This is a genomic window from uncultured Planococcus sp., assembly GCF_947501725.1.
Lineage (GTDB): Bacteria > Bacillota > Bacilli > Bacillales_A > Planococcaceae > Planococcus > Planococcus donghaensis_C.
On the sequence record NZ_CANMXD010000012.1, the window covers coordinates 113805 to 171475 of the forward strand.

Sequence of the window (57671 nt, forward strand, 5' to 3'; positions counted from 1 at the left end):
ATAACAAGATGATTGGTCCGAAAGCGGCACCAAACCCTGCCCAAGCATAAGCGACCAAGCCAAGAATGGTGTTGTTCTGTTCCCATGCCAGGTAGGCGGCAATAACTGCAATCAACGCTACAGCAATCCGCCCGAGGTTTACATAGCCTTTTGGCGAAGATTCTTTTTTGAATGCGATCTTGTATAAATCTTCGATTAACGCAGATGAACTGACCAAAAGCTGAGAAGAAATTGTACTCATAACAGCGGCCAAAACAGCAGCCAGTACAAATCCCGCAATCAATGGGTGGAACAGGATCTGGCTCAAGTCAAGAAAGACCGATTCAGGATCCACTAAAGTTGCTCCAGGGTTCTGCTGGAAGTAAGCGATCCCGATAAGCGCTGTCGCAGTTGCTCCAAGAAGGCTGAAAATCATCCAGCCCATACCGATGCGGCGGGCTATACGAACTTCTTTTAAGGTTTTGATCGCCATGAAGCGGACGATGATGTGCGGCTGGCCGAAGTAACCAAGACCCCAGGCTACCGCAGAAATAACTCCCACTGTCGAAGCGCCGGAAACCAGGCTTAACATATTCGGGTCGACTTCACGAATACTTGCAGCGGTTTCGCTAAATCCGCCTGTAGCGAAAATCCCAATTGCCGGTACTGCGATCAACGCCAGCACCATCATGATGCCCTGGACAAAATCCGTGTAACTGACAGCCAGGAATCCACCAAATAATGTATAGGCTACGACGACTATCGATCCCAGGACAAGCCCCAGATGATAATCCATTCCGAATGAGCTTTGGAAGAATAATCCGGAAGCTACCATTCCTGATGATACGTAGAATGTGAAAAAAATCAAAATGATAATACCTGAAACTATTCTTAATAACCGTGATTTGTCTTTCAAGCGATTTTCCAGGAAACTTGGAATCGTGATAGAGTCACTGGTAACAAACGAGTAAATACGTAGTCTCGGTGCAACGAAGAACCAATTTAAAAAGGCACCGATTGTCAATCCGATTGCGATCCACACCTCAACTAATCCGCCAAGGTAAATAGCACCCGGTAAGCCGAGCAATAGCCATCCCGACATATCCGAAGCACCTGCACTAAGTGCGGCGACTGCTGGTCCAAGCCCCCTTCCACCAAGCATGTAGTCGGATAAATTTACTGTTTTCCGATATGCGTACCAGCCGATGAAAAGCATGGCTGCAAGATAGATCGTTAAAGCAATGATTTGATAGGTTGTATCTGTCATTCTATCCCCTCCTTGTTTAACAGTGTAACATTCTTGACACATATTAAAAGTCCCTTTTTCGGTTTTACGGTCGATACAAGCGGGGAAAAGAGTGTCAAGGAGGAGATTAATATGCCATGGAGCAAAAATGATTATCCGGATTCGTTCAAAAATCTCGACAATTCTGTGCGTAATAAAGCCATTGAAATTGCCAACGCGTTGCTTCGTGATGGCTATGAAGAAGGCCGGGCAATCCCGATCGCTTTAGAGCAGGCAAAACGAAATGTGGAAGGTGATGAAGAGCGGCCAATCTATGAAATCAGAAAACATGATGATGGATGGCAGTTAAAGAAAAAAGACAGCAAGAAAGCAATCCTAATCGAAGACACCAAAGAGAGCCTGATGGGAGAAGCCAAACGCTATGTCAACAAAAACCATGGAGAACTGCATATTTACACTGAAGATGGTTCCTTGTCGGACACGCTCTACGAATAACTATAAACAAGAAAATGCTGCTGTCAGGAGCGACAGCAGCATCATTATTTGAACCAGCCTTTTTCTTTGAAACGCGAAATGGCTTCAATCCTGTTGCCAACTTCCAGTTTATCCAGAATCGTCGAAATGTAATTCCGCACTGTACCGGTCGTGATGAACAATTCTTTGGCAATCTCTTTCGTACTACGCCCTTCTGCTATCAGTTCCATCACCTGGCTTTCCCGGTCGGTCAATGGGTTTTCATCAGCATAAGCTAAATCCACTAATTCCGGTGCATAGATCCGGCGTCCACCCATGATCGTTCGGATAGAAGTAGCCAGATCTTCACTCGGGCTGTCCTTAAGCAAATACCCGCTGACCCCGGCTTTTCTGGCGCGCTCAAAATAACCTGAACGGGCAAAAGTCGTTAGGATGATGATCTTGCACGGCTGATCCTTAAGGATTTCCGCAGCATCCAATCCACTCTTTAGTGGCATCTCGATATCCATAATGCAAATATCAGGCTGTAATTTTTCGACAAGCTCAATCGCCTCTTCACCGTTCGATGCTTTACCGACAACTTCCATATCCTCTTCCAAATCCAGTAAAGAACCCAAAGCTCCAAGCATCATCCGCTGATCTTCCGCCAATACGATTCGTATCATTCGACCGCCTCCTTAGAACTATAGAGAATCACATTCGGCACTCGGATATTCAAGGTAGTGCCTTCCATTTCCTTAATCTCCACTGAGCCATTCACAAATTCAAGCCGCTCCCGCATTCCTGCAAGTCCGTTCCCCTGCAAGGAAGTATTTCCTTCCGGGAACCCCTTGCCATCATCCTGTACCTGCACAAGAATTTCTTCCGGATTTTGCTTGATCAAAACGCTGCAGCGTGTAGCATTACTGTGTTTGACGACGTTCGTCACGGCCTCTTTCAGGCACATGCTCAAAACATTCTCCACTAAAAGTGGTGTATTGGTCAGCTGCGGTGAGCCATAAAACACAAAATCGATTTCAGCAGCTTTTAAAATCTGTTGAATACGCAATAATTCTTCGTCCAGCTTGGTGCCACGCATATTGGAAACCAGTTCCCTGACTTCCTTTAATGCAGTGCGGGCAGTTTGGCGGACATCATTTATTTCACTTAAAGCAGATTCTGGATTTCGGTAAATCAACTTTCCTGCTAAATCACTTTTCAGCCCGATCAACGAGAGCTTTTGACCCAAAGTATCATGGAGATCACGGGCAATCCGCTCACGCTCTTCAATGATCACCAATTGGGAAATCCGCTTGTTGGCGTCTTCAAGCTGCCCCTCCAATTTTTCCCGCTTATTGCGGTTGTAAGTATTAAACGGGAGAAGGATTACCCCTAAAATACTAAGGACAATAAACGGCAATTGCGTGATGTAGAGTTCACTGTGTTCAAAAAACCCGAAGACTACAGCCGCAATCGTCAGACCGATATGAAAGCCATAAATAATGAAAAACCCGACTTTGTTGCGCAGGTTGCCAATGAAAAAAGCAACAAAAATAGAGAGGTAGACATACCCGAAAAGGAAGATCATCCCGATATTAATCGCCATTTCAAAGCTCACCCACACATAGACGAAGCCAGTTTTGGAATTGAAAGACAGCCGGTAAGCAATAAAAAATAGCAATAGCAGCAAAATGCCGAAAATAATTTCAGGCAGTGAAGAAGAACGAAAGATAAAGAAGAACGGCAAAATACAAAAGATAACCCAAGCGTAAAGACTCAACCACGGGTTTTTAGGAAATATTTGATACCAGCTTTGCATAAGGGCCTCCTCTTTCTTACTATGTAACCCAATCATAGCAAAAAATAAGCAAAAGAAAAAACCATTCCGCTAAGAATGGCTTTTCTGTTTGTTTCTTATTGTTCAGCCGTTTTCGAATTGCCAAGCAAGTGTTTGATATCACCGAATGTAACGAATGTTTTGTTCGGTGCATCATACAATTTGTAGCGCAATGATTTAAGGCTCGATTTGATATTGATCGTTGTTGCCTGTTGAAGCGGTGGCGTAGAAACATGCGCTTTTTCCAAGTTGTAGTTTGGAACACGCGGGCTCAAGTGATGCACATGGTGGAAACCGATATTGCCGGTTACCCATTGCAATACTTTTGGAAGTTGGTAATACGAGCTTCCTTCTACAGCCGCTTTTACATAATCCCATTCGTTTTCGTCTTCAAAATACGAATCTTCGAATGTGTGTTGGACATAGAATAACCAGATGCCGAACGCTCCAGCTACAAACATTGTTGTGCCTTGAACGATCAGGAATGCCTGCCAGCCGATTGCCCAGATTAATAGGGAGTAGATCACAACAAGCGAAATATTGATCAAATACGTGTTATTGCGTTCTTTTTTACGTGCATCTTTACGGTTGAAACGGCTTGAAATCAAGACCAGGAATAATGGACCAAATCCGAACATGACCAATGGATTGCGGTACATGCGGTATTTGAAACGTTCCCATTTAGAAGCTTCTACATATTCTTCAATTGTCATAACCCAGATATCACCAACTCCGCGTTTATCCAGATTACCACTTGAAGCATGGTGGATCGAATGCTCGCGTTTCCACTTCTCATACGCGAAAAGTGTCATGATGCCTGTAATCGTCCCGACAACTGCATTTGCTTTTTTGTTCTTGAAGAACGATCCGTGCGTACAGTCATGGAAGATGATGAACGTGCGGATAACGAATGCGGCTGCTACTACTGATAATGCAATGGTCAACCAGATAGAGACATCAAGTGCCTGATAAGCCAGGAACCATGCCAAAATAAAAGGTGGGATTGTATTCACTAATTGTCTTACACTTGATTTAACATCGGCTTTTTCAAAAGGAGCGATAAATTTGCGTAACTGTGCTGTTTTTTCTCTGCTCATGCTTTCGTCTTCCTCCTCTATACGGACTATTTCAGCCCGGATAACTTATTAACCTAATCATAAAGGAAAAACTACATGGCAATAAGACACAAACGTCTATCTTTCTATATGACAGTTGTCATGTATTTCAAAAAATCTACTTCTTTAAAATTACAAGCGATATGTGTATACTGAGAGTAATCAGAAAAATCAGAACGGAGTGAGGCGTATGACCGGTCTTGTCGCCGTCATTATGATCTTTTCAATTCCACTGGCAGGTATCATCACTTCGCATCTCCAAACACAGACCAAGCTTAAGCATAAGATGATCAGCACGGAGTTAGAACTCGAAAAATTAAAGCACGAGAATTTTGTCATCGAGACACAGAAGATGCGTCTCGAATTGGAACAATTGAAATTGGAAGATGCCAAAAAAGATGAGCACTTGCTGCTGAAGTAAGTCGGCGGAGTATGCCGCAAGTATGGAAAAGACCCTGCACACGATTAGGTGCAGGGTCTTTTTTGTGCTTTTGGGATTGTGCTTTTCTTCATTGTCCAGGCTCCAGCGCCCAGCTCTTTGGGTCATAAGCCAACCTGGCTGTGCGGCTGAAAAGACGCCACTTCGCCAGTCTGTCTTATGCCCGGCAGAGCTACACGGGCGCTTCCGCTTTTCTTTTTGTCCAGGCTCCAGCGCCTAGAACCTCGGGGTCTTAAGTCCGCTTGCCTGTGCGGCTGAAGGAGCGCCGCTTCGGCAAACTGCCTTAAGCCTGTCGGAGGTCCGCAGGATGCGGATCATGTAAGCGTTGCGACAGGAAGTCGCGCTTTTAGCTTACGTTCCTTGAAACAGGCGCTTCCGCTTTTCTTTGTCCAGTTGCAAGCGCCTAGCTCTTCGGGATGTAAGCCACTCTGGCTGTGCGGCTGAAGAGATGCCGCTTCGCCAGAGCGTCTTACACCTGTCAGAGCTGAACAGGCACTTTCACTTTTCTTGTTGTCCAGGCTCCAGCGCCCAGCTCTTTGGGTCATAAGCCAACCTGGCTGTGCGGCTGAAAAGACGCCACTTCGCCAGTCTGTCTTATGCCCGGCAGAGCTACACGGGCGCTTTCGCTTTTCTTTGTCCAGGCTCCAGCGCCCAGATTCTAGGGTCATAAGCCACCCCAGCCGCGTGGCAAAGAGCGCCACACCGCTGGTCTGTCTTATGCCCGTCGAATCTACACGGGCGCTTCCGCTTTTCTTAAGCAAATACACTATTTTCTATTTGCTTTAATTGGTGGAAATATGATTTTTTCTTCATCAGTTCTTCGTAGGATCCGGTTTCCACGATGCGGCCGTTTTCCATTACGATGATTTGATCCATCTTTTCAAGCCCTGCCAAGTCATGGCTGATGATGACGAATAGATCGTTCTCTCCCTGTTGGAATAATTCCTGGTAAATGGCGTGGCCAGTGAGGCTGTCGACTGAAGAGACCGGCTCGTCGAGAAGCCACAGCGACTTCCCTTTCAGCAGAGCGCGTGCAATTGCCAGCCGCTGCTTCTGCCCACCGGATAAATTCTGTCCTTTTTCCTCGACATTCATCTCCAGCGGAAACAACTCCAACTGAACTTTGGCCAATACCTGCTCCATCTGCTCATCGCTTGCTGAAGGGTCGGCGATCAATAGGTTGCTGCGGATCGTGCCGTAAAAGAAATGGTTCTCCTGCAGCACTACATTCATTTCCCGCCAAATGCTTTCCTGTGCGAGCGTTTCGACAGGCTTCCCGCCGATCGACAATTGTCCGTGGTCAAGCGGGAACACATTCAACATCAACTGCATAAGCGTCGACTTGCCTGAACCGCTTGGTCCGACAATCGCCGTCTTTGTACCTGGTTTCAAGTGGACCGAAACATCATCAACTGCCAAGCCCTTTTCTCCCGGATAGCTGAAAGACGCTCCGGTAAGCTTGATATCAAGCGGTCCACTCGGCAATTGAACTGTTCCTTGCTGTAAGGCCGGTTCCGCTACAATTTCCTCTAATCGAACAGCAGCTTTACGGCTTTCTTCAAAATAGGCGGGAAATGCGGCCATTGGTGCTACATTTTCAAAAGCAGCAATGGAAATCATGACAAGCATCGCCAAATACAAACCATTAAGTTCGCCTGCCGCTACGAAATACGCTCCAACGCCCAACACGAAAAACGAAACCAGCAATGCCACTAATGAATTGATGGATTGAGCCAGGTTTTCTTCCAGTCCTTCTTTTTTCTGCCCTTCATTATAATAGGCAGCATCGCTTTTCAATTGCTGTTCTTTCGCACCGAGCTTTTGATGGATTTTCAGATCGCGAAAACCATAAAGGAATTCAGTGGCTTCCACAGCCAAATTTCCCCGGTCAGCTCTGACCTGTCCATCCGTACGCCGTTTTCTGATGGAAAAAAGCGCGGGAACTGCAACCACTGTCAACAGCAGTCCAATCAGCATAACAACAGCAATCCCCATTGAGAAAAACGAGCTGAAGAAGATGGTGCTTAACAAGACGATGCCCAATACTACGGGCGGATAAAAAACACGCAGCAGAAAGTTCTGCAGGCTTTCGACATCCCCGACAATTCGCGATAGCAGGTCTCCACTCCGGTACTTGCCGAATATTCCAGGAGCTAGCGGCGCAAGACGTTCAAAAAATGACACTCTTAAATAGCTTAGCATGGTGAACGTTGCCCGGTGGGAATACAAGCGTTCCCCGTAACGGCTCAATGCCGAAGCAAAGCCGAATAGCTTCAGACAGGCAGCCATGACTACGAGTGTCGTCATTTGAGAGGTCAATGCGGCTTTGGAGATTAAATAACCACTTGAGCCCATCAATGCCACACTGGCGATTCCAGCTAAAAAACCAAAGAGGATAGCAATGGAAACATCCTTCTTTTCCATAAGCGTTTGTTTTAACACATGCTTCAATTCATTCATCGCACGCCACCTCCCTGCTGTGCAGCAAGCATTTCTCCATAAGGACGATAATTTCGCAGTAATTGATCATGCTTTCCTGCGGCTTCGAGCTTACCGTCTTCCAGGAAGAAAATCAGGTCCGCCTGCTTAATGGTATGCAGACGGTGAGCCACTGTAATGACGGTCGATGTTTTTTGCAGCTCACGAAGCGAGTTCTGCAGGATCTGTTCAGTCCGAAGATCCAAGCCAGTCGTCGGCTCATCAAACAGAATCAGCGATGGTCTCTTCAGAAACGCACGAGCCAGCGCAATCCGCTGTTTCTCGCCACCAGACAATCCACGTCCAGCTTCACCGATCCGTGTTTCAAAACCATGCTCAAGCGTTAATACCATTTCCGCAATGCCCGCCTTTTCAGCTGCTGCCAGCATCTCTTCATCACTGACCGGCCGGTCCGCTCCAATTTCCATGTTTTCGCGTATGGTTCCAGCGAAAAGATAAGGGCTTTGTGAAATATAGCTTAATTGGTCGAACCAGGACTTCTCGCTGATGTTCTCCCGTGGTACTCCATTGATCATCAATCGGCCTTCGGTTTGCGGCAACAGTCCTGCCAGCAAGTGTATCAGCGTCGTTTTACCGGAACCGCTTTTGCCGACAATCGCCACCTGGCTGTAAGGAGGAATTTCTCCAGCGAGTGGAGCCAGCGAAAAACCTTCTCCGTATTGGAAAGAAAGTCCCTCCAATGAGAGATGCGGCGGCTCAGGTGCAATGGTTTCACTGCCCCATTTCAATGGCGAATGGCTTTTCTCGAGTTCGGCAGATAATTGGTTGGCAGCCGATACGCTGCCACGCGCCGTATGAAAGGCACTTCCAAAATCCTTCAAGAGATTAAAGAAATCCGGTACTAAAATCAAAATAAAAAACGCAGTAAAAAAACTGATACTATCGAATACTACAAGGCGAAGACCAATCTCCAACGCGATAATACCGATGCTCAGCATCGAAATATACTCCAGCATCAACGAAGATAAGAACGCTGATTTCAATACTTCCATCGTCGAATCACGAAAGCTTAAACTGCTTTTGCGGATCGCCTTTTGCTGTTTCTCAGCTTGTCCGAATAATTTAAGCGTCGACAGCCCCTGCAAAATATCCAGGAATGTGCCGGAAAACCGATTGAGCTGTTCCATTTTTTCATCTGCTTTTTTCTTTGTCCCTTTTCCGACCATAGCCATGAACACCGGAATGAACGGGGCCGTAATTAAAATGACGACCGCCGATGTCCAATTTTGAGTAAAAATAACGCCCAACAACAGTATTGGGATGATATAGGTTTGAATCATTTGCGGAATATATTTACTGAAAAAGCCGTCGACTTCATCCACTGCATCCATCAGCAAGCTGACCTTCTGGCCAGATTGGCCTTGAGACGCTGACAGCAATGGATTTTCAGCAAACGACTTTATCAAATTATTTCGAAACTCATTCTTAACGTCAGCAGCCAGGTTGACACCCGCCCGGCCAATTGCATAACCGGCTCCTACACGCAGCAAAATCGCTGCGAACAAGCCGCCAAACAACGGCAGTAAGCTGTCGAATGAAGCATCTTGAAGAAAAACGCGATCCGCAATAAACACGAAAAATAAGGCTTGCCCGATTGTCGCAACACCTTTTAAAAACGACGCTACGGCCAGGAAGAGCATACTTTTTTTTCGTTGAAACGCCAGCTGTTTTAAATCGTTCATGCCATTCTCTCCTTCACTTTACCTCCTTCCATTATAAAGCATCTACTGTTGAAACCCCCGTGAGGTGCCCATGGCTTGAGGATTTAGAGAGGGGTTTGTTACAGCCCTGTTCACAACTTCCATCGTTTTTTCGCACACAAAAACCTGCAGCTGATATTCTCTGCAGGTTTGGGGCCATCAATTTTCAATTGTTCGTTCATATGAGCCTGTTGAAAAAATGGCCGTTTTTAACCAAGCCATATCTTCCTGTATTTTCAGTTTCAAGGATTGATCAACGCATTTTCGATATTCATCCATAAGCTTCTTCAGCTCGTATTCGAAAATGGCTAACTCTTCATCTGTGATCACTGCAAACACCCTCTTAGGTAAGCCGTTTTGCACGCCATGCTTTATTACCTATCGTTATAAGTATATTGTACCAAAAGATTTATTTTTTTGCCATAAAAACAATTTTTTATTTTACAAAAGCAGTAATAACATAGAGTAAGAAATCAACCCAGTACAAAAGGCCAACAAGCTGCTGTCCCTTTCTTCGGGCAGTTCTTCTTTTAAGACGTTCAAAATTACCCCACCTGCCAAGAAAGCAGTCAACACCGAAATAATCCATTCGTGGACTTCGGCAAAAGCACCAATTCCCCAGCCAATCAGAATAGCAACGGCTAACATCCATCTGCCGTATCGATCGTAATCCTCCGCATGAGTGGCACGCAAGGCTTTGTCATTGGTGATAAAATGGACACCCATCGCAATGAAGAACAAGGTCATACCCAACGCATCTCCGTACTCCTCCCTGACAAGCAAATAGGCGATGACTCCATTGTAAAGAGCAAAAGTGACGATGTGAATCCAAAAAAGACCTGATGCATTTTTGGACGCTTCTCGCTCGGGTTTTCTTTTCGAAGCTTTGACTGAACTCTCTAAAGCATAAAAAATGACCAGACCAGCCATGGCTACCAGGTAAATATGATTTTCCAAAAACTGCAGACTGCTATTTTCAAGCTCGCCCTGCAATTCATCCTGAAAAACGCTGAGCTCCGGCAATAAATGCAAAAATACATAAGCGACCGATATCCCGCCTGCAATGGAAAGGAATCGGCTGCGCGGCAAAACTTTCAGGAACTTTAGACGTTTTGAAAAAAGATGGATCAATATAAATCCAACGGCAAAAATAAAGCTAAGCCAAACCACCTTCAAGCTCCTCCTTTAGGCATGAATGCTGTACTACAAAATTTTCTGGATCACTGTTTGGAGCCAACGGATATCCTCCATTCAAGATAATCATTCTTTTTATGTATGTCCCCTTAGTTGAAGATCCGTAAACTAACCGAATGACCGACTTGGGTTTCTTCTATAAAGTACAAAAAAAGCGCCCCGGAAGACGCTTTCCTTTTTCCTATTCAAGTTTCTTAAACTTCCGTTTTCCGGCTGTGCTCGACAGATAACTCACGCAGCTTGAATTTCTGTATTTTCCCTGAAGCTGTCATCGGGTATTCTTTAGTGAACTCGATATAACGCGGAATTTTATGACGGGAAATTTTCCCCGTACAATAAGCCTTCAATTCCTCAGCGTTCAGCTGCTCTCCTTCTTTGAGGATCACCCATGCCATCAGCTCTTCTCCGTATTTCGGATCCGGTACCCCCACCACTTGGACATCCTGGACCGAAGGGTGCTGATAAAGGAATTCTTCGATTTCACGCGGGTAGATATTTTCGCCTCCACGGATCACCATATCCTTGATGCGTCCGGTGATGGCAATATAACCATCTTCATCTTCAATAGCAATATCACCGGTATGGAGCCAGCCTTCCAGATCAATGGCATCATTTGTTGCTTCTTCGTTTTTATAATAACCTTTCATGACGTGATACCCTCTTGTACAAAGTTCTCCGGGAACACCTGTGTCGACCTTTTCGCCTGTTGCGGGATCGATGATCTTCACTTCCACGCCGGTATGCGGTTTGCCGACTGTCGATACCCGCTTTTCAATATCATCGTCTGCCCGTGTCTGCGTAATGACCGGTGACGATTCAGTTTGTCCGTATGCAATGGTGATTTCCGATGCCCCCATATCGTTGATGACTTTTTTCATCACTTCAATTGGGCAAGGCGATCCTGCCATAATGCCTGTCCGGAGCGTAGATGTATCGAAAGACGCGAAATCCGGATGGTTCAATTCCGCGATGAACATGGTCGGCACTCCATGAAGTCCTGTGCATTTCTCATCCTGTACCATCTGCAGCACCCGTTTCGGTTCAAATTGTTCTGCAATGACCATCGTTGTGGAATGTGTGACTGCTGCCATCGTTCCGAGGACGCAGCCGAAGCAATGAAAGAACGGGACCGGGATGCAGAGCCGATCGGTTTCCGTCAAGTTCATCGTATCACCGATCAATTTGCCGTTATTGACGATATTCAGGTGCGTCAACATGACCCCTTTCGGAAATCCAGTAGTGCCGGATGTATATTGGATATTGATGACATCGTCCGGGTCCATCGACCGGAAGCGTTCTTCATATTCAGACTCACTGACGTTTTCAGCAAAAGCCTCAAATTCATCCCACGTGTAGATTCCCGGATAATTGTTGCCGCTCATGACAATCACCCGTTTGAAATGAGGCAGTTTTTCGCTGACAATGTCCCCCTTATCAGCTGTTGCCAAATCCGGACAAACCGTGTTGAGAATGTCTATGTAGTTCGCTCCTTTAAATTCCTCCCCTAATATCAAAGTGGTCGCGTCCGACTGCTCCAATAAATACTCCAACTCACTCGACTGGTAGCTGGTGTTGACTGTTACCAGCACACCGCCCATTTTTCCGGTTGCAAATTGGCTCAACAGCCATTCGCGCTTATTATCCGACCAAATCGCCACATGTTCCCCTTTTTCAATGCCGATTCCGATAAATGCCTTTGCCAGGCGATCTGTTTCTTCATCAAATTCCTTATACGTTTTTCGGATTCCATGTTCCGGATAGACATAAGCCTCTGTATCCGGGTTTAGCGTGGCCTGTTCTTTCACCACTTGGCCAACTGTCTTCTGCAAAATCACCATTTCCCATCCCCCTAAGTGAAAACGTTTTCAGTCCCCTATATATTATCACAAAATTCCAAATAAACGGAACCTGCTTTTGGCATGGCATAAAACCATCAGCTCGCTCTTTTTATGCACCGCATGATAAACTAAACCTATTATGTATAATGGAAGGGATAATCCATGGAATTACAAACAATGCAGGACCAACTAACAGAACGCCTTTTGCAGCAACAACTGGTGTCAGCCACCATCAGCCAGCCACGGTTAAAATCCAATGACATCAAACGGATCAAGCTGAAGCCGGTTGAGATAAAAAAGGAATACCTGATTCAATTCGAGTACCAGCATGAGCATGTCCTGAAACATGAGAATTTGCCACTCGAGGAAGCAGCCAGCAAATTGACTTCTCTTTTCAATGATTTCCGTCAGGCAATGTTCCAATTTACAGACGAGAAAGTGCAAATCCAGCTTTCCAAGAAATTCAAAGTCAGCTGGAAAACAGAGCGCACCGTAGAAAAAAAGGTGGAGCTGTCGCATAATCGTAAAAAGCAGTATTTGCTGGAAGATGGGATTCCCTATCCATTCCTTGTACGCCTTGGCGTGCAAAGTCCGGACGGAAAAGTCAAAAAGCAGAAATACGATAAGTTCCGCCAAATCAATCGTTTTATCGAATTCATTGATGACTCACTTACGTATCTGCCGCAGGACCAGACTGTCCGCATCCTCGATTTCGGCTCAGGAAAATCGTATTTGACCTTTGCGCTCTATCATTATTTGCGCATCGAAAAAGGGTTGGACCTCCGCGTTACCGGCCTCGATCTAAAAAAAGAGGTAATCGAGGAATGCCAGCAGATTGCCGAAGATCTTCGCTATGAACAGCTTGAATTCCTGGTGGGCGACATCAATGATTACAACGAAGAATCGGCTGTCGACATGGTTGTCACCCTGCATGCCTGCGACGTGGCAACTGATATGGCTTTATCGCGCGCAGTCAAATGGGATGCCAAAGTAATTTTGAGTGTCCCTTGCTGCCAGCATGAATTGAACAGCCAAATCGATGCTCCGGAGCTTGGGATTATGCTGCAGCACGGCCTGATCAAAGAACGCTTCAGTGCTTTGGCCACCGACTCGATTCGGGCGGAACTGCTGTCGCTGGTCGGCTACGAAACGCAATTGATGGAATTTATCGATATGGAACACACGCCCAAAAACATTTTGATCCGCGCTTATAAAACCGGACGAAAACCGGCGGTCGGGCAATTTGAGCGCTACAAGCAATTCACCGCTTTGCTGTCAGCCAAACCGTTTTTGGAAAATGAATTAGGGGAGTACTTATGAAACGAAAAAATCTGGTGAATGGCATGATTTTGGCCTTCTCCGTCGTTCTGATTCGCTTTATCGATGTCCGTATTTATGACATGAACCTGGTTGTGACATTGCTGATTCTAGTTGCTCTTATTTATGGAGCCATGCGGATTGTCGAACGTTTTCCATCTCTCGATCAGCCGGTCAGCAAGCGGGCGTCGTTCGCGGTCAACACGCTTGTCATCATCGCCATCTTTTTGGCGTTCTTTATCTTTAAACTTTAGGAAAACATGAAAAAAAGCGATGGCCAGAAATTGGACCATCGCTTTTTTCTATTTATGGAGAATTTTCATTGGGTTTTTGCTGTGCCTGTTCCTCGATTGTTTTATATATATAGGTTTCTACTGGCTCTAAAGTGAAATTCAGTTTACTGGTCTTCAGATGGTTTTCCAAATAATCCAATTGATGGTCTTCTACCGCCTCCGATGGCAGGTTCAGGATATCGTTGACATAAAGCATCCCTTCATTCGTTGCCATTGGACTGTCCTCTCCTGCCTTCTCACGTGATTCCACCTGCTCCATACCGAAAATCAGTCCCTCGTCTTCCAAGTTTTTCATCAACTCGGCATACCGCTCTTCTCCAATTTCCTGTGACAGATGCTGATCCAGTTGTTTGATGTCATCAAAATCCGCACCTTTATAGTATTGGGTATAGAACGCCATCAGCACCTGCTCTTTGTCCTCCATCTCTTTCATCGCCAATCCCTCCATCATTTCGCTGTTGCTTTTATTATTCCCTTTTCCTGAGTGCAATATGCATTGTTGCTGAAAATCACAGGAAATAACTGAAACTTTAGCCTTTGTGGTTCGTTATTACTACAGAGACAATGAGAGAAAGCAGGTGCATTAAATGGCTAAACAAGCGATCGTTCAAATAAAAAATCTGTCGAAAACGATCGGCAATAAGAAAATCATCAAGAACCTGAATCTTGATTTGCATAAAGGGGAAATCACAGGATTTCTTGGACCCAATGGAGCTGGAAAGACGACGACCATCCGGATGATGGTTGGCTTGATGCGCCCAACTGATGGGGAAGTTTGGATCGATGGCCAATCCGTACAAGCAGATTTTGAAGGCAGCATCCAGAAAGTTGGCGTGATTGTGGAGAACCCAGAAATGTATAAATACATGTCCGGGTACAAGAATCTGCTTCATTTTTCCAGAATGCATAAAGGCGTTTCAAAAGAACGGATTGACGAAGTCGTCAAACAGATCGGTATGCAGAATCGCATCAACGAAAAAGTCAGCTCTTATTCACTCGGCATGCGTCAGCGCCTGGGTCTCGCCCAAGCACTTTTGCATGATCCGAAGTTCCTCATTCTTGATGAACCCACTAACGGCCTCGACCCTGCCGGTATCCGGGAGTTCCGGATTTACTTGCAGAAAATCGCCCGTGAAAATGGGGTAGCGATTTTTGTCTCAAGCCACCTTTTGTCTGAAATCGAATTATTATGCGATCGGATCGCCATTATCCAAAATGGCGAATTGATCGATATAAAAGATGTCAATGAGCTTCAGCAATCCCGCTACTATATTCAAGCAGAACCATTGGAGCTTGTCGGGGAAGTGCTGACTGGTGCCGGGTTTCCGACAGTCTTGCATGCCAATGGCTATTTGATCGATTCCGGAGCTGAACATATTCCAGGGGCCATCAACTTGCTGGTCGGCGCCGGCGCCAGAATTTTTGCCGTCCAACCTTACCGCGAAACCCTTGAATCCCAATTCCTTGAAATGACAGGAGGCGGCGAAATTGCTCAAGCTCATACAAAATGAATGGATGAAATTATGGAGTCGAAAAATGACCTGGATTATGGTCATTTTACTGGTATTTGTGGTCTTTTCCGGCCTCGGCATCACCAAATGGCTGAATTCCACAGCGAATGAAAACCTCGATGAGAACTGGCGGGATCTTGCACAGGCAGAAATCGAAAACAGTACCATTATGTTGGCAGAACCTGGCCACAGTGAAAGCCAAATCGACTATTATGAAGGGCAAATCGCTATCGCAGAGCATCGCCTGGAAAATGAGATTCCTCCATTGGAATATGCCAGCATGCAGCAGCAGGTTATTGACACACACATGTTGATGTCGATCGTCACTCTGCTCGTAGTCATTGCAGCAGCCGGCATTGTCGCTTCCGAGTTTTCGCAGGGGACAATCAAAATGTTGCTTACGCGTCCCGTAAAGCGCTGGAAAATTCTCACCTCCAAATACATCACGATTTTGCTGTTTGCTGTTTTATTGACTTTAACTCTATTGGTTTCCACTGTACTTGCCGGACTGCTCTTCTTCGGCATCGGCGAAGGAACACCACTTGCATGGAATGGATCTGAAGTGGTGGAAACATCGTTCTGGCTGGAAGCCCTTAAACTCGCAGCACTTAAATTTTCAAGCGTCTGGATGATCAGTACGTTCGCCTTCATGCTGGGCACCGTATTCCGCTCCAGTTCTTTGGCTATCGGCCTGTCGATTTTCCTGATGTTCACAGGCATCCAAGCGGTTTTCTTTTTACAGAATTACGAAATCGTCAAATACTACTTGTTCACCCATACGGATTTGACTCAATTCTACACCGGTAACATTCTGGTCCCGGGAATCACTATGTCCATGTCCATCTTAGTCCTGACTGCTTATTTCCTGGTATTCATGGTCATCAGCTATTGGACATTCGGAAGAAGAGACGTTACAAGTTAAAAGCTTACTTTCCAATTCCATAAAAAAACGAAAACTGGCCCGGAACCCCCGGGTCAGTTTTCGTTTATCCATTCCGTTAACGCTTCTGCTACAAGATCCTGCTGCTCAATCGGAGTTATTTCAGCAGAATTATCCCCTTTTTGTTCGCCGTACAATCCGAATTGCGCATGGTTGCCTCCTTTGATTTCCACGAAGACACTGTCGGCAGGAAATAATCCACGGCTTTCTTCAATATCTTCGACAGTGGACAAGCCATCCCGCTCCCCATAGATCGACAGCATCGGTAAATCGCTTTCCGAAAAATCACTCGCTGGATAAGCACCCAGAAAATAGAGTCCGGCAAGTTTCGGGGAAGGGTCTTCTGCATAAAAAGAAGCAGCTACTCCACCTAAAGAGTGCCCGCCGAGAAACCACTCTTGCACATCCGGATACTCTTCAATCACTTTGTCTGCTGTTCCAGAACCAAGAATCCCGAAATTCAATGGCAAATGAGGAATCGATACTACAAAACCTTGCTCACTCAGGGATTGCCCAAGATAAGCGTAAGCTTCTTTTTCGACTTTGGCACCCTGATATAGGATGACTCCTTTGCCATTCGGTGATTCTGGACGGAAAATCAGCCCTTCCCCATCACTTTCAACCGCTGACAAATCCATATTGTCACCCAATACACCACTGGGTCCATAATCGAATTGTGCGTAAATAACAAAGCCTGTGACCACAATCACCAATAATGCGAAAATACTCATTAACATACGCAATAGCCATCTCTTCATAGATTTACCCTCTATCTGAGCCTATTAGTAAGCCAGGCCTACACGACTCTGGATGAATTCCGGTGATTCCAATTGTCGATAAGCGAATTCCGCTGTATCGCCAACTGTTATTTCTTTTCCTTCTTCAGGCAGTAAATCTTTTTCTGCCCGGTAATTGCCGCGGGCTTCCCCATCCGGCAAATATGTAGGGCAAACAATCGTCCAATCAAGATCTGTTTTTTCAAACAAGCGGTAGACAGTTTCGTGCTCTTCTGCAGCAAAAGTCATTTTGCGTTTCGAATCCCCGCCTTCATAGCGAAGCAGGCCCGGACTCAAGCGGCTGTCCAAAATTCCAGCCGTTCCGATTGTGATCACCCGTTTCACATGATGGTTCTCCATTGTCTTTACAATCAAAGGCGCCGCATCAGACAAGGTAGTCGAACGGTCTGTACCAATCGCACTAAACACCGCATCGACTCCTGCTACGGTTTTTTCAACGTCTATCGCATTCCGCACATCTCCCAGAATGACTTCCAAATTCGGATGTGATTCCAATTTTTCTGAACGGACCAATGCTTTTACATAATGGCCGTCTGCCAGCGCGCGCTTAAGAATCTCTCCTCCCACACGGCCAGTCGCTCCGAAAATTGCCAATTTCATTGTGCTTCCCCCTTGTGTTCAATCTATAGAAAAGAAGTTTCCTATCGATTACTTGAAATGATAGCCTTTTTTCGCCAATACCTCTTTGATATCTTCACGACGAGGCTTGCCAAGAAAGTCTGCCATTTGTTGTGTCCAGGTGGCCGTCTTCTGGTTCGAGCCTCTGCTTGTATAATAGGATTGGATCGTGTTGTCGTATTCCGGCAGAATTGTTTCGTATTTGGCTTCATCGTAGTTATTTTCGTGCAAGATGGCTTCAACCGGCAAACGCGGTTTGACGCCATTCGCTTCATTTGGCACCCCAACCGTCAGGCCATAAACCGGGAAGACGCCATCCGGCAAACCAACCAACTCACTGATGGCTTCCATGTTGTTCCGCACTCCTCCGATATAACAGATGCCGTAGCCTTTCGACTCAGCAGCAAGCGACAGGTTCTGGGCCAGCAAACCGACATCTGTCACCGCCACAATCAAATTTTCCGCCCGATCGAAGACGATATCCCGTCCCTGTATTTTACCTGCGTGCTGAAGGCGATTATAGTCGGCGCACATCAGAAAGACTGCTCCTGCACCTTCCATTTGTTTGGCATTCTTGGATAGTTCGCCTAACTTTTTCCGTTTTTCAGGATCTGTTACCCAAACGATTGAATACGCCTGGACAAAATGGGAAGTGGCTGCATGCTGTGCTGCTTCGACCAGTTCACTGACTTCCTCCCGTGATAATTGCTTTTCTTTATAATCCCGGACAGATGCATGTGCTTTCATTAATTCGATAACCATTGATTGTATCCCCTCTCTGTTCATTTCATCTATCGTACCAAATTCTTTGCCACGATACTCTTTTAGTGATTTTTGCTACAATAGAACTTAATAGAGGTGAACCGACTTGAAAAATACGAAGACCGCTTTTTCCATCCTTTTCTTGCTTATTCTTGGCGGTTTTTTGTTCATATGGCTGGAAAAGGAATTGGCGTTCCGTGAAGAGCTGGAACAGCGTCCTTTGCCCTCCGGCTTGCACCCCATTGTGGAAGAAAAACGCGACTTGCTGGTTGCTCGTGCTGCTGAGATCGGCATTGACATCCTGATTACAGACGGCTACCGATCTCCTGAAGAACAGGACGGTCTGCACAGACAGGGCCGCAGTGCGTCGGGATCTATTGTTACGCACGCGGAAGGTGGCGAATCCTATCATAATTACGGACTCGCTATCGATTATGCACTGCGTCTTGATGACGGTTCGGTGGTGTGGGATATTACACGCGATGACAATGGCAACGGTGAAAGAGATTGGTTTGAAGTCGCCGCCATCGGCAAAAGCCTCGGCTTTGACTGGGGAGGCGACTGGCAGCGCTTTAAAGATTATCCTCACTTGGAAATGACTTTCGGTTTGTCGATTCGCGAGCTGCAGCAAGGGTGGCGCCCCGAAGATAAGATGGAGTAACCCCGCGCTGCCCGTGTATCTTTTGTAACAGATAGCCCCGTTGTCCCGTCATATGTACAAAGGAGGCAGAAGGTGATGAAAACGATTATAGCAGCCTGTACACTCATTCCTGCCTTATTGCTGACAGCCTGTGGAAATGATGAGGCAGGAAAACAGCCAGCAGATGATTTATCTGATTTCACTGTAGCTGCTTCACAGGCCGAGTCGGCAAAAGGTGATTTCATCTACCGCTTAGCTACCGAAAAAGAACAATATACCGAAGGTGAGAAAGTAGAGATTTACGCCGAGTTGGAGTATACCGGTGAACAGGAAAGCATTGAAATTTCTCACGCCGCTTCTCCTTTCTATTTTCCTCTTCACGAAGAAACAAGGAATTATGCCGTCGAATATGCTATGAACGAACCACTTTTGACTACCCGCTTGATACAAGGTGAACCGCTGCAGGAATCCTATTCCGGCAGCGGCGGATACAGTGAAGCAGAAGATGTGGCCTATGTCGAATTTGTTCAGCGCATTATGGAGCAGGACTTTCCTGCTGGCTACTATAAAGTAAATGGTTATGCAGATTTCATAGTGGAAGCTGCCAATGGCTCAGCTGCCCCTTACGAAATCCATGCACAAATCGACTTTAAAGTAATTCCGGAAATTTGAAAGCAGCGCAGCCCAGTTGGGCCGCGCTGCTTTTTATCTGTTGCCAAAGCGGCAACCTTATCTATTGCTGCTGTAGTCAGTCAGGTAAGACAACGGCGTCAAGCAGTAAAGCTCTTCCGGACATCTTTGGGACACTTTAAATAGGTCCCAAAACAATTCTTCGGAAATTTCATACCGGTTTATCGAATCCGGCATTTTCTTTATCTTCGAGGCAGCCTGATCGACCTTCAGTTCTTCTATATCCACCCAAACCGTTTTGTGCTCACCTTTATCTCCCGGTTCTCCTGCATAAAAAACCTCTACACTTAATCGTGCAAATAACGTCACAAAACATTCTCCAGCTTCTTCATGAGAACCCTTGGACCTTGAAAAATAAAAACGGACATCTTTTTGATCAGCAGATGGATTTTTTGACATGACTCTATCATCCTCTCTGTTTTTAAAGATATTGATCAAAATGAACAAACAAAAAAGCCGAAAAGCCCTCCCTCGGAGAGTTGCTTTTCGGCTTTACTGACAGCTCTAGTCTCTGCAGCATTTGACCAAGTGATTCAATTGTCTACTAGGGTAAAAAAAGAAATGTTTGTTTAGATACGATCAGGTGGAAACGCTATTGTTTTCCTGTTGCTTCTAGCTTACTGGAATTTTCAGAATTAGTAAAGAGTCTTATCCAAATAGTCTTTCAATTCAAATGGACTGCTTCCCTATTAGGATATTTTCAGCACACCAAAACAGGAAGAAAGAATCTGAGATTCTCTCTTCCTGTTAATCCCACCGAATTGGTGAGTTATTAATTTGATTACTTCGTCACTTTGGTCTCTTCCGGAGTTTCTTTCAGCCAAACTTCTCCATCTCTATAGACCATTTCCTCTGGATAGCGAAGATCCATAACTTCTTCCTGTGTTTCTTTCGAAGGTGCTTTAGTAGCCAATGAGACGACTATGATGGTGATGATTGCCGCTGCAGCGCCAAATACTCCTGCACCTGTATCGATGATGCCGAATAATGTAAAGCCGCCGTATTGTGCAGAGAAAATATAGATGAGTGTGACGGTCAATCCGACCAGCATTCCGGCAATTACACCCGGCCCGTTCGCCCGTTTCCACCACACCCCTAAAATGAGTGCTGGGAAGAATGTTCCGGAAGCCAAGGCAAATGCCCATGCGACAATTTGTGTAATGGCCCCTGGAGGATCCAAAGCTACAATCCCAGCTGCGACAGTTGCAATAATGATGGACCAGCGGCCAACTAGTAGGCGTTTTCTTTCAGTCGCCTGTGGATTGATCGAACGGTAGTAAATATCCTGTGAAAGGGCTGCTGAAATAGCAATCATTAAACCACCCGCGGTAGAAAGGGCGGCGGCCATTGCGCCTGCCGCCATCAATCCGACGACAAAGACTCCGAGATTAGCAATTTCAGGGGTGGCCATAACAACAATATCACGGCTGATAACTAACTCAGCCCATTGCAGTATGCCATCTCCATTTGCATCCGCTATAGAAAGCTGGCCCGTATTGACCCAAGACGTGGTCCATGCCGGCAGATCCGCAATCGATGAACCTGCGACTTGCGTCATCAGGATAAAACGGGAAAATGCGGCATAGGCAGGAGCTGAAAGGTAAAGCAAACCGATAAACAATAATGCCCATGCTCCACTCCAACGTGCTGCTTTCATGGTCGGAACTGTATAAAAACGGACAATAACATGCGGAAGTCCCGCTGTTCCGGCCATCAAAGTAAACATTAAAGCTAAAAACTGCCAACGCGTTGCTTCAGTGAAAGGCACAACGTACTCTGAAATGCCTAATTGAACATCCAGCACTTGAAGTTCACTGACAATTTGACCATAAGAAAGCCATGGCAATGGATTGTTCGTAAGCTGCAGTGACATGAAGATGACGGGGATCAGGTAGGCAGTGATCAACACAAGGTATTGAGCCACCTGTGTCCAAGTGATTCCCTTCATGCCACCCAATGCTGAGTAGAATGCGATTAGTGCCACACCAATCATCGTTCCAATCGCCGTATCCACTTCAAGCAGACGGCCGATTACTACTCCAGAACCTGAAAGCTGGCCGATGGAATAAGTGAAACTGATGATGATTGTAGCTACAGCCGCAATCAGGCGAGCTGTGCTGCTATTATACCGATCCCCGATAAACTCTGGTACCGTATAACGGCCAGACTTTCTCAATTGGGGAGCGAGCAGGAAGGTCAACAGCAAATATCCGCCTGTCCAACCCATAATATAGGCAAGCCCATCATAGCCCAGAAGCATGACTGTCCCTGCCATCCCAATAAAGGAGGCAGCACTCATCCAGTCAGCACCGATTGCCATCCCGTTGAAGACAGCCGGAACATTTCGTCCTGCTACATAAAAGTCCGATGTTTTTTTGGCTAAGTTATAGAAAGCGATTCCGATATACAGCCCGAAAGTCGCTAATATAAGGCCCAGTGATACAAGAAATTGTGTATCCATTGCGTTTCCCCCTTTTCAAGTCATAAGAAATTTTACCTGGATGCTTTTTCGCCTTCTTTTTTGAAGTACTTATGCAGCTGGCGATTATTTCTTTTTGCCTTGATCCAGGCCGAATTTTTTATCGATGCGGTCATTGATTATTGCATTTATGAATAATAAGAAGATGAAGATCAATACGGCTCCCTGCGCTCCCATGAAATAATGGAAAGGAAATCCGTTTATGCTGAAACCGGAAAGTTCTTCTGCAAAAAAGACTACCACGAAGGAAGCACTAAATCCGATAAGCAAATAAATGACTACCAAGGTTGTACGAATACGGAAATAAGCATCTGCATCTTTTTTATCAATCTTTCTCAAGAGCTTCACCCCATTCTTTTAATGATGAGCCTACTGCTTTGTCGTTCAGCCTTTCAAGTAAAAAATGAATCGGATTGTTTCCATGAACGGCAAAGGAACCATAATGACCTTCACCAACATAAAGGCAAAAATTGACCCGAAAGGTACTAGGAAAAAAAGCGGTTTCCGCTTTTTCAACCCTGTCACGACAGAAAGCACCGTAATCAAACCAAAAGCGATTACCCAGATCATTTTAATCCCCCTTTAAATTTGAAAGCGTCTTCATTTAAAAATATACAAGCTTGTTAAAATTCTCTTTATCACCCTCCCTTACCATTTTTAGTATTTTTTAGCACTTCCAAGTTTTAATTATTCTAAACTTTCGGACTATTGTCAACAGTTTTTTGGGCCGAAAGGATACAGAGAATGCCAAAAGCAATTAAAAAAAGACGTCCGTTTAAGCGACCACTTACTTAACCGGACGTTCTTCTAATTTATAGCCAACATAATAAATTGACATAAGCTGGCCATACCCTTTTAATCGCCATGTGCCCAGGCAATCCGTGGGTCGATTTTTCTCGTCATACGTACCATCACTGGTTGAAAGCCCATTCGTGGCCAGAAATAGGAAGCTAATTGGTTGGGGGTATGCCAATCCGCATAAATATACTCATATCCCTGTTTCTTCATTTCATTGAAGCAGTGATTGGCTAACGCACGTCCTACTCCTTTTCCTCGAAGATCCGGGTTTGTCGATGCGGCGGGAAGCTCTGCACAATTCTCAGGCATCACTAAACTCATCGGATCTTCTTTCCGGAAATAAACATGGAATCCGGCAATTCGGTCCCCCTGCTCCGCCATCCATAGATAAGCATCCTGGTTCTCAGTTAAAGCTTCGTAGTTTTTCTTGACGTCTTCCAATGTTTCTCTTGTGATGGGCAGCCATGAAGGAGCCGCTGCCTGATGAATGCTGTTCCACATGCCCATTTTCTTAAGCAATGGTGCGTCTTCTTTACTGCCTTTTCGGAATTCCAGATTTGGAAGAGTTCCATTTTCCGGTTCAAAATCATCGAGCGACAGTATGCCATACTTCTGATCAAAACTGAAAGACTGGTCCAGCCATTGATCGATAACCGCTTCATTGCCGAGAGGAGCCAGCAGCATGTGATGAAAATAACCGTGCTTGACCCATTCAGCTCCGGCATCAGCGTACAGCAGCCTCAATAGCCGGGGATTTTCATGTTCGCTGATGGCGATGGATTCATAATCCATCCAGACATAGCGGCCATGCTTGGCATCCTCCTTAAATTCATAAAGCAAATAACCGATGACATCGATGCCTCTGACTGCAATAATTCCGTTGATGAAAGGACGTTCCAATATTTTTCTCAGGACCGCTTCCGTATCATCAATCTCTTCGAATCTTGAAGGTAGAAAGTGGAAGATTTTCCGCTCCCGTTCATGCCGCTTCGCGAGCAGTACGGACATCTGCCGAATATGTTTTTCTTCCATCCCTGTAATTTGAATCATTCACGATCACTCCTCTGAATGAAGTTTCACTTCCAATATCCCGTAATTACCGGCTCTCACCTTTTCGCCAAACCGAACCGGAACCGGCTCTACAAAAATCGGTCCGTCGACGATCATCGTATGGAATTCCCCTTCTTCTCCACAGGCATCAACGCCTGCAGCTTCCAGTTCATCGATTAACTCGTGTGTAAATTCCCGTCCCAAAAACTTCTCATCCAGCCGCTTGGTATCGACTACGGTGATGACAGCCCGAAAACCTTCATCAATCAATTCCTGCAATATTTTTTTGCGCGGCTCCTGCCATAACGGATGGTTGACGTCCATATCAGCTTCTGCACTGACTTTTTGCACCCATTCTAAATGGTCCTGCAGATCGATGTCGCCATAAACGCCCATATTGATGCCCTGCGTTTTAAAGTTCTTCAGCTGCTTGATGAATTCCTTTTCATATCCCGACCAACTGGCCTTTCCGATAACCAAAGGCAAACCCATCCGCTCAGCTTGCGCTTCCATGACTTCCATCGGCAGCCCGTGCGATCGTGATTTGGCGCCATCTTCTTCAAACATGGTGAATAAGGCGATCGGCACATGCCCTTGCAGTACCGCCCGGTAATAAGCTAGTGCTGAATCTTTTCCGCCGCTCCATGACATTACAAATGATTTTTGCATAATGCACCTCTTCTTTTCTAATTCGCTGTTGCTGTAACTAGTTCGCCGTTACTTGATCAGAATCCTTTTACAGCGAACAATTTTGACGTTTTGAAATTGCTGGCAGGCCTCTCAGCTGAACAGAATTATCTTCTACCCCGCCAAACTCCTTTATCTTCTGTTCACCTGTTTAACACGTGAAAGTACAGGGAAAACTTTATTAAATACAAAGGAGGCAGATGAATGCAACAGCATCGATTATATGTGAACGGCAAGTATACCGACTCCACAGGAACAGAATGGATTGACATTATCAACCCTTCAACAGAAGAGATTATATCGCAGATCCCTAAAGGAACCAAAGAAGATGTCGATCGTGCAGTAGAGGCCGCATTCAAGGCGCAAAAAGCATGGGAGCTCACACCGAACATCGAACGCGGCAAAATTGTCCGCAAGCTTGGAGACAAAATCGCTGAAAAACGCGATACATTTATTGACCTGCTGCAGGAAGAACAGGGAAAAAGCTATGAACTGGCTAGCGGCGAAGTCGATCTTGCCATTGATTATTTCCATTACATGTCTGAATGGGCACGGCGGATCGAAGGTGAAATCCTGCCGAGCGATCGTCCAAATGAAAATATCTTCATCTACAAAAAACCGATCGGGGTGGTAGCCGGCATCGTTCCCTGGAACTTCCCGGTCTTCATCCTCGCCAGAAAAGTAGCGACTGCTCTTGTCACCGGCTGTACGCTTGTCCTGAAACCAAGTCAGCAAACACCCAATACCGCTATGGAATTCACAAAGATCATCGATGAGATGAAGGAGATTCCAGCAGGTGTCTATAATGTAGTAACCGGAACCGGCTCCGAAATCGGCAACGCACTCGCTTCACATGAAAAAGTGCAACTGGTCACCATGACCGGCAGTGTTCCAGCAGGTACGAAAGTGATGGAGGCCGCCGCGAAAAACATCACCAAAGTCAATTTGGAATTGGGAGGCAAAGCTCCCGCCATCGTCACTCAAAACGCAGATCTTGATCTGGCAGCTCAAGCCATCGCCACTTCACGGTTCGCAAACAATGGCCAAGCCTGCACAAATGCAGAAAGGGTCTACGTTCACGATAGCGTCGCAGAGGAATTCACGAAAAAGCTCACTGCTGTTTTTGAATCACAGGTTATGGGAGACCCGCGTCAGGACAAAGAAGCGGACATGGGCCCTCTTGTCAGCCAGGACCGGCTCGACACTGTCCATGACATGGTCAAACAAGCCGTAACCGAAGGTGCCACTGTGGCAATCGGTGGTGAACGCGACAGCAGCCAATCCGGATTTTTCTACAAACCCACCATCCTGACAAATGTGGTACACGATTCAGCGATCATCCGGGATGAAATTTTCGGTCCTGTGCTGCCGGTCACCACTTACAGCACGCTGGAGGAAGCCATTGAAAAAGCGAACGACACAGAATTCGGCCTATCCTCATCTGTTTATACAAATGATTTGAACGAAGCCATGCAGGTCGTTAATGAAATGAAGTTTGGCGAAACCTATGTGAACCGCGAGAACTTTGAAGCCATACAAGGTTATCACGCCGGAATGCGCAAGTCGGGACTCGGCGGTGCAGATGGCAAACATGGCATGGAAGATTTTCTAGTCACGCAAGTGGTTTACATGCAATATAAAAACAATAACTAAACGAAAAAAACTCTCTTCCTATAGAAAGGAAGAGAGTTTTTTAGATAGAGAGCGTTTCCTCTCTGCAGCCGAGTAAGTCCCGGCCGCTTCCATCTTAGTTTATTTTTTTCCTACCATGTTCTCTGGTTTAACCCATTCGTCAAACTGGTCAGCCGTCAAATGACCGCTGTTTACAGCAGACTCTTTTAATGTCGTGCCGTCTTTATGCGCTTGTTTAGCAATTGCTGCCGCTTTCTCATATCCAATGTGGGGATTTAATGCCGTCACCAGCATCAATGAATTGCTGACATGGTTTTGAATAACATCCAAGTTGGCTTCAATGCCCACAGCACAATGATCATTGAAGCTGATCAGGCTGTCAGTCAACAGACGGACAGACTGCAGGAAGTTGTAAGCGATAACCGGTTTAAAGACATTCAATTCAAAGTTCCCTTGGCTCGCCGAGAAGCCGATGGTTGCGTCGTTGCCCATTACTTGAGCCGCTACCATCGTCAACGCTTCACTTTGGGTCGGATTCACTTTTCCTGGCATGATGGAGCTTCCAGGCTCGTTTGCAGGAATCGTAATTTCGCCGATGCCGCTGCGGGGACCGCTTGCCAACCAGCGTACATCGTTAGCAATTTTCATTGCATCTGCAGCTAAAGCTTTGACCGCCCCATGTGTGTATACCATTTCGTCATGGCTTGTCAGTGCATGGAATTTGTTTTCTGCAGAAGTGAACGGTGTTCCAACTGCTTCACTGATGAACTCAGCAACTGAAGGGCCGAAAGTCGGGTCGGCGTTGATGCCTGTTCCAACTGCTGTACCGCCGATAGCCAATTCACGCATATGTTCAACGCTTTCACGGATCATGCGCTCGCTTTTTTCAAGCATATGCTTCCAGCCGCTGATTTCCTGGCCAAGTGTCAAAGGCGTCGCATCCTGTAAATGGGTACGTCCGATTTTGATGACCTCATCGAATTGCTTCGCTTTTTCATCCAATGTCGCCTTCAGCTTTTGAACAGCCGGCACAAGCTTTTCAGTTACTGCTAGAACTCCAGCAACATGCATAGCTGTCGGATAAGTATCATTTGAGCTTTGAGACATATTCACGTCATCATTTGGATGAAGTTTTTCCTCAGAATTCTGTTCGGCCAGGATTTCATTGCCGCGGCGCGCCAGAACTTCGTTCATGTTCATATTGGATTGCGTACCGCTCCCTGTCTGCCATACAACCAATGGGAAATGATCGTTCCACTTGCCTTCGATCACTTCATTTGCCGCAAGTTCAACGGCTTTCATCTTCGCTTCAGACAGTTTCCCCAGTTTATGGTTTGCTTTGGCTGTCGCTTTTTTCAACTCGGCAAAAGCCATGACGACCTCATGCGGCATACGCTCTGTACCGATTTCAAAATTCTGTACGCTGCGCTGCGTTTGAGCGCCCCACATTTTATCCGCTTCAACTTGAATTTCACCGATGGTATCTCTTTCTGTACGATACTGCATTCCATTCACTCCAATTCTGATGTCTATGTATTCTTCTTTTCTATTATAACCACATCCAGACGCTAAAAAGCGACCTTTGCGGTTAAAAATCGCTGGTTTTACTACTGAAAAATTCTTCTATGATGGCTTCATCAGAATGCGGGATATACTCCCCTTTGACAATTTGGGCACCGTTGATCGACCCACTGGACAATAGAACGAGATCGTCCGGTCCACTTTCCTGCAGTGCTGCGAGAACTGCTTCACGACGGGAATCAGCAGTCACTACCGTCTGCTTGTACGGCAAAGTAAACCCCTTGAGCACCGCATCAATCACTGTGCGGGGTTCATTGTCTCCAGGATGGTCAACGGTTACTACAAGAACATCCGCTTTCCCTTCAGCAGCTTTGGCCATCTTCGGCATTTTCGAGAAATCCCGTATGCCAATGCCAGCGATGAGCGCTATGAGTCGGTTATGCGATAGTTTTTTCACTTCCTCCAGAACTGCTGCCAATGCCACTGGCGTATGAGCATAATCCAGAATGATTTTCCGGTTTTCTGGGCCCTGAATCACCTGGAAACGCCCTTCGACTTGAGACATTTTCGGCACAACAGCGAGTATAGCTTCTATGCCGATGCCGGATAGCAATGCCGCACCGATAGCTGCAGTCAGATTAGCTGCATTATATTCACCATAAAGCGGTACATGCACAGGCCACCGCTTCCCCAGATAATGCAAGTCGAATTTCAATCCGGTATCAGAAGATTCACAGACTGTCCAGATCAAATCAGCATCGGAATTCACCTGGCTGCTGTATGTCAGATGAGGACACTCGATGACTTCCAAAATTTGCTTTGCCATTCCTTCATCATCTATATTCACGACCACAGCATTAGACTGCTTGAACAATAATAATTTCGATTGAAGATAATGCTCGAAGATTTTATGGTACTCCAAATGTTCTTCCGAAATATTGGTGTGTATAGCTACATCAAAGCGAATGCCTTCTACGCGTTTTTGGTCCAATGCAATAGAAGAAACCTCCATCGCCACTGCACGATCATTTTCCATTACAAACTTTGAAAAAATCTTATGGATGTCCGAAGAGATTGGAGTCGTGGGAGTGCTTTTATGGAATGGGATTTTGCCATTTGCCCCTAAAACCCCCGTTGTCCCAATAAACCCACAGGAAACGCCAAGTAGGTTGAACAGATTATAGACATATGTAGCTGTGGTTGTTTTTCCATTAGTTCCGGTAACACCGACTTTAAGTAAGTTTTGTTGAGGGGAGCCGTAAAAGAAATCAGACATGTGTGCGAGTGCCGTCCGGACATTTTTAACCACTGCAAAGGAGAGTTGCGGATGCTTCTTCGCGTATTCAGCCAGCAGACGTACGTCGGAGCCGACAATTGTTGTCGCTCCTTTAGCGATGGCTTCACCGATATATAAATGTCCATCGGTATTTTCACCCGGCACACAAAAGAAAGCGCAGTCTTGAGTAATCTGTGTAGAATTGTACTCGATTGAACTGACCTTCGGCTTTTCTGGTCCAAATAGCGTAGTGATGGGGAAAGAAGGAATGCTGGTGAGTTGTATCTCCATTTAAAGGCTCCTTAGGAAAGAAATTATATCAAATACCTATAGTTTCACAGGAAGATGTATCATTATTCTATCATTTTCATTTATCAGCGCAAACCATTCCGAACTAATTTTTCTGAAATGAGGTTATTTTCTGCACTTTTTTAAGACATAAAAAAACCTTTGCTCAAAACAGCATTGAGCAGAGGACTTTTCAATTTCTTATAATTCCAGTTTTTTAGGAGGCCGTTCTTTCTCAGCCGGCTCGCGTCGCGATTGTTCAATAGTTTGAGCTTACTCCGGATTCCCTGTTAAGTTTTCCAGCGTATCATCCGACTTTGGCCTTCTCTATTGTATTTCTCTGGCCAGTTTTATTTTTTCTATAAAATCCAATGGTTTATAAGCCTGCACATATAAGGTGTCGTCATTCACCTCGATGATCAAAACTTTTTCGTCTTGGTCGATGGCTTCATTTTCGTAGCCAGTGGCACGCTTTGAAATCATACCTGTATATGTCTCCAGGACTACTTCTCCATAACCGTCGACAGGAATCGGAATGACGACATTCGCGACTTGTCCCGGGAGAGGCTCTTCCGCATAGGCACTTGATGATCCAGCAGAAGACAAGGGCAGTAAGATGCAGAAGTAAAGCAACAGATCCAATACAGCTGACCCCATTACCGCAATCCCTAATACTGACCATTCGTTAAAGCTTGTCGCACTCTCCAACAACAAGCCGATTGCAGCACCAAATGTAATGAATGCCAGAATCACCATCGGATTTAGCACAGGCAAAGCCTCCCCAAAATCCGTGACATCTCCGAAAAAGACATATAACACAGTCACCGCCCCTGCTGCGAGAAGACTATACATATAGAGCTCTTCAATCGGCAAGCCAAAAACCATCATTCCAAAACCTCCCATCCCAGTAAGTATCTTTCATCTTCTTACTAATACGAATACGATAGCCGGAAGTTTCCGAATCCTTTGAAATAAAGAAAAAAACCCGTTCTTTTACAGAACGGGTTTTGCAAATTGGAGTTCGTGAAAACCATGCACAAGCTGAAAACCAATGCCGACGTATCCTTCATCAAGCAATTGCTGCTGCTTTTCCAAGTCATCCAATTTCACGGTAATATGGCCACTATAATGAACATCCTGATTTTCCAGGTCCTTCACCAGGATATAGCGCTTCAATCCTTCATACTTTTCCTTTAGAGCCGCGATATACATCGCTTGAGTAAATTTATCTTTTAAGCTGGGGATGTTCAGCGGTGCTACAGTACAGCAAACGTAGCGGAATTCCTCGTCAAGATTGGGAAGTTCTTTCATAATGACTTCAGCTAATTTCTGCTGAAGGCGATTTCCACGATATTCGGGAAGAACCACTGAAATTTCCTGATAAATGACTTTTCGCAAGTCTTCAGGCGGCAGACCGATATCCCAACCCAAATGCTCTTCATCGATTTCCGGAATCAGCAATGCCCTGAACCCGATCAACTCATCTCCAACAAAAGCGCCTACCAGCAAACCACGTTCATTTAGGATAAACAGGAATTCCTCTGTAGTCAAAGCTTGAAGCGTAGCCTTTTCAGGGAGTGATTCGATTACTTTTGCTTGAACTTGTTCTATTACGGGCAAATCCTCCAAATACAGCCGCTTCATAGAAAAAGGCAATTTTTTATGAAGCACTTGATTGGTTATCGTGCCTTCATGCAGTAACTTCATCAGCCATTCTCCTCCGTATATTTATGTAGCTATAGAATACCACTTCCGTCTATGAACGTCTGCACGTTTTTTCAATTACCTCATAAATTGAAACGATCTTCTTAAAGGTCTAATAAAGACTCCTTAAAAATTCTTCAATTTCTTTTTGGGTGCGCAAAAAAACAACTTTATGTTGAGGACTTTCTTCTATAAATTGCTCCATTCGTTTTCTCATCTTCACTTTACGTGCCCGATACGTTGAAATGATGAACGTCAGAAATCCTTTATCCAGCTTTTCCGGACAGCCGATCGCCATATCTGGACGGGTTTTTCCGTGATTTACGATTCGGCGCTTAACAATACGGTACAGACAGACCATTAAAGGGCGCTCCAGGTAGATGAGGGTATCCGCCTCTTGTCTTCGGATTTCATAGGTGGCTGTGTAGTTACCTTCAATGATCCAACGGTCCTGTTCAACCAGCCGCTGCTGTTTTTCACTAAATTCTTCCTGAGTGCTTTCCACCCATCCCGGCTTCCAGAAATAAGCATCCAAATGATGGACCGGAATAGCCGTCTTTTCTGACAGCTTTCTTGCAAAGCTTGATTTACCAACACCTGAGGACACCCCAAGCACCATTATCTTCTCCAAAACCATTGCCTCCCGCCCCTATTTCCTTCAGTTTTTTTATTATAATCCAAGAGGAGATCAAGCAGTAGCAAAAAGAAAATTCGATTATCACTTGCAATATCTGTATACCCGTGTTATTCTAAGGAAGAATTATTTTTGTTCGGATAACTTTTTACAAAGTGTCAGATGTTCATCTGCAAGATTTGAGCAAGGATAGTAATACAATGTATGCTTACGCATACGAGGAGGAAACACACATGGAACAAGGTAAAGTAAAATGGTTTAACTCAGAAAAAGGATTTGGCTTCATCGAACGCGAAGGCGGCGACGATGTATTCGTACATTTCTCTGCAATCCAAAGCGAAGGCTTTAAATCACTTGACGAAGGTCAAGAAGTAACGTTTGATATCGAGCAAGGCCAACGTGGTCTTCAAGCTACTAACGTTCAAAAAGCTTAATCTAAAGCTAACTTATCAATGAGCTCTTCTTCGGAAGAGCTCATTTTTTATGCATTTTTATAAAGCCGCAGCCGAGGAAATCTTCCAGGCTGCGGCTTTCATCATTTTACTGGTTGCGCATATCTCTTAAAAAACAGTCTCTTCCATCAAAAAAAAGAAAGTAGCCGCCCCTAAGAGCAACTACCACCTTTTCCTCTTCGTTAATTCAACCAAAAATACAGCTGAAAGACTGCGAAAATAACTATACATAGACCAAGCGTGCCGAAGACGATCCCCAGCGCCAATTTCTTTCCGGTCATACTTTCACTCCTTCTCGATTCTCAATTCTTCTATAATCCCAGTAATCTCATGAGCGCCTGTGCCTTTATTTGACAAGACCGTCAGCATACTGCCATCCGCAGGGTAAAATGCCGAATGGAAACTGACACCAGGATCGTAGCCCATCACATGATACTTCAAAATATCATCTTTTCTCTGTTGTATCCATATACCATAACCATACGCACCGTCTTCTCCAGAGGCGTGGATTTGCAGCATCTTGTCCACCATTTCTTTCGTCAGCAAAGTACCATCCATCAGACTGCGCCAGAAGTTCGCCATATCATCCGCCGTGACATAAGCGCCGCCGTCAGCCCCGCCACGGATTGGAACGGCATATTGATTTGTCCGCCACACTCCATCTTCTTCAATATAGCCAAGCGCCGTTTGCCCAGGCAACCGATCCAAGCGGAAATACCCCGAGTTCTGCATTTTGGCGGGAGCAAAAATCCGTTCCTCCACCACATCTGCAAACTCTTTTCCCGTTACTCGCTCAATGATCAGTCCAAGTGCGATAAAGCCGGCGTTATTGTAGTGGAACCTTTCGCCTGGCTCGAACATCGGCGGCTGATCTTTAAACAAAGGAATAAAATCTGAAGCGGCTTGCATCAAATACATCGGATGCTGTTTCCATAAGTCCTCGAAGTCGTCCATTACCTGCTCGTCAAAATAATCCGGAATACCGGACGTGTGTGTCAATAATTGATGGACAGTGACTTCGAAATTCGGAAAAGTTTTTGGCAACAGCTCTGATAGCTTATCGTCGAGGGCCAGTTCCCCTCTCTCCACCAATTGGCAAACTGCAACAGCTGTGAACAGTTTGCTGCCAGACGCAATGCCGAATCTGGTATCAACCGCATTCGGCCTTTCATCGGCACGATTGGCAAAACCTCTCGCTGCCGTCCAGGTTTCCTTTTTCTGCAGATAGGCAACACCCGAAAAACCGACTTCCTCCATCCTGTCCATAATCGGATTGGCAGGCTTCTCCTGCTGGAATCGCCCTTCTTCTGTAATAGTGATCTGGCGGCCATTAGTCAATTCGATCGCTAAGGGATGAGTCTCGCTTTTTTGCTTCGAAAAATACCATGTACGTTTCGGCGCCACTAAAATGATATAAGCATGTCCGCTTCCCAGGAAATTCAACGACTTCGCATCGATGCCTTTGTTGCCGCGCACCGGAATATCCATCTCTTCAATCCGTTCTCCGACTTCTTCGACATATGGGGTAGTGATGCTTACTTCACTGATGTCGAGCAATGAATCGACGGTGAAATTCCCCATCCGGTCAACACTGCGACGGGCGATGAATTCAACAACATTGCCGGCCGGATCCTGAAAATAAAACGCGTCCGCATCAAAATTAGCATAGAACACTTCATCCATGCCTTCTTGCCGATTCAAGGTCACCCGTTCACTGGCCCACCATTTGGCCAGCGTGAACTGGTTGCCTGGTATGTTCAGCGCATAATGATAGACAGCTGCCCTTTCCGATTCCTGGAAGACCAATTGAGATTCACCGATTGACAATGTAAAACTGGCCTCATCTTCTTCCACGATACGGAAGCCCAGTTGGTATTCATAAAAACCCTTCATATCCTCTAACTGGTTTGTGTATAAGATCACCTTTTTGAACATGTCCTCACTCCTTGCCTTTAGCATACCGAAAAATCTAATTTTTTTCTTCTTTTAACCACAAAAAAGAAGCCAAAGGCTCCTCGTTTTTCGTGATTCTATAAACAACGTCGTTATCCGTTGACCATATACCGCAGCCTGATCATGTCGCGGCATTCGATGCCATTCTCAAAAATCGGTTCTGGATAATTTCTTCTGAAAAAGTCTGGGTCGATCGCATGCATACGGAAGCCGCATTTCTGGTAAAGAGCCAGCTGCCCAAGGCTAGAATTGCCGGTACCGATTTCCACAAACCGGAAACCCCGTTGCGCTGCTTGCGCCAGAGCATGCTCTAAAAGCTGACGGCCATAGCCCCGGTCTCGAAAGCTTTCGGAAACCGCCAAATTCTTAATTTCTACAACTGTTTCAGATAAGGCAAGCAGGACATACACACCAATTAACACACCGTCCTGCTTCCCGATCATACACCAGCCCGAGTCACAATAAGCCCGGACCAATATTTCCGAAGGATCCGCTTCCAGAAGTAAATCCATCGGCAAGGATTCATCCGCACTCAGCAAATGGAACTCCATTACTTCATTTCTTTAAAACCTTGATCGATCAGATAGTCTTCAGCATTGTCGAAAGTGCCGAAGCTTTCCTCCAGGTTTTTGCCTGTATAGATATTCCAGAATGGCTCTTCATAGACCAGGTCCAATTTTACATTTTCACGGTTTACCCACGTCTTGTCGTATGGCGGTTCCGGCTCTAAAGACAGGTAATCGAGGGAGTCTGCCAAAACGCTGCGCAATTCCTTTTCGGAAAAGTCACGGATGTTGACGAAGCCTTTCTTATCCACTTCATAATGCGGCAAGTTTCCTACATAGACAAAGCCATTGCCAGTCGGATGTAAATGATAGACCACAATTTTCTTGTCGTACAGGCTCTCTTCATAATGAAAATTCACGCGTTTCATCGATACATCTTTTCTCGTCAATTCCGGGAAAGACTCAATGATTTCCAACTTTTGTTCAAATGTCAACAATCTCATTACCTCATTTCTTAGTTTCATTTATTTCATTAAAAACATTAGTAAGATCCAAGACAATAGATCTGGAGCTTTATATTAAGCCCACAGATATATGGTTACACCCGTTTCGCATTTTCAATTACCATTTAGTATACCACGCCAAGACCAATCCCACATCCATAGAAAAAGCTGCGCGAACGCAGCTTTTCTCATCTTGCTATAAAATTGATCAACGCCTTTAAAATAAAAGATTCACTTAATCACATTTATTTCTTCTTGCCGAACGGCCACCAGACACCCCGGTCGAAAGACACTGAAATTGCCGGTATCAATAACGGCAGGATGATCAGGCCATACAGCAGCAATCCGGTGATGACGATAGTCGCGATCTGCACCAGGCTCAAGACGCCGGAGGGCATCATAGCACCGAATGTACCTGCCAAAATGATGGCTGCCGTAATGATGACAGTCCCCATCTTCGCCATTGATTTCCGCATTGCATCGCGAACACTGATGCCATTGAATGATTCTTCGCGGAACCGGTCGAGCAGGAAGATCGAGTAATCGACTCCCAGTGCCACCAGCATCACGAAGCCGAAGAACGGCACTGCCCAGCTGATGCCATCATAGCCCAGGCCATTGACGAAGATCAATTCCGCAATGGAAATCGATGTATAATACGTCAGCAGCAACGATCCGATCATATAGAGCGGCATGATCAATGAACGGAAAAGAATGGCCAAAACAACAAACAAGCTAATCAGCATGATGACCACTGTACTTGCAAAGTCACTGGAAGACACTTCTTCTAAATCGCTGTTGATGCTGGAAATTCCGCTGAATGCAATTTCCGCTTCTTCTAGCGGCGTTCCTGCTGCAGTACGTTCGACTGTTTCTTTGATTTCAGTGGTAATGTCGATTGCTTCAGGAGAATACGGATCTTCTGACAACACCACTTCCATCATCATTCCTGTACCGTCAGCAAAGGAATAGCGATCCAGTACCTGTTCAAAGTCTTCGCTCTCCAATGTTCCTTCCGGAATGAATAGGCCAGTGTCACGCACAGCTTCACTGTCGCTCATTTCCTGCATCATGTCGACAGCTTCCGTCAACCCGGTCTGGATTTCAGCCAAGCCGTCATTTGAAGCACCTACGCCATCCGCCAATTGTGTCAACCCGGCACTAAGTTCTGCTGTCTGTCCAGCTGCTCCAGCCAATCCCTGCTGGATTTCTGTCAAACCACCACTGATTTGAGTCAAAGCTCCGACGGTTTGCGGGATATTCCCTGTTTGTTGCAAGCCTTGCGAAACCTGCCCCAGTTGCTGGTTGATCTGTCCAAGACCTGCGGCCGCTTCGTTCAATCCTCCAGCATTTCCAGCCTGTTCCCCGATAGCAGTTAAGTTGGTCTGGACTTCCGTAAGTCCTGCCTGCACTTCGCCAAGTCCATCGCGGGCTTCACCAAGTCCATCTGCCATAAGGCCGAGCTGTTCGTCCACGTAAAGTTCGTCAATGATATCGCCTGTCGGTCGTGTAATCGACCGGACAGTCTCGACGCCCTCAATTTTTTCAATCTCAGCACTTAATGATTCGAAGTAAGGGACAGTTGACCGATCTGTCAAGGAATCATCTGATTTGACGATTACTTGAACGGGCAGCGAATCTCCTTTTCCAAAGCCTTCTTCAATAGCACGCAGGCCTTTCACTGACTCATATTCCGAACCGATTTCATCCACCGTGTTAAAAGATAAGGAATTATCGTACGTAAAGAGCAATGGAACTGTAATCACAGCTACCACCAACATCGACAGCAACGGTCTGTTGATCGACAGCTTGCTCATATTGATCCATAATTTGCTGTCTTTATGGGAAGCGGATTTTTTCGCTGGCCAGAATAATTTCTCCTTCAATAAAGACATGAAGAATGGCACGATCGTATAAAGGACCAGCAGCAGGACAAATATGCCGACCGCTACAGCCACTGCCGATTTGAATATCGGAAATTCAGCAAAGCCGATGGCGAAAAATCCAATAAACACGGCAATCCCGCTGATCAGCAAAGTTCTACCCGCTGTTTTATACGTGTTGATGATTGATTGTTCCACTCCGTGTCCAGCCGATAGTTCTTCTTTATAGCGACTTAACAGCAGGATACAATAATCCGTTCCAATTCCAAACAGAATCGCCACCAGGAATATCTGTGTATAGTTGGAAACCGGGAATCCAAACCAGTCGATGAAAAATGCCACGACCGATTGGCTCAATAAATAAGAAATTCCGACCGCAACAAGCGGGATGAACGGTGTCACAATCGAACGGAACACCGCCAGCAATAACCCGAAAATCAAGATGACTGTAATGATTTCTGTACGCTTCAAGCCTTCTTGCGCACTGATGTTCACATCATTGTTGATGATGGCTTCTCCTGTTACATAAGCAGTCAAATCTTCCGGAATGATGGTTTCCCTGATGGTGTCGGCAACGGCATTCACTTCTTCGTCCGTGCCATCAACAGTAATCGGCATCAATACCGTTTGGCGATCTTCCGAAATCAGTTGATCTTCCAATTCTTCACTTTCAACCGGATTTAATACGCTCGTCACCGGATCTCCAAGTGCTTCGATATCCACTACCATCTGTTCGAGCGTTTCCCGCATCGAATCAGTTATTTCACTTTCCAATGGAATGACAAGAGAAATGGTTTGTTCTGCAGCATCCGCATCCGTCAAAATTCTTGATGCTATTTGCGAAGAAGCTTCATCGGATAACTGAAACGAACCTGCTTCTTCTGCCTGTTCCGTTAAATTAGGCGCCAATAGGAATAAGACGATCGTCAAGACGATCAAGCCGATGGCAATCGGCCATTTAAATTTCAATACGCTATGCATATATTACGCTCCGTCCATTTTTAGTATCGTTTTCAGCTTCCGGAAAATCGTCAGGAATTGATCTATTTCTTCATCCGCTATATTTTCAGACATCAGCTTCTCAATATAATCGGTCAATACTTTTTCCAGTTCCACCAAAACTTCCTGGCCTTTATCCGTGAGCTCCATCATTTTTTCCCGGCGATCTGATGTCTGGACCACCTGGATCACTTCTTTTTGGAGCAGCTTTTTTATCCGGCTGGAAATTGCACTTTTATGTACCGCCTGCAGTACGGCCAGTCTCGCTGAGGTAATCCGTTTTTCCTTGCCGATCAGCTTCAGCATTTGAATCTGTTCAGGTGAATATTCCTTCCATAAAGGATGATCGACCGATTTGATGACCCGCTCAGTCCCATAAATCATCACTTCCTGAAAAAGATCCACCGCTTCTTTTATTCGTCCATCCAAAGTAGTACACCCCCTCAACCAATATTTATAGTTTAGGGGGTAAACCTTTTAAGGTCAAGAGAGATTGTTTCCTCCAGAAAAAAACCTGTGAACAAAGTTCACAGGTTTGATGTTATTCAATTTCACGTGTAGCTGTGTTACGGATTTCACTACGCCGTGCATAGATATTTTTCGCGATGGTCTTGATAACCGCATACACGGGAATCGCTAGAATGATTCCCCATAAGCCAGCGATATTCCCCGCTGCGAGTATCAGGGTAATGACAGTCAACGGGTGAACGTCGAGTGATTTCCCCATAACATTCGGCGTGATGAAATTACTTTCAATCTGCTGGGCAACAAGCATGATGATGGCTACGTACACTGCCATGATCGGATCCTGCACCAAGGCGATGATAATTGCGGGAATGACCGCGATATAAGGCCCTAAAAACGGGATGACGTTGGTGGCCATACCGATCAATGCCAATAGTAGAGCGTAATCCAGACCGATGATCAGATACCCGATCAGCAGCATGATCCCAACCAGGAAGCTGACGAATAATTGGCCTTGAATATACGCCTGTAAGGTTTCATCGATATCATGCAGTGTTTTGCGGATCCACCTTTTCCGCTCTCCTGAAAAGAAACCAGAAACAAACGGTACAAACTTCTTGTGGTCAACCAATAGGTAGACAAGGAAAAATGGTACCAACACCAAAGTCACAACACCGGAAACGAAACTGCCGATAAAGGAAAGAATCCATCCGCCGACATCACCAAGCCGATCACCAATTTGGCCGGTCATGCCCTCCAGCTGTTCTTCAATAGAGTCCGGAAGCCGGTCACGCTGATCGAATATGTATTGGCCATACTCTTCCACACTTTCAATTATTTCAGGTGCGTTGTCCACCAATGCATTGATTTGGTCAGTGACAATCGGCCCGATCATGATGTAGAACAAGTAGAACACTAAGACAATCGCCAGCAGGACGGTGAGAACCGCAGCCCACTTCGGAAATTTCCTCTTCATCAGAAAATTCAGGATCGGCCTTGTCAGGTAGAACAAGACGCCTCCCAACAACAAGGGAACAAAAATTGTTCCTGCAATTATAAATAAGGGATCGAAAATCCCTTGTACTTCAATAAACAATCGAATGATGACTAAGGTCAGGATAATTCCTACTCCCACTTGAAACCAAAGCTTGTTCGTCAAGCGCGTCACTTCCTTTCTTTTCAATAGTATACCCAGTTTACCATGAAAATATGGTATTATAATTTTTATGTTGTTTTGAAATTTCCACGCGGAAAAGACATGACTGACAGATAAATAAGTGAACGTGCAATGGAGGATTTATTTTAATGGATCAATTATGGCTTACTATCAAATTTCTGCTTCTCGGCCTCTTTCAAGGGCTTACGGAACCTATTCCCATCTCATCAAGCGGGCATTTGCTGATTGCCCAGTATTTCCTTGATGTTCAGATTGAAGGTAGTGTTTCCACTTTTGCTTTGCTGGTCAACAGCGCATCTCTCATTGCTGTTTTGATCATTTATCGCGATGATATCAAACGTCTTGTCGTGAACGGCTTAAAATACTTTACGGTGAAAAATGCTGAAACCAAGCGGGATTTCATGTTCTTTGTCTACTTGGTGGTGGCGACGATCCCCGCTGCAGTCATAGGCGTTTTGTTCCAGGATGCAATCGATGATAACCTTTCGACGATCGTGACTGTCGGCTTGACCCTTATCGTGACAGGATTCGGCCTTTGGTGGATCCGCAATATGCGCGGACAGCGAAAAGATGGCAACATGACGATGAAAGACGCTGTCATTATCGGGGGTGCCCAGGCAGTGGCACTTATTCCTGGCATCAGCCGAAGCGGTGCGACAATCGTGGCAGCGATGGCCAGAGGCATCAACCAGGAAACAGCTTTGCGCTTCTCTTTCCTCCTGTTCATACCGATCAGTCTGGGCGGTGCTGTCCTCAGCATCACGGATATCGTCAATGACGCTAACTTGGCGACCATGGCCGGCCCTTACATAATGGCTTTCCTTGGATCTCTGATCGCTTCTTACTTTTCGTTAAAATGGTTCATGAACATCATGGCTAAAGGCCAATTGAAGTATTTTGCCATTTACTGCTTTATCGTTGGGCCACTTGTCGTTTTGGCCTGGCTCGTACTGAATTAATTAAAAAAGGACGGACTTTCAATGAAATTGAAAGTCCGTCCTTTTTTCTATCGATTAAAGAAATTGGCCGTGTAATACGGTTGATTCTCTGAATTGAACGCTGCGCCAATCCCCAAAAATCCAAACTCCGGTTTGACGATATTTTCCCGGTGGCCCATCGAATTCATTAGGCCTTCGTGAGCAAAAATGCTGCTGTACTGCCCGTATGCCAAATTTTCACCGGCTACATAAAACGTGATGCCATCTTCATTCATCCGGTCAAACGGCGACTCTCCCGCCAGATTGGTATGGCTGAAGTATTGATTTTCCGCCATATCTTCACTGTGCTTTCGGGCTGTCAGCGTTGTTTGTCCGTCCCACTTCAATAATGGGAGGTCGCGCTGGATACGCGCTGAATTAGTCAATTCGAAAAGCAGATACTCATAGCCTTCCCTTAACTCTTCATTCGATTCTGCGTAAATCTCAGAACGTTCTTTTTCCAAATCTTCATGGATCACTTGCACCGCTGTCACAGTATCCTCTTCGTGGATATCATAAAAGATAGTCGTATACGTATTATCGATCTTAAAAACATCATATTCTTCGCGGGTATCGAGTATATATTGAACATTTCCTTTTTGAAGGCTTTTCAGTGGAACGCCAAGCAAGGAACGGACTTCAGACTTTGTGGAATTCATCGTAATGCCTTCTGTCGAGGAAATCAAATCCTGATTGGTGAACATTCCATTCACTTTGCCTTCTTGATCATACGATAATAATACATAGTTTTGATAATCCTGATGATAGCTATGCCAATCAGTGCCATACTCGTTAAGCATCAAGCGGAGCGGCATACCCAGTTTCCCTTGAGCTTCGTCCTTATCCATACCAAGCGTAACGTTGTGGATGGCAAACAAGGAATCTGTTTCAACCAGTTCCGGTTTCGCTACAGCTTCCGGCAACTCGAGCGAATTGGACGCAACCAAAGACTGCAGTTGAGAGCCAATCCTCGAAGTGAAGTCGCGTGCCCCATCCAAAGCCTGGGACACCTCCGGATCTTCGGTGATGTTCTCAATTGTGCGATCAACAGAATCCAAAAAACTTAAATCGACATATTCACCAACCGGTTCCTCCCAAATCGGGCGCGCAAAAAAAACGGCCAGCAACAAAACCATCAACCAAAACAGTTTCCGCACACGCATCACCTCTTACCCTACAGTTTAATCGCAAACGCATCATCCATAAAGCAAAAAGCCTTTGTGCGAGAAAAGCGGAAACGGCCGTTCAGCTCCGAAAGGCATAAGACGATCTGACGAAGCGGCGTCCTTTGCCGCATAGTCAGAGTGGCTTATGACTCGAGCGGCTGGCTGCGGGAGCTGGACAAACTGAAAAGCGGAAACAGCCGTTCAGCTGCAACAAACGAAAAAAGCGATACCATCCAAGTGATGGCACCGCCTTTTACTTAATTGTATTCTTCTGTAATAGCTGTCTTTTTAGGTGAACTGAAAAGCAATGTAAATAGTAGACCGAGCGCGAATGTCACCACGCTTGTGATAAGCGTGGTTGGATCAGCCGAAAAGCCAGGGAATACCACGAACAGAGATCCCAAAATCAAACCGATGATCGCTGCATAAGTAACATAGGTAAAGTGCTCCAATAAATATTGAATCGCTTTACTGCTGACAATGAATCCAACGATAACGCCGGCACCGATAGCCAAGGCAACCGGAATGTTCAAAGTCGATAGCGCATTGATGGCTGTCGAATAGACACCCAATAACAACAGGATAAACGATCCGCTGATTCCTGGCAATAACATCGCCATACTGGCCAGCCAGCCAGAGAAAAACAGCAAAAAGAAAATCGGTAATGTGAGTGATGTAATCGGCGCTAAATCTTCCTCAGTCGGGATAAAGGCAGTGACCGCTAGCGCTGCGCCAATGACCAATAAAATAACCAAGTGACGGGCAGTAAAGTTCTTTTTGACTTCCGCTTGCTTCATAATGTATGGGACAACGCCGATGATCAGCCCCATGAAGAAAAACTGAGTCGCTTCGTAATGCTGTTCCAATAAATATTCAATGACCCGACTGAATAACAGCAATGTAATAACAATCCCGATTCCAAGCGGCACTAAAAATCCAAGATATTTTTTCCAATCACGGCTGAAAAATCCGCTGATGGATTCTAATAAACGGTCATAAATCCCTAAAATAAACGCTATCGTCCCCCCGCTTACTCCTGGGATCAAGTCACTGATTCCCATAAGGATACCGCGGTATATATTCTTCCATTCCATTCGTCTAATCTCCTCGTCTTAAAATCACTTTAACTAGTATAGCATGTGTGAAATGGAAACTCGAGCTTCACATTAACCATTTCCCTGGTAGCCAAAACTAGTTTATGATCCTCTTTGCCTCTTCTATAATCGTCTTCACTATTTCAGCCGCCCCTATTTCCTCAGTCAAGCCGCGTGTGGATTGACCTGCCCACAACGACATGAACTCTGGATTATCGGCTTGTGCGGCAGCTGCCCGAATATCTTTGGTGATGGTGTTTTGAGAAGGAAATGGCAAAGGGACAATGCCGGTTTCTTCAAATTCCTGAATAAATCGATTTTTGATGCCGCGCGCCGGGCGTCCGGAAAAGCTTTTGGTCACTACCGTACTTTCTTCGTTGCTTTCGAATATTGCCTGCTTGTAAGCATCATGTGCTCCAGATTCTTTAGCACCGACAAAACGGGTGCCGATTTGGACGCCTTGTGCACCAAGAACCAGAGAAGCAGCGAGACCACGTCCGTCAGTAATGCCTCCAGCCGCAATGACCGGGATTTTGACGACATCCACCGTCTGCGGCACCAATGCCATCGCACCAATCTGGGCACCTGATGGGTGGTTATCGAGTGAAAACGTGCTGCGGTGCCCTCCTGCTTCACTCCCTTGAGCTACGACAGCATCTGCTCCCGAAGCTTCCGCTTCCTTTGCTTCTTCTACTGTAGTGACCATGGCTATGACTTTGACCTGGTGCTCTTTGGCTGCTTTCATCTGCTCTTCCGATAAACAGCCGAAAGCTGTGCTGATGATCGGCACGCCTTCTTCAATGCAAATAGCGAACTGCTCTTCACTCCAATCCGGTGATTGATACGAAGACTGTATTTCCTGAATATCCAATTGCGAACGAAAAGGGCTTAATGCATTCTGCACTTCTGATAAACGGCTAAAATCATCATTTACCGGAGCGGCAAAAATATTGACACCAAACGGTTTTTGAGTTTTTGACTGAATTTCTTTAATTGCTTTCCGTAACGCATCCGGCGCCATATAGGCAGCGCCTAAAGTTCCAAGTGCACCTGCATTGCTGACTTCCACCACCAGTTCGACAGTCGTTGGTCCCCCGGCCATACCGGCTTGAATAATCGGATGTTCAATTTCGAATAACTGACAGATACCTGTTTTCAATGAAATCATGTATAATCCCCCTGTCCTTGATTTGTTTGAATTTTGCTGTTGCCTTCAGTATCCCGTAAACGGTAATATACAGCAATAGGGAACTTTTCTGCAGAACGCATCGTTCTGTATAGTAAGTAAACATGAGAAGGCGGGATTTACTATGAAGGGATTCCTTTCACTTTTAGGCATCACTTTAATTGTTGGAGCATTCGGATTGATCCTCTTATCTTTTTACGGCAATCCTTTGGAAAAAGCGATCAGCCAGGAAAGACTGTACGCATATATTGAAACACGCCAGAACGACCTCCCGGAAATACCGGAACAAAACCAAGTGACTGCAGAGATTCCTGCACAGGCCGCTTTTACAACTACAGCATTTACCTCCATGGATAACAGCTGTGACAGAGCAGCCTTGGAATGAAAAAAAGCCGACTCGAATTGCGAGTCGGCTTTTGTCATACTTATCAAACAAGCAGGCGGATAGCATTTCCAGATGGGTCTTTGACTTCCCAATAATTGTCCCGTTCTACAATTTCGGTTCCCATCGTTTGGAGCTTCTTGCCCAACTCTTTGCGCTTTTCTTCGTCCATAATCAATGTGTAGTAGTGCAGGCCTGCTTCTTTCTCAGGCAACGCCGGAATGCCGGCGCCATTCCAGACATTCATCCCGATATGATGATGATACTTCTGATCAGCTAAGAATAGAGCCTGACCGCCTAGACTTGAAACAACTTCAAAACCAAGTGCCTCCACATAGAAATCTCTTGCCTCCACTAAATTTGAAACATGAAGATGAATATGGCCCATTACAGTAGTTTCAGGCATTCCTTTCCATGGTTCTGACGAACTTTGGGCAGCTTCCACTAACCCTTGCGCATCAATTGGATCTACAGTCATAGAAACTTCATCATTGCTCCAGTTCCATTGTTCGGGTTCACGGTCCCGATAGATTTCGATGCCATTGCCTTCCGGATCTGACAGATACAAGGCTTCGCTGACCAAATGATCTGAAGAACCCAACTGGATTCCCTGCTGATGAAGATGAACAAGAATTTTCCCTAAATCTTCTCTCGTTGGCAATAAAATCGCAAAATGATATAGCCCTGCGTAGCGGCCTTGTTTTGACGTGACTCCTTCAACCGCTTCCAGCTTGACCAGGACTTTACCACCTGAACCCAACTCCACATAATTTTGTTCTTCTGAAATAACATCAAAACCAATTATCTCCTGATAAAATTGCTTCATTCTTTTAAGGTCCATTACTTTTAATCCTACTTCGCCTACATAAGTGACAGGTTTCTTATGAAAATTCATTTATATCCCTCTTTTCATTTAGTTACTTTATGTAACCAATTATATTTATAAAACAAAGCTATGTCAAGTAACTTAATTCTTTTAAAGTAGTTAGTATATATGGTATTATAATAGGAAAGGAGTGAGAAGTATGGATACTTCCGTCATTTGCCCCCGTTTTGAGACAGCTATTTCCCTTCTCAGCCAACGCTGGACTGGACTGATTATTTATCAATTATTATCGGGACCCCAACGCTTCAGCCATTTAACTGAAGTGATTGGCATCAGTGGCCGTCTATTGTCTGAGCGCCTGAAAAATCTTGAGGCGCAAGGCCTCGTTACACGGACCGTCTATCCCGAAACACCCGTCCGGATTGAATACGCATTGACCGACAAAGGCCTTTCCCTAAAACCGGTTATGGATGAAATCCAAAACTGGTCACAAGTATGGGTGGAACCAACTGAAACATGAAAAGCGTAGACAGCCGTTTAGGCTCGACAAGCGCTGGAAGCCTTAGCGGTAATGGCGGTCTTTGCCATTGCTGGTAAGGCTGAAGCGACTCGAGGGCCTGGCTGTTGAAGTCTGGACGACAGGAAATGCATAAGCGCCCGCATAGCTCTGACAGGCACTAAAGTTGTTTGAATCATAATTCTCTAAAATAAATAAGAGCTTATCCAACTTACTGGATAAGCTCTTATTTATTTTACTTGTAACTGCATGATGTGCTTTAAGCCTTCATGGGCTGAACTGAAGGTCCGTGTCTTACTGTCCAATTCCACAATAGACATGGCCAGCCTTGGACTGATGCCCACAAGAATGCATGTGGCACCGATCAAACTCAGTGTATCTGTCATCATCTGGATTTGATAGCGGATCTGGTTTTCAAACTCTTTGATGCCGCTTAAGTCGATTAAGACGTATTCGATTTTCTTCTCGGAACATTCCAGTAGAACTGTAGCAATCAACTGATCTGTCCGGCTCCGGTCAAACTCGCCAATTAGGGGCAAAGCAATCGTTTTATCCCATATATTCAAGATGGGAATCGATAATTCCTTGATCAATTGAGCACTTCGTTTCTGTTCTTCAGCTTGCATCGTAACGTCCATCAGCATGACGATGTACCCTTCGGCTTCACTTCCATTGCCCATGATCGGGGTTATCACGATATCGGTCATCACTTGGTTACGGATTGTTATGCGCGTCCGGTGGACTCCAGTCAATTTCTGCATAATTTGCTTCTGGTGCTGTGGGCGTTCATGGAATGCGTCCATACTCATGCCAATCATTTCATCGCAGTCTGCCATGCCGTACAAAGGAGCAACTTCACCCATTAGCCGGCAAGCTTCGGTGTTCATCCATCTGATGGTATAGGAACTATCTGCGATGATGATGGTTTCCCCAATGACATCCAGGGCATTGAGTAAGAATATATTTTCCGGGATCTTTCCTATGGCTGGCATGTGTTTCCACCTTATCCTCTGATTTTCCACTGACTCGTGTTCATATATTATGCCACAGCCGTACAAGGATTGCCGTTCTTTCAAAAAAATTATTTTATAGCGGCCATGGCTTTTTCCCGTGCAGAGGAATAGTTTCCATCAAATCGTTCAAGGGTTTCATTTCTCAACCAATACGTTACCGGAAACAGCTTATCCAGGAAATAACGATCATGGGAAACGACGATCATGGTTCCCGGAAATTCACTTAAAGCCTCTTCCATCACTTCCTTCGCTTCCAAGTCGAGGTGGTTGGTGGGCTCATCTAAAATCAACAAATTATGATTTTGGTGCATCAACTGAGCCAGCCGAAGCCTCATCCGTTCACCACCGCTGAGCTGCCGAACCGGCTGGAAAACCATATTGCCGAAAAACAGGAACTTCGCCAGCATCGGTCGCGCATCATATTCAGAAACGGCAACAGCATCGCGGAATTCTTCGATAATAGTTCTATCGTTGTCCATCTCCAATGTATGCTGGGATAGATAACCGATGGATAAGCCGCTGCCCATTTTCACGCTGCCTGCATCTGCCTCCACTTTTCCCATCATCATATTGAGCAGTGTTGTTTTTCCTGCACCATTCGATCCTACAATCGCAACTCGTTCTCCATAACGGATATGCATCGAGGCATCATGGAACAAAATCCGATCTCCGAATCCTTTCCAGACGCCGTCCAAGACGATGACGTCTTTTCCGCTGCGCCCATCTATTTTAAAATCCAGTGCCATCTGCTTTTTGGATAATATTGGGCGGTCGAGAAGTTCGATACGGTTTAGGGCTTTTTCTATACTTTTCGCCTGCCGATGCATTCCTGCGTTCGGTGGATTGGCCCGGTTGGCCCATTCCTTCAACCTTTTAATGGTTTCTTTCATCTTTTGAATTTTCTTCTGCTGGTCCTGGTACTGCTGGAACTCGATCAGCAGGCGAGTTTCCCGTTCTTTGACATAGCTTGAATAGTTGCCAGTGTATTGAATCAAGTCTCCTTGATCCAGTTCCCAAATATGTGTCACCGTTTCGTCCAGAAAATAACGATCGTGGGAAACAAGGACTATCGTTCCTTTGTAATGGCTGATGAATGAACTTAACCATTCAATCGCTTCCAGATCCAGGTGATTTGTCGGTTCATCCAACAGCAGCAAATCGGGTTTCTGCAAAAGTAATTTCGCCAAGCCCACCTTTGTTTTTTCACCCCCGCTTAAATGTCCCCATTGTTCAAATTTGAGTTGCTTGATCTTCAACCCATTCAGTACTTGATCGATTTTCATATCCATATCATAGCCGCCGCGTTGAATAAAATCATCCTGTACCATGCCATAGCGCAGCAGCAGACGTTCCATCTCCTCTGGAGAAGTATTTTCCATTTGCCGCTCCAATCTTGTCAACTCATCTTGCAACAGAGTCAATTCCGAAAATACAGCAATCATCAGCTGCTCGACAGTCTGCTCTTCCTGTTCATCAGGCGACTGTTCCAGCAACCCAATGGTACAGCCTTTTTTCCAGGTCACCCCCCCTTCAGTCGGCTGTAAAGTTCCAGCCAGTACATTCAATAGAGTGGTTTTCCCTTCTCCATTTCTTCCAACAAGACCGATTCGCTGGTCTTGCATCACTTCTCCTTTTATTTGGTTGAATAGTTTCTGTGTCGCAAAATGACACATGACTTGTTGAAATTGGCTAATGATCATGACTCTCTTCCTCTCTGATGAAGAGACGCATGCACAGCAAAAAAAGGCACACCAAGAGGCATGCCTTTGCTACAATCCGTTTGCAGGCAGATGTCTCTTACTGGTAATTTCCACTTGATGCAGTTAGTTGAAAAAGGACAGACTTCTCCCGTCCAGCTGCTGCAGTGAAAGTAACGCCATGAAGAATGTATAGATATTCCTGACACTCTGTCATGCGCTTACCAGTTCGATTCATCTTACCCACCTCCTTGACCTATTTCTTACATCATACAACTCCGCAAGATTAGCGTCAATATTTTGTTGGAATATTCTTTTTATATCCACACCTATTAAAAAAGTAGGTATAAATCCCTTCAATTCGGGGTAACGATAAGTAACGGTATTTTAACGGAAAGGGGGATCAGAAAATGTCCATGTACTCTAAATTGACTTTTGATAACGATACCCGAAAAGTAGAGAAAGCATTGAAAAAGTACGAAGACAAAAAAACTGAAGCACTGGTTCTGCTTGCGGAAATAGGCATGCTTGAAAAAATGGAAGATGTCGAAGACGCAGAGCTTTGGAGAAGGCAGGCCATGAAAGAAAAACTTGTCACTGTAGAACGCCAGCGAAGAGATTTAAAAGAAATGATTGCAAATTATGTGGAAAAGCACGGAGACCAGGATCTGCATCGCTATACGGAATTATTGCAGGAACTCGAGAACGACAAGGCGAAGTAGAGAAAAGCAGGGATCCTTGAGATCCCTGCTTAAGTCTGTAAACAAAGTCCAATCGCAATGAAAAGCGGTTGGTTCATAAACCCCAACCGGTCCAGAGCTAATCCGATTTGCTTCGACTGATGGATTGCAGAATATCTCCCATCCACCCTTTACGCTTCAAATAGATATAGAGTATGAATGTAGACCCAATAATTATCCCCAAAGCACCGACATAGCCGAATTGCCATTTCAATTCAGGCATATTTTCGAAGTTCATCCCCCATAGAGCACCCCAGGCCATGATCGGAGTGAATAAAGTAGTCAAGACTGTTAAGGTTTTCATGATCTCGTTGCCTCGGTAATTGGCTACTACATTTTCGATATCCACCATATTATTGACTTCGTCTTCATATGAATTGACGAGCATGACACAGCGGCCAATACGGACAGCTGTCCGCTGATATTCGACTTCGGCTGTCACACTTTTCCCGAAAGTCTCTTCAATTGCCATTTTAATCTCTTGGAATCCCATAATCAGATGCTTCCATAAGAGAATTTCATGACGGACGTCCTCAATTTTTGCTAAGGTTTTCTTATTGTTCTTTTCTTTGATGGCCCATAGCAAATCGTGCAGACGTTCTTCGAAACTATCTATTTTATGTAGGATGGAAGCCACCATTTCACCAAGGATGATCATCATTACTTCTATAGAAGAATTGGCACTTTCCATTTGACGCAGAATCTCTTTTTTTTCCAAATCCGCATCTTCTTCAAAATCGATTTTATTGGTGACGAAGACATCATGGGAGAGATAGAAATGAAAAACTTGGCGAGAGCCTTCCGACTTCGCGCTCTGCCTGTAAATTAACGACCCCCATAAGGATTCTTTCCCGCGCTCACTGGTATGCGTATGGAGAATATTAACTGCCGGATTCTTCGATTTATCGATCCAACTTTTCATCTTTTCGTTTTCAGGAAGGAATTTACGGAAATTATCGCCTTCAACATCGTCCTCTTCATGCCATTTAGCGTGCCTGAAAGCATATTGCGGCATTGCCCTATCCCCTTTCGATTAATTGCTGCGATGCAAAAAGCAAGCCAGTACTTGGCTTGCCTACTTTTTATCCTGAGTATTGTCTCTGTATTTTTCATTCGAATTTTCTTCGTATTCCAAATCCCTGTTCGGCATAGGATCCATCTCTTTTTCAGGCGGCATATTGCGGCGCGGCTCGACTTCTGGAATCAGCTTTTCGCCTTCTTGGTTTTCACGGTCTTCCCTCATTCCAAGCACCTCCTTGGACTGTCTTTATTACCGTATTTACCCGTTTTTTTATTTTATAATCCAATGATGGCTTTGGTTATTGAACTGCCAGAGATTCAATCAATAATGCATCGTCGGGATACGCAAGCTCCAATTCCTCCAGTTCAGAAATCGGTTTCCAAGCCACGTCAGCAATCCACTCATCTCCATCATACAAAGTGATTTCACCGCCGATGACCTCCACTTTGAAATAAGTTAGCTCAAAAGATACTGCCGAATCCTCGTACTCGCCGGTTCTGGTGTTCAACTTTTCCAAAATCTGAACGGACAATCCAGTTTCATCGAAGAACTCCCGCACGCAACATTGTTCCACTGTTTCATCGCCCTCCATACCGCCCGCCGGCACCGTCCACTTCTTTTCTTCACCTGGAGCACCTTGCAGCACCAGCAATACCTCATTCTTTTCATTTACACAGACACCCGCTGCGCCTTTCCAATTCGACATTTCCATTAAAATCTCCCCTAAAATCTATTTTCGGTTAAAGCAGCTGCTTCTGTTTTCCAGAACCACCGGACTGCCAGTTCTTTTTACGTTACCACAGATTCCAGCAAACCGGGGATGGCTTCTGCAAATAATTCTGGACAAGACAAAACGGTTTGCCGAAGCAAACCGTTTCAGTGGGGGTCTTACTCTGCCTTCTTCCGATGTTCCTTTTCTAAAACGATGCCATGAGTGGCTTCCGGCAGACCAAGATCTCCCGAAAATCCATTTGCCCTATAAAAGGCATCCGCTCCAGAAGAATCTGTGCGGACAACAAGCTCTCGGAAATGATCCTGCGCATCTTCCAAAATCTGCTGGAGCAATTTGGTGCCGATTCCTTCTCGGCGGGCAGTTGAAGAGATATAGAATCTCCGAAGCCTGCCGACACCTTCTTTAGTAGAGTAAGGATCCCGGTTCAAACCGCCAATTGCCACCAATTGGTTGTGATGGTCCCATACTCCATAAAGCACTTCACCTGTCTTATTGAACGTGTTGCTGCCATCTTCATACTGATCCACGAGTCTTCTTAAAAAACGATAACCTTCTGCTTCGCTTTCTTCCAAAAGCTTTGAAACATCCACTTCTTTTAAATCATGGATTTCTTTGATTTCTACTGTCATGTCGTATCCTCCTCATTATGGATAATCACTTTCCACTTATGGATTTCTAGACAATCACCTGCTCTTTCAGTGTATAGCAGTTAAGAACTGATTGCCAATAAATATCAGAATTTTCTTTCAACAAATAAAACAGGAAAAACTGCAGTCTTCTGCAGCCTTCCCTGTTTTATGAGACGGTATCTTCAATTGCCGATTTTCGTTCTTCTGTTTTCTTGATGATGAAAATACTGGCTTCATAAAGACCCGCCATTGGAATCAAAACCAGCAACTGACTTAAGAAATCCGGCGGGGTGATCAGCGCTGAAACGATGGCCAGCACAAGATACGACCATTTCCTCACCTTTTTCATCGAAACTGAAGTCAAAACCCCGATAGACGATAAAAACAAAGCAATAATCGGCATCTCGAAAAGCAAGCCCAGCGGCACTGTCGTCATGATAAGGAAATGGATATATTCATTTGCTGAAATCATGACATCGAAATTCGCCATCCCCATCCCGATTAAAAATTGAAAACTTAACGGGTTGACGATAAAGTAACCAAAGGCGATTCCCAAGACAAACAGTAAAAACATGACCGGGGAATAGAGCCCCAGAAAACGCGCCTCTCTTTCCTCAAGCCCTGGTTTTACAAATTGCCAGATGAAATGAATAAGAAATGGCAGGGATAGCCCCAATGCCAATGTCGCTGAAATGGAAGTGTAGAATTTTATCACTTCTAAGGGACCTAAAATAACCAGGTTATTGCCCTTGACGATATATGGAAACCAAAAATTCAAAGTTGAGAAGACAAGCAATAGAAACAATAGGAAAACAATTGCGCTTTTAATCAGTTGTTTCCGCAGCTCCCCTAGATGGTCAACTAAAGTTTCCACTTGCTTTGCCGACTCTTCCACCGGTGGTTCCCGCTCTTCAATAGGGGGCTCCGGTATTTTTTCCGGAGCCTTTTCCGCAGGCTTTTCTGGCTGTGCCGCTTTTTTACGCAGCGGACTTGTTAAGTTTCTGTCTCCATACGGATCCATTTAACCACCTTCATAGCTTCTCAGATTTTTTAAGGTCTTTATCCTCGACAGTTTCTTTTTTCACCGTTTCTTCGTCATCATCGTCCATCAAGCCTTTGGTCGAACGCTTAAATTCTGAGAATGTCTTTCCTACTGCACCACCGATCTCCGGCAGTTTCTTCGGTCCGAAAATTATTAAGACAATCACTAAGATGATGATCAGTCCCGGTACACCAATTGAAGCTAATCCACCCATATAGTTTCCTCCTTTAATTAAACAAGTGATCCGCCTTCACGACTGTAGCGAATTACGCCTTCAGCACAGCGGTAAGCCAAAGCGCCGACTGTTCCCGTCGGATTGTAGCCGCCATTATGGGCAAAATTCCCGGCTCCTACGACAAATAGATTTTCAGCATCCCAATGCTGCAGGAAATTATTGACGACACTGGTGCCTGGATCCGCGCCCATGATGGTTCCGCCTGTATTGTGGGTAGTCTGGTAAGGAACAATGTCATAGTCTGAAATCGGATTTCCGGCCACCACTGTTTTCGCGCCCATTTCCTGCATGATTTCTCCTGCTCTTTCCGTGATGTAGCTATGGAGCGCCCGGTCTTGATCAGTGAAGTTATAAGTCAGCTGCAGCAACGGAACCCCGTAAACGTCTTTGTAGGTGCCATCGAGCGCCATATAGTTTTCTCTATGTGGCATGGAAGCTCCTTGGCCACCAACACCTAATGTTCTTGTATAGTTTTCGATTGAAGCCCGCTTAAAATCTGCACCCCAAGAAGGCGTATCCGGCGGAATCGGATTATGGAGAATCGGCCGGGATCCGGTTTGTGTCATGGATAAACTGGCTCCATGTATGAAATCTAAATCACCATGATCGAAAGCATCTCCATTAAAATCATCAACGCTCATTCCAAGAGCCCCAGCACCCATAAAAGTGTTCATCTGTTCATCAAAGAAACCAGATGCTCCAGGTAAAATTTGGTAGGCGTAATTTTTGCCAAGTGTCCCTTGGCCTGTCTCTGGATCATACTGCTGTCCAATATCGGACACCATCAACAGCTTGGCATTATTTAAGACGTAGCTTGTCAGAACGACAACATTCGCCGGCTGGATAAATTCTTCGAACGTCACTGTATCATAATAGCGGACTCCCGTGACCCGATCGCCCTCTTTCATCACTTCAACCACGTTTGCATTAAACTTGATTTCGTAATTCCCTGTTTCTCTGGCTGCCGGAACGACAGTAATTTCCGGAGAAGTTTTTGCACCGTACTCACAGCCAAAACGTTCACAGAATCCGCAATATTGGCATGCATTGATCTGCTGGCCATCCGGATTTTCATAAGGTTCCGATAAGTTAGCAGACGGCAACATGAAAGGCGACAGCCCTAAATTGGAAGTTGCTGTTTCAAAGCGCTGCAAGAGAGGCGTCTTTTTCATCGGCGGTGTTGGGTAATCGCTTGAACGTTCGCCCGCGAACGGGTTATTGTTTTCCCCTGAAATGCCGGCAGTCTTTTCAAAACGATCAAAATACGGTTCCAGTTCATCGTAGGTGATCCCCCAATCCTGAATGGTATATTCAGCCGGAAGTTTATTGGCTCCGTATTTTTCATCGGTCATTGTTTTTATCTGAAAATCATACGGCAGGAAACGCCAGGTCTGTCCATTCCAGTGAGTTCCTGAACCGCCTAAACCCTCCCCTAACAGGAAAGAGCCCATCTGGCGCATCGGCAATGCACGCTGTTGCCGATTATTGCGGAAAGTAATGGTTTCTTTTGACAAATCCTGCATCAATTCATAGCGGACAGCGTAGCGGTATTCATCATGGACAATACTGAAATCCTCTGTACCGCGTTCACGGCCGCGTTCCAGTCCTACTACTTTAAGCCCTTCCTTCGCACATTCAGCGGCAATGATTCCACCAGTCCATCCTACCCCCACCGTTACTACATCAACGCTGTCTAATGTCGTCACCATATAAGTTCCCCCTCTTCATTTAATGCTCCATTCCAAGAGACTGAGGTTCAATTTCCACAAAATCTTCACTGTCGATTTCATTGATATAGGCAGCCTGATGTCCTGGGAAGCCCTTCATCCGCCATCCCTCCATATTATGGTTGCCTCCATAAATCGGATCCGCATAAGCCCCTTCGAGTGTTGCCTGTCTCAAGAGACGGAAAAAGAACAGGGAAGTTGTTCCTCTCATCTGAATTTCATCCTCTTGGAAAGCTGTCAGGATCTCATCCATCTGGCCACCTTCCAAATCTACAAAATTAGCGTTGAACCGGCTTTGGGCTTCCTGCTGCATCAATTGGATGCCCTGGCGGAACATCTCATTTCTTTTTAGCCGGCTTTGATAGCCTTGAGTAAGCTCCCCCTCAAAAAAAGGACCTTGCATGTATTCTTTTGAATTTTCTCCATAGCTGCCTGCCAACTGCTGATCGATAAAATAAGCTACACCTAATCCAATGGCTCCCGGCCCCAAATCATCTTCCGGAAAAATCCGTTCGGTTGCCTGATTTAAAATTTCGAACTCCGCATTATTTTTAAAGAATGTCAGTCCCCGAACTCCCCCCGGAGCTCCTGTCGACTCTTGAGGAGTTCCAGGAGCATTAGTGGATGCTGTGTCCTGCCGATTTGTATTAGCTCCGATCAAACCGCCGATAATGCCGCCGCCAATCAATGCGCCCGTGGCTATCCCTGAAGTTTTCAAAAAATCCCTGCGAGAAAAATTTTTAGTTTTGTCCGCCATCCAACTGGCCCCCTTGTAATTTAAAAGAAAATTCAGAATACTAGTTTTATACCCGTTCAGCAGATTCTTATTCATAATTTCTTGAAGAAATTTTTGACAACAAATGATCAAATAAAAAAAGAACCAATCCCTGGCAAAAGGGACCGGTTCTTTCGTTTATTAATGAACATAAAAAGAAGCCAAGGGAATGGACACCTCGGCTTTGTAGCAAAATACTTTTAGTTTAATACTTTAATTGTGATGTTTTTGCGGCCCCAATCAAGAGCTGCTCCTTGTGACGGAATGAAGACATCAATTTTATTGCCTTTAATTGCGCCGCCAGTATCGCCAGCGATTGCTTCACCATATCCTTCGACCCATACTTTAGAGCCAAGTGGAATTACTGAAGGATCCACCGCGATTACTTTTTGGTTCGGATTTGAACGAAGGTCAATTCCTGTTGCTGTAGTTCCTGAACATCCTGCACAGTAAGCTGTATAAGCTGTCGCAGAGACAGTCATTGTTTTACCGGATTGAGTCGAAGCGGCTGCAGGTGCTTTTTCTGCAGGAACACTTGCTGGTGCCGGTGCTGCTGGTGCTGTTGATTTCGCTGGTGCTGGTGCTGCTGCAGTTTTAGCAGGTGCTTTTTCTGCCACTGCTGTGCCGCCTTTAACAACCAGTTCTTCACCAGGATAGATAAGGTGACCGGAAACGCCATTCCAGCTCACTAGGCTGTCCAATGAAATTCCGTGTGCACTGGCAATTTTAAATAATGTGTCACCTGATTTTACTGTATATGTTGAGTTGTCTGCTTTTGTTTCTGATGCTGCTTGTCCATCGACTTTAAGTTCCTGGCTCGGCAAGATCAAATCTGAGGATAGGTTGTTCCATCCTTTTAAGCTTTCTACTGATACGTTCTTATCTTGTGAAATTCCCCAAAGTGTGTCCCCTGATTGGACTGTATACGATGATGAAGCACTAGCTGTAGTTGCTGCTCCCACACTTAAAGCTGCGATAGCAGTTAGTGTAACGATTTGCTTTTTCATAAATTGAAATTCCTCCTTTTCACTAACTTGAACGATCATAACACCTCCACATTTCAGGAGCATGACAGAACGTCAGACGGAAGATAACAATTTAATGACACATAATGAGGGTTTGTTACAGGCTGTAATAAAACTGTTAATTAGGCGCCGAATCTTTTCAAGCTTGAAAGAAGTCGAATTTAAACCGTTTACCTCTCGTAAATCAGGGAATATTAGAATGTTATTTAAAGAAATTAAATAGAGGGGGAAACCACTTGAAAAATGTCACGGTAGTTTTTTGGACTTCATTGTCAATATGTATAGGAATGGTAGCCTGGGGACTGGTTTCACCAGAAAACTTCAAGTCACAGACCGGCGCTCTGACTTCAGCCATCTCCAGCACATTCGGCTGGTATTATCTTCTCACGGTATTCCTGATCTTGGTTTTTTGTGTGTACTTGATTTTCTCCAGATTCTCCAATTTAAAATTGGGGAAGCCCGGAGACAAACCGGAGTTTTCACTCATCTCATGGTTTGCGATGCTGTTCAGTGCCGGAATGGGGATGGGGCTTGTTTTCTGGACAACAGCCGAACCGATATCCCACGCATTCATCAATGCTCCCAAATCTGAATTGGGATCCGATCAGGCGATTCAGGAAGCGATGCAATTCTCATTTTTCCATTGGGGACTGCATGCATGGGCTGTTTATGGAATCGTTGCATTGGTTTTGGCTTACTTCAAATTCCATAACGATGCACCTGGATTGATCAGCGCCACTCTCATTCCTTTATTCGGCAAAAAACTGATGGCTGGTCCACTTGGAAAACTGATTGATACACTGGCTGTTTTTGCAACAGTCATCGGCGTTGCTTCGACACTTGGATTCGGTTCTGCCCAAATGAATGAAGGCATCTCCTTTCTATTCGGTACACCAAACAACTTTGCTTTCCAGATGCTGATTCTCGCTGTAGCTACGGTCCTTTTTATCGCTTCCGCCTCATCCGGCATCGGACGCGGCATCAAATACTTAAGTAACATCAATATGGTCC

At 45.3% G+C, this 57671-nt stretch carries 61 protein-coding genes (2 of these 61 cut by a window edge); 15 read left to right on the top strand and 46 right to left on the bottom strand.

Annotated elements, in window-relative coordinates; all coding sequences use genetic code 11:
• Window positions 1-1246, bottom strand: the 5' portion of a protein-coding gene (gene putP / locus Q0785_RS16930; protein WP_298832662.1) for a sodium/proline symporter PutP. Its footprint begins 275 nt before the window's first position; only the first 1246 of its 1521 coding nucleotides appear in the window; its start codon is at window positions 1244-1246; its stop codon lies off the left edge, out of view.
• Window positions 1247-1357: 111 nt separating this feature from the next.
• Between putP and Q0785_RS16935 the strand changes: the two genes are divergently transcribed.
• A complete protein-coding gene (locus Q0785_RS16935) occupies window positions 1358-1720 on the top strand; it encodes a DUF2188 domain-containing protein (protein WP_298832664.1) in 363 nt (120 codons plus the stop codon).
• A gap of 44 nt (window positions 1721-1764) precedes the next feature.
• On the opposite strand, the gene Q0785_RS16940 is transcribed toward Q0785_RS16935, so the two are convergent.
• The 3 genes from Q0785_RS16940 to Q0785_RS16950 form a co-directional block, all read right to left on the bottom strand.
• Window positions 1765-2364, bottom strand: a complete 600-nt coding sequence (locus Q0785_RS16940) for a response regulator transcription factor (protein ID WP_298832666.1) — start codon at window positions 2362-2364, stop codon at window positions 1765-1767.
• Window positions 2361-3497 carry a sensor histidine kinase gene (locus Q0785_RS16945; RefSeq protein ID WP_298832669.1) on the bottom strand — a complete coding sequence of 379 codons (1137 nt, stop codon included), beginning with the start codon at window positions 3495-3497 and terminating at the stop codon, window positions 2361-2363. The genes Q0785_RS16940 and Q0785_RS16945 overlap by 4 nt, the downstream gene beginning before the upstream one ends.
• Window positions 3498-3592: 95 nt before the next feature.
• A complete protein-coding gene (locus tag Q0785_RS16950) occupies window positions 3593-4612 on the bottom strand; it encodes a fatty acid desaturase (RefSeq protein ID WP_223637129.1) in 1020 nt (339 codons plus the stop codon).
• Between the two features lie 208 nt (window positions 4613-4820).
• Here Q0785_RS16950 and Q0785_RS16955 point away from each other — a divergent pair, with 208 nt between their 5' ends.
• On the top strand, window positions 4821-5051 hold the full coding sequence (locus tag Q0785_RS16955; protein ID WP_223637131.1) for a hypothetical protein: 231 nt from the start codon (window positions 4821-4823) through the stop codon (window positions 5049-5051).
• A 771-nt stretch (window positions 5052-5822) separates the two neighbouring features.
• Here Q0785_RS16955 and cydC read toward each other — a convergent pair.
• From cydC to Q0785_RS16980, 5 genes are all read right to left on the bottom strand, one after another.
• Window positions 5823-7529: a thiol reductant ABC exporter subunit CydC gene (gene cydC / locus Q0785_RS16960; RefSeq protein ID WP_298832677.1), complete on the bottom strand. Its 1707-nt coding sequence runs from the start codon at window positions 7527-7529 to the stop codon at window positions 5823-5825.
• The gene (gene cydD / locus Q0785_RS16965; RefSeq protein WP_298832680.1) at window positions 7526-9250 is read right to left on the bottom strand and encodes a thiol reductant ABC exporter subunit CydD; all 1725 of its coding nucleotides are present in this window, start codon (window positions 9248-9250) and stop codon (window positions 7526-7528) included. Before cydD ends, cydC begins: the two co-directional genes overlap by 4 nt.
• Window positions 9251-9427: 177 nt before the next feature.
• Window positions 9428-9598 carry a hypothetical protein gene (locus Q0785_RS16970; protein WP_298832683.1) on the bottom strand — a complete coding sequence of 57 codons (171 nt, stop codon included), beginning with the start codon at window positions 9596-9598 and terminating at the stop codon, window positions 9428-9430.
• 111 nt (window positions 9599-9709) lie between these two features.
• Entirely contained in the window at window positions 9710-10438 is a 729-nt protein-coding gene (locus Q0785_RS16975; RefSeq protein ID WP_298832686.1) for a hypothetical protein, read from the bottom strand.
• A gap of 218 nt (window positions 10439-10656) precedes the next feature.
• On the bottom strand, window positions 10657-12300 hold the full coding sequence (locus tag Q0785_RS16980; RefSeq protein ID WP_298832690.1) for an AMP-binding protein: 1644 nt from the start codon (window positions 12298-12300) through the stop codon (window positions 10657-10659).
• Between the two features lie 162 nt (window positions 12301-12462).
• Between Q0785_RS16980 and Q0785_RS16985 the strand changes: the two genes are divergently transcribed.
• Window positions 12463-13620 carry an SAM-dependent methyltransferase gene (locus tag Q0785_RS16985; protein ID WP_298832693.1) on the top strand — a complete coding sequence of 386 codons (1158 nt, stop codon included), beginning with the start codon at window positions 12463-12465 and terminating at the stop codon, window positions 13618-13620.
• On the top strand, window positions 13617-13871 hold the full coding sequence (locus tag Q0785_RS16990) for a hypothetical protein (protein ID WP_223637146.1): 255 nt from the start codon (window positions 13617-13619) through the stop codon (window positions 13869-13871). The genes Q0785_RS16985 and Q0785_RS16990 overlap by 4 nt, the downstream gene beginning before the upstream one ends.
• A gap of 52 nt (window positions 13872-13923) precedes the next feature.
• Here the strand turns inward: Q0785_RS16990 and Q0785_RS16995 are convergent, their stop codons facing one another.
• Window positions 13924-14343: a hypothetical protein gene (locus Q0785_RS16995; RefSeq protein ID WP_223637149.1), complete on the bottom strand. Its 420-nt coding sequence runs from the start codon at window positions 14341-14343 to the stop codon at window positions 13924-13926.
• A 154-nt stretch (window positions 14344-14497) separates the two neighbouring features.
• Here Q0785_RS16995 and Q0785_RS17000 point away from each other — a divergent pair, with 154 nt between their 5' ends.
• Together Q0785_RS17000 and Q0785_RS17005 are read left to right on the top strand one after the other, a co-directional pair.
• On the top strand, window positions 14498-15421 hold the full coding sequence (locus Q0785_RS17000; RefSeq protein ID WP_223637152.1) for an ABC transporter ATP-binding protein: 924 nt from the start codon (window positions 14498-14500) through the stop codon (window positions 15419-15421).
• Window positions 15399-16343 carry an ABC transporter permease subunit gene (locus Q0785_RS17005; protein ID WP_298832701.1) on the top strand — a complete coding sequence of 315 codons (945 nt, stop codon included), beginning with the start codon at window positions 15399-15401 and terminating at the stop codon, window positions 16341-16343. The genes Q0785_RS17000 and Q0785_RS17005 overlap by 23 nt, the downstream gene beginning before the upstream one ends.
• A gap of 53 nt (window positions 16344-16396) precedes the next feature.
• Here Q0785_RS17005 and Q0785_RS17010 read toward each other — a convergent pair whose 3' ends face one another.
• Genes Q0785_RS17010 through Q0785_RS17020 form a run of 3 tightly spaced genes read right to left on the bottom strand, consistent with a single transcriptional unit; the run spans window position 16397 to window position 18538 of the window.
• Window positions 16397-17119 (bottom strand): alpha/beta hydrolase, encoded by a 723-nt coding sequence (locus tag Q0785_RS17010; protein WP_298832704.1) that lies wholly within the window; start codon window positions 17117-17119, stop codon window positions 16397-16399.
• Between the two features lie 24 nt (window positions 17120-17143).
• Window positions 17144-17758: an NAD(P)-dependent oxidoreductase gene (locus tag Q0785_RS17015; protein ID WP_223637161.1), complete on the bottom strand. Its 615-nt coding sequence runs from the start codon at window positions 17756-17758 to the stop codon at window positions 17144-17146.
• A gap of 48 nt (window positions 17759-17806) precedes the next feature.
• On the bottom strand, window positions 17807-18538 hold the full coding sequence (locus Q0785_RS17020; protein WP_223637163.1) for an NADPH-dependent oxidoreductase: 732 nt from the start codon (window positions 18536-18538) through the stop codon (window positions 17807-17809).
• Window positions 18539-18644: 106 nt separating this feature from the next.
• Between Q0785_RS17020 and Q0785_RS17025 the strand changes: the two genes are divergently transcribed.
• Together Q0785_RS17025 and Q0785_RS17030 are read left to right on the top strand one after the other, a co-directional pair.
• Window positions 18645-19199 carry a M15 family metallopeptidase gene (locus Q0785_RS17025; RefSeq protein ID WP_298832709.1) on the top strand — a complete coding sequence of 185 codons (555 nt, stop codon included), beginning with the start codon at window positions 18645-18647 and terminating at the stop codon, window positions 19197-19199.
• Between the two features lie 75 nt (window positions 19200-19274).
• Entirely contained in the window at window positions 19275-19850 is a 576-nt protein-coding gene (locus Q0785_RS17030) for a hypothetical protein (protein ID WP_298832712.1), read from the top strand.
• A 57-nt stretch (window positions 19851-19907) separates the two neighbouring features.
• Here Q0785_RS17030 and Q0785_RS17035 read toward each other — a convergent pair whose 3' ends face one another.
• The 6 genes from Q0785_RS17035 to Q0785_RS17060 all read right to left on the bottom strand — a co-directional run bounded on the left by Q0785_RS17035 (window position 19908) and on the right by Q0785_RS17060 (window position 24864).
• Window positions 19908-20267: a hypothetical protein gene (locus tag Q0785_RS17035; RefSeq protein WP_298832716.1), complete on the bottom strand. Its 360-nt coding sequence runs from the start codon at window positions 20265-20267 to the stop codon at window positions 19908-19910.
• A gap of 382 nt (window positions 20268-20649) precedes the next feature.
• Window positions 20650-22329, bottom strand: coding sequence for a sodium:solute symporter family protein (locus tag Q0785_RS17040; RefSeq protein ID WP_223637168.1), 1680 nt, complete (start codon window positions 22327-22329; stop codon window positions 20650-20652).
• Window positions 22330-22413: 84 nt separating this feature from the next.
• Window positions 22414-22686, bottom strand: coding sequence for a sodium/substrate symporter small subunit (locus Q0785_RS17045; RefSeq protein ID WP_223637170.1), 273 nt, complete (start codon window positions 22684-22686; stop codon window positions 22414-22416).
• A gap of 45 nt (window positions 22687-22731) precedes the next feature.
• Window positions 22732-22917 (bottom strand): hypothetical protein, encoded by a 186-nt coding sequence (locus tag Q0785_RS17050; protein WP_223637172.1) that lies wholly within the window; start codon window positions 22915-22917, stop codon window positions 22732-22734.
• 285 nt (window positions 22918-23202) lie between these two features.
• A complete protein-coding gene (locus Q0785_RS17055; RefSeq protein WP_298832725.1) occupies window positions 23203-24195 on the bottom strand; it encodes a GNAT family N-acetyltransferase in 993 nt (330 codons plus the stop codon).
• Window positions 24196-24201: 6 nt separating this feature from the next.
• Window positions 24202-24864, bottom strand: coding sequence for a diphthine--ammonia ligase (locus Q0785_RS17060; protein WP_298832727.1), 663 nt, complete (start codon window positions 24862-24864; stop codon window positions 24202-24204).
• 222 nt (window positions 24865-25086) lie between these two features.
• Between Q0785_RS17060 and aldA the strand changes: the two genes are divergently transcribed.
• Window positions 25087-26535, top strand: coding sequence for an aldehyde dehydrogenase (aldA, locus tag Q0785_RS17065; RefSeq protein ID WP_298832729.1), 1449 nt, complete (start codon window positions 25087-25089; stop codon window positions 26533-26535).
• Window positions 26536-26634: 99 nt separating this feature from the next.
• On the opposite strand, the gene fumC is transcribed toward aldA, so the two are convergent.
• From fumC to Q0785_RS17090, 5 genes are all read right to left on the bottom strand, one after another.
• Window positions 26635-28020 (bottom strand): class II fumarate hydratase, encoded by a 1386-nt coding sequence (fumC, locus tag Q0785_RS17070; RefSeq protein WP_223637180.1) that lies wholly within the window; start codon window positions 28018-28020, stop codon window positions 26635-26637.
• Between the two features lie 82 nt (window positions 28021-28102).
• Window positions 28103-29602, bottom strand: coding sequence for a UDP-N-acetylmuramoyl-L-alanyl-D-glutamate--2,6-diaminopimelate ligase (locus Q0785_RS17075; RefSeq protein ID WP_298832733.1), 1500 nt, complete (start codon window positions 29600-29602; stop codon window positions 28103-28105).
• A 324-nt stretch (window positions 29603-29926) separates the two neighbouring features.
• Window positions 29927-30487 (bottom strand): hypothetical protein, encoded by a 561-nt coding sequence (locus tag Q0785_RS17080; RefSeq protein WP_298832736.1) that lies wholly within the window; start codon window positions 30485-30487, stop codon window positions 29927-29929.
• A 105-nt stretch (window positions 30488-30592) separates the two neighbouring features.
• Window positions 30593-31306: a hypothetical protein gene (locus Q0785_RS17085; protein ID WP_298832739.1), complete on the bottom strand. Its 714-nt coding sequence runs from the start codon at window positions 31304-31306 to the stop codon at window positions 30593-30595.
• A gap of 109 nt (window positions 31307-31415) precedes the next feature.
• On the bottom strand, window positions 31416-31934 hold the full coding sequence (locus Q0785_RS17090) for a topology modulation protein (protein WP_298832742.1): 519 nt from the start codon (window positions 31932-31934) through the stop codon (window positions 31416-31418).
• Between the two features lie 236 nt (window positions 31935-32170).
• Between Q0785_RS17090 and Q0785_RS17095 the strand changes: the two genes are divergently transcribed.
• Complete coding sequence (locus Q0785_RS17095) at window positions 32171-32371, top strand: cold-shock protein (protein ID WP_006830093.1); 201 nt, start codon at window positions 32171-32173, stop codon at window positions 32369-32371.
• Window positions 32372-32674: 303 nt separating this feature from the next.
• Here the strand turns inward: Q0785_RS17095 and Q0785_RS17100 are convergent, their stop codons facing one another.
• From Q0785_RS17100 to Q0785_RS17125, 6 genes are all read right to left on the bottom strand, one after another.
• Window positions 32675-34324 (bottom strand): serine hydrolase, encoded by a 1650-nt coding sequence (locus Q0785_RS17100; RefSeq protein ID WP_298832767.1) that lies wholly within the window; start codon window positions 34322-34324, stop codon window positions 32675-32677.
• Between the two features lie 110 nt (window positions 34325-34434).
• Complete coding sequence (locus Q0785_RS17105; protein ID WP_298832770.1) at window positions 34435-34893, bottom strand: GNAT family N-acetyltransferase; 459 nt, start codon at window positions 34891-34893, stop codon at window positions 34435-34437.
• Window positions 34893-35345, bottom strand: coding sequence for a hypothetical protein (locus Q0785_RS17110; RefSeq protein WP_298832771.1), 453 nt, complete (start codon window positions 35343-35345; stop codon window positions 34893-34895). Before Q0785_RS17110 ends, Q0785_RS17105 begins: the two co-directional genes overlap by 1 nt.
• A 251-nt stretch (window positions 35346-35596) precedes the next feature.
• Window positions 35597-38215: an MMPL family transporter gene (locus Q0785_RS17115; RefSeq protein ID WP_298832774.1), complete on the bottom strand. Its 2619-nt coding sequence runs from the start codon at window positions 38213-38215 to the stop codon at window positions 35597-35599.
• Window positions 38216-38218: 3 nt separating this feature from the next.
• The gene (locus tag Q0785_RS17120) at window positions 38219-38662 is read right to left on the bottom strand and encodes a winged helix DNA-binding protein (RefSeq protein WP_298832777.1); all 444 of its coding nucleotides are present in this window, start codon (window positions 38660-38662) and stop codon (window positions 38219-38221) included.
• Between the two features lie 112 nt (window positions 38663-38774).
• Window positions 38775-39857 carry an AI-2E family transporter gene (locus tag Q0785_RS17125; RefSeq protein WP_298832780.1) on the bottom strand — a complete coding sequence of 361 codons (1083 nt, stop codon included), beginning with the start codon at window positions 39855-39857 and terminating at the stop codon, window positions 38775-38777.
• 146 nt (window positions 39858-40003) lie between these two features.
• On the opposite strand from Q0785_RS17125, the gene Q0785_RS17130 reads away from it, so the two are divergent.
• On the top strand, window positions 40004-40834 hold the full coding sequence (locus tag Q0785_RS17130; RefSeq protein WP_298832782.1) for an undecaprenyl-diphosphate phosphatase: 831 nt from the start codon (window positions 40004-40006) through the stop codon (window positions 40832-40834).
• 47 nt (window positions 40835-40881) lie between these two features.
• Here Q0785_RS17130 and Q0785_RS17135 read toward each other — a convergent pair whose 3' ends face one another.
• The 3 genes from Q0785_RS17135 to Q0785_RS17145 form a co-directional block, all read right to left on the bottom strand.
• Window positions 40882-42009 (bottom strand): CAP domain-containing protein, encoded by a 1128-nt coding sequence (locus tag Q0785_RS17135; protein ID WP_298832785.1) that lies wholly within the window; start codon window positions 42007-42009, stop codon window positions 40882-40884.
• 266 nt (window positions 42010-42275) lie between these two features.
• On the bottom strand, window positions 42276-43112 hold the full coding sequence (locus Q0785_RS17140; protein ID WP_298832788.1) for a DUF368 domain-containing protein: 837 nt from the start codon (window positions 43110-43112) through the stop codon (window positions 42276-42278).
• Between the two features lie 97 nt (window positions 43113-43209).
• Entirely contained in the window at window positions 43210-44280 is a 1071-nt protein-coding gene (locus Q0785_RS17145) for a nitronate monooxygenase family protein (protein WP_298832791.1), read from the bottom strand.
• 142 nt (window positions 44281-44422) lie between these two features.
• Here Q0785_RS17145 and Q0785_RS17150 point away from each other — a divergent pair, with 142 nt between their 5' ends.
• Window positions 44423-44683 carry a hypothetical protein gene (locus tag Q0785_RS17150; protein WP_298832794.1) on the top strand — a complete coding sequence of 87 codons (261 nt, stop codon included), beginning with the start codon at window positions 44423-44425 and terminating at the stop codon, window positions 44681-44683.
• A gap of 43 nt (window positions 44684-44726) precedes the next feature.
• On the opposite strand, the gene Q0785_RS17155 is transcribed toward Q0785_RS17150, so the two are convergent.
• A complete protein-coding gene (locus Q0785_RS17155) occupies window positions 44727-45575 on the bottom strand; it encodes a VOC family protein (RefSeq protein ID WP_298832797.1) in 849 nt (282 codons plus the stop codon).
• Window positions 45576-45705: 130 nt separating this feature from the next.
• Between Q0785_RS17155 and Q0785_RS17160 the strand changes: the two genes are divergently transcribed.
• Window positions 45706-46026 carry a helix-turn-helix domain-containing protein gene (locus Q0785_RS17160; RefSeq protein ID WP_223637216.1) on the top strand — a complete coding sequence of 107 codons (321 nt, stop codon included), beginning with the start codon at window positions 45706-45708 and terminating at the stop codon, window positions 46024-46026.
• 227 nt (window positions 46027-46253) lie between these two features.
• Here Q0785_RS17160 and Q0785_RS17165 read toward each other — a convergent pair whose 3' ends face one another.
• The 3 genes from Q0785_RS17165 to Q0785_RS17175 all read right to left on the bottom strand — a co-directional run bounded on the left by Q0785_RS17165 (window position 46254) and on the right by Q0785_RS17175 (window position 48971).
• Window positions 46254-47015 (bottom strand): STAS domain-containing protein, encoded by a 762-nt coding sequence (locus Q0785_RS17165; protein ID WP_298832801.1) that lies wholly within the window; start codon window positions 47013-47015, stop codon window positions 46254-46256.
• Window positions 47016-47104: 89 nt separating this feature from the next.
• Window positions 47105-48736 (bottom strand): ribosomal protection-like ABC-F family protein, encoded by a 1632-nt coding sequence (abc-f, locus tag Q0785_RS17170; protein WP_298832803.1) that lies wholly within the window; start codon window positions 48734-48736, stop codon window positions 47105-47107.
• 97 nt (window positions 48737-48833) lie between these two features.
• Window positions 48834-48971 carry a hypothetical protein gene (locus tag Q0785_RS17175; protein WP_298832805.1) on the bottom strand — a complete coding sequence of 46 codons (138 nt, stop codon included), beginning with the start codon at window positions 48969-48971 and terminating at the stop codon, window positions 48834-48836.
• 172 nt (window positions 48972-49143) lie between these two features.
• Here Q0785_RS17175 and Q0785_RS17180 point away from each other — a divergent pair, with 172 nt between their 5' ends.
• On the top strand, window positions 49144-49455 hold the full coding sequence (locus Q0785_RS17180) for a hypothetical protein (protein WP_298832807.1): 312 nt from the start codon (window positions 49144-49146) through the stop codon (window positions 49453-49455).
• Between the two features lie 97 nt (window positions 49456-49552).
• Here the strand turns inward: Q0785_RS17180 and Q0785_RS17185 are convergent, their stop codons facing one another.
• From Q0785_RS17185 to Q0785_RS17225, 9 genes are all read right to left on the bottom strand, one after another.
• Window positions 49553-50488, bottom strand: coding sequence for a magnesium transporter CorA family protein (locus Q0785_RS17185; protein WP_298832809.1), 936 nt, complete (start codon window positions 50486-50488; stop codon window positions 49553-49555).
• A gap of 60 nt (window positions 50489-50548) precedes the next feature.
• A complete protein-coding gene (locus Q0785_RS17190) occupies window positions 50549-50716 on the bottom strand; it encodes a hypothetical protein (RefSeq protein ID WP_298832811.1) in 168 nt (55 codons plus the stop codon).
• A gap of 76 nt (window positions 50717-50792) precedes the next feature.
• Complete coding sequence (locus Q0785_RS17195; RefSeq protein WP_298832813.1) at window positions 50793-51206, bottom strand: NUDIX hydrolase; 414 nt, start codon at window positions 51204-51206, stop codon at window positions 50793-50795.
• Window positions 51207-51382: 176 nt separating this feature from the next.
• On the bottom strand, window positions 51383-51856 hold the full coding sequence (locus Q0785_RS17200; protein ID WP_298832815.1) for a GNAT family N-acetyltransferase: 474 nt from the start codon (window positions 51854-51856) through the stop codon (window positions 51383-51385).
• A 166-nt stretch (window positions 51857-52022) separates the two neighbouring features.
• Window positions 52023-52877: a twin-arginine translocase subunit TatC gene (gene tatC / locus Q0785_RS17205; RefSeq protein WP_298832816.1), complete on the bottom strand. Its 855-nt coding sequence runs from the start codon at window positions 52875-52877 to the stop codon at window positions 52023-52025.
• 10 nt (window positions 52878-52887) lie between these two features.
• Window positions 52888-53112, bottom strand: a complete 225-nt coding sequence (tatA, locus tag Q0785_RS17210; protein WP_298832818.1) for a twin-arginine translocase TatA/TatE family subunit — start codon at window positions 53110-53112, stop codon at window positions 52888-52890.
• A 17-nt stretch (window positions 53113-53129) separates the two neighbouring features.
• Window positions 53130-54842 carry a GMC family oxidoreductase gene (locus Q0785_RS17215; RefSeq protein WP_298832821.1) on the bottom strand — a complete coding sequence of 571 codons (1713 nt, stop codon included), beginning with the start codon at window positions 54840-54842 and terminating at the stop codon, window positions 53130-53132.
• Window positions 54843-54861: 19 nt separating this feature from the next.
• Complete coding sequence (locus Q0785_RS17220) at window positions 54862-55617, bottom strand: gluconate 2-dehydrogenase subunit 3 family protein (protein WP_298832823.1); 756 nt, start codon at window positions 55615-55617, stop codon at window positions 54862-54864.
• 218 nt (window positions 55618-55835) lie between these two features.
• Window positions 55836-56642 carry a LysM peptidoglycan-binding domain-containing protein gene (locus tag Q0785_RS17225; protein WP_298832825.1) on the bottom strand — a complete coding sequence of 269 codons (807 nt, stop codon included), beginning with the start codon at window positions 56640-56642 and terminating at the stop codon, window positions 55836-55838.
• Window positions 56643-56896: 254 nt separating this feature from the next.
• On the opposite strand from Q0785_RS17225, the gene Q0785_RS17230 reads away from it, so the two are divergent.
• On the top strand, window positions 56897-57671 hold the 5' portion of the coding sequence (locus Q0785_RS17230; protein ID WP_298832827.1) for a BCCT family transporter. It continues 731 nt past the right edge of the window; only the first 775 of its 1506 coding nucleotides appear in the window; the start codon lies at window positions 56897-56899; the stop codon falls past the right edge of the window.

Coding starts and splice junctions, on each gene's coding strand:
- Q0785_RS16935 (WP_298832664.1), top strand. CDS start 1,358: ATGCCATGGAGCAAAAATGATTATCCGGATTCGTTCAAAAATCTCGAC.
- Q0785_RS16940 (WP_298832666.1), bottom strand. CDS start 2,364: ATGATACGAATCGTATTGGCGGAAGATCAGCGGATGATGCTTGGAGCT.
- Q0785_RS16945 (WP_298832669.1), bottom strand. CDS start 3,497: ATGCAAAGCTGGTATCAAATATTTCCTAAAAACCCGTGGTTGAGTCTT.
- Q0785_RS16950 (WP_223637129.1), bottom strand. CDS start 4,612: ATGAGCAGAGAAAAAACAGCACAGTTACGCAAATTTATCGCTCCTTTT.
- Q0785_RS16955 (WP_223637131.1), top strand. CDS start 4,821: ATGACCGGTCTTGTCGCCGTCATTATGATCTTTTCAATTCCACTGGCA.
- cydC (WP_298832677.1), bottom strand. CDS start 7,529: ATGAATGAATTGAAGCATGTGTTAAAACAAACGCTTATGGAAAAGAAG.
- cydD (WP_298832680.1), bottom strand. CDS start 9,250: ATGAACGATTTAAAACAGCTGGCGTTTCAACGAAAAAAAAGTATGCTC.
- Q0785_RS16980 (WP_298832690.1), bottom strand. CDS start 12,300: ATGGTGATTTTGCAGAAGACAGTTGGCCAAGTGGTGAAAGAACAGGCC.
- Q0785_RS16985 (WP_298832693.1), top strand. CDS start 12,463: ATGGAATTACAAACAATGCAGGACCAACTAACAGAACGCCTTTTGCAG.
- Q0785_RS16990 (WP_223637146.1), top strand. CDS start 13,617: ATGAAACGAAAAAATCTGGTGAATGGCATGATTTTGGCCTTCTCCGTC.
- Q0785_RS16995 (WP_223637149.1), bottom strand. CDS start 14,343: ATGAAAGAGATGGAGGACAAAGAGCAGGTGCTGATGGCGTTCTATACC.
- Q0785_RS17000 (WP_223637152.1), top strand. CDS start 14,498: ATGGCTAAACAAGCGATCGTTCAAATAAAAAATCTGTCGAAAACGATC.
- Q0785_RS17010 (WP_298832704.1), bottom strand. CDS start 17,119: ATGAAGAGATGGCTATTGCGTATGTTAATGAGTATTTTCGCATTATTG.
- Q0785_RS17015 (WP_223637161.1), bottom strand. CDS start 17,758: ATGAAATTGGCAATTTTCGGAGCGACTGGCCGTGTGGGAGGAGAGATT.
- Q0785_RS17020 (WP_223637163.1), bottom strand. CDS start 18,538: ATGGTTATCGAATTAATGAAAGCACATGCATCTGTCCGGGATTATAAA.
- Q0785_RS17030 (WP_298832712.1), top strand. CDS start 19,275: ATGAAAACGATTATAGCAGCCTGTACACTCATTCCTGCCTTATTGCTG.
- Q0785_RS17035 (WP_298832716.1), bottom strand. CDS start 20,267: ATGTCAAAAAATCCATCTGCTGATCAAAAAGATGTCCGTTTTTATTTT.
- Q0785_RS17040 (WP_223637168.1), bottom strand. CDS start 22,329: ATGGATACACAATTTCTTGTATCACTGGGCCTTATATTAGCGACTTTC.
- Q0785_RS17050 (WP_223637172.1), bottom strand. CDS start 22,917: ATGATCTGGGTAATCGCTTTTGGTTTGATTACGGTGCTTTCTGTCGTG.
- Q0785_RS17055 (WP_298832725.1), bottom strand. CDS start 24,195: ATGATTCAAATTACAGGGATGGAAGAAAAACATATTCGGCAGATGTCC.
- Q0785_RS17060 (WP_298832727.1), bottom strand. CDS start 24,864: ATGCAAAAATCATTTGTAATGTCATGGAGCGGCGGAAAAGATTCAGCA.
- aldA (WP_298832729.1), top strand. CDS start 25,087: ATGCAACAGCATCGATTATATGTGAACGGCAAGTATACCGACTCCACA.
- fumC (WP_223637180.1), bottom strand. CDS start 28,020: ATGCAGTATCGTACAGAAAGAGATACCATCGGTGAAATTCAAGTTGAA.
- Q0785_RS17075 (WP_298832733.1), bottom strand. CDS start 29,602: ATGGAGATACAACTCACCAGCATTCCTTCTTTCCCCATCACTACGCTA.
- Q0785_RS17080 (WP_298832736.1), bottom strand. CDS start 30,487: ATGATGGTTTTTGGCTTGCCGATTGAAGAGCTCTATATGTATAGTCTT.
- Q0785_RS17085 (WP_298832739.1), bottom strand. CDS start 31,306: ATGAAGTTACTGCATGAAGGCACGATAACCAATCAAGTGCTTCATAAA.
- Q0785_RS17095 (WP_006830093.1), top strand. CDS start 32,171: ATGGAACAAGGTAAAGTAAAATGGTTTAACTCAGAAAAAGGATTTGGC.
- Q0785_RS17100 (WP_298832767.1), bottom strand. CDS start 34,324: ATGTTCAAAAAGGTGATCTTATACACAAACCAGTTAGAGGATATGAAG.
- Q0785_RS17105 (WP_298832770.1), bottom strand. CDS start 34,893: ATGGAGTTCCATTTGCTGAGTGCGGATGAATCCTTGCCGATGGATTTA.
- Q0785_RS17115 (WP_298832774.1), bottom strand. CDS start 38,215: ATGCATAGCGTATTGAAATTTAAATGGCCGATTGCCATCGGCTTGATC.
- Q0785_RS17130 (WP_298832782.1), top strand. CDS start 40,004: ATGGATCAATTATGGCTTACTATCAAATTTCTGCTTCTCGGCCTCTTT.
- Q0785_RS17140 (WP_298832788.1), bottom strand. CDS start 43,112: ATGGAATGGAAGAATATATACCGCGGTATCCTTATGGGAATCAGTGAC.
- Q0785_RS17145 (WP_298832791.1), bottom strand. CDS start 44,280: ATGATTTCATTGAAAACAGGTATCTGTCAGTTATTCGAAATTGAACAT.
- Q0785_RS17150 (WP_298832794.1), top strand. CDS start 44,423: ATGAAGGGATTCCTTTCACTTTTAGGCATCACTTTAATTGTTGGAGCA.
- Q0785_RS17155 (WP_298832797.1), bottom strand. CDS start 45,575: ATGAATTTTCATAAGAAACCTGTCACTTATGTAGGCGAAGTAGGATTA.
- Q0785_RS17160 (WP_223637216.1), top strand. CDS start 45,706: ATGGATACTTCCGTCATTTGCCCCCGTTTTGAGACAGCTATTTCCCTT.
- Q0785_RS17165 (WP_298832801.1), bottom strand. CDS start 47,015: ATGCCAGCCATAGGAAAGATCCCGGAAAATATATTCTTACTCAATGCC.
- abc-f (WP_298832803.1), bottom strand. CDS start 48,736: ATGATCATTAGCCAATTTCAACAAGTCATGTGTCATTTTGCGACACAG.
- Q0785_RS17175 (WP_298832805.1), bottom strand. CDS start 48,971: ATGAATCGAACTGGTAAGCGCATGACAGAGTGTCAGGAATATCTATAC.
- Q0785_RS17180 (WP_298832807.1), top strand. CDS start 49,144: ATGTCCATGTACTCTAAATTGACTTTTGATAACGATACCCGAAAAGTA.
- Q0785_RS17185 (WP_298832809.1), bottom strand. CDS start 50,488: ATGCCGCAATATGCTTTCAGGCACGCTAAATGGCATGAAGAGGACGAT.
- Q0785_RS17190 (WP_298832811.1), bottom strand. CDS start 50,716: ATGAGGGAAGACCGTGAAAACCAAGAAGGCGAAAAGCTGATTCCAGAA.
- Q0785_RS17195 (WP_298832813.1), bottom strand. CDS start 51,206: ATGGAAATGTCGAATTGGAAAGGCGCAGCGGGTGTCTGTGTAAATGAA.
- Q0785_RS17200 (WP_298832815.1), bottom strand. CDS start 51,856: ATGACAGTAGAAATCAAAGAAATCCATGATTTAAAAGAAGTGGATGTT.
- tatC (WP_298832816.1), bottom strand. CDS start 52,877: ATGGATCCGTATGGAGACAGAAACTTAACAAGTCCGCTGCGTAAAAAA.
- tatA (WP_298832818.1), bottom strand. CDS start 53,112: ATGGGTGGATTAGCTTCAATTGGTGTACCGGGACTGATCATCATCTTA.
- Q0785_RS17215 (WP_298832821.1), bottom strand. CDS start 54,842: ATGGTGACGACATTAGACAGCGTTGATGTAGTAACGGTGGGGGTAGGA.
- Q0785_RS17220 (WP_298832823.1), bottom strand. CDS start 55,617: ATGGCGGACAAAACTAAAAATTTTTCTCGCAGGGATTTTTTGAAAACT.
- Q0785_RS17225 (WP_298832825.1), bottom strand. CDS start 56,642: ATGAAAAAGCAAATCGTTACACTAACTGCTATCGCAGCTTTAAGTGTG.